Origin of the sequence: Halolamina sediminis (assembly GCF_001282785.1) — an archaeon.
Classification (GTDB): Archaea; Halobacteriota; Halobacteria; order Halobacteriales; family Haloferacaceae; genus Halolamina; species Halolamina sediminis.
In genome coordinates this window covers 2,660,267-2,714,062 of the sequence record NZ_CVUA01000001.1, presented here as the reverse complement: position 1 = coordinate 2,714,062, position 53,796 = coordinate 2,660,267, and the positions used below count along the sequence as shown (strand labels likewise).

58 protein-coding genes and 2 pseudogenes (1 of these 60 running past the window's edge) are annotated in these 53,796 nt (G+C 68.2%); 30 read left to right on the top strand and 30 right to left on the bottom strand.

Going from position 1 to position 53,796, the window contains the following annotated elements; genetic code table 11:
• The first annotated feature begins 198 nt into the window (after positions 1-198).
• The 3 genes from BN1959_RS13605 to BN1959_RS13595 all read left to right on the top strand — a co-directional run bounded on the left by BN1959_RS13605 (position 199) and on the right by BN1959_RS13595 (position 3,002).
• The gene (locus BN1959_RS13605; protein ID WP_053949162.1) at positions 199-1,128 is read left to right on the top strand and encodes a replication factor A; all 930 of its coding nucleotides are present in this window, start codon (positions 199-201) and stop codon (positions 1,126-1,128) included.
• Positions 1,129-1,731 carry an RPA family protein gene (locus BN1959_RS13600; protein ID WP_053949161.1) on the top strand — a complete coding sequence of 201 codons (603 nt, stop codon included), beginning with the start codon at positions 1,129-1,131 and terminating at the stop codon, positions 1,729-1,731.
• 131 nt (positions 1,732-1,862) lie between these two features.
• Positions 1,863-3,002, top strand: coding sequence for an NAD(P)/FAD-dependent oxidoreductase (locus BN1959_RS13595; protein ID WP_053949160.1), 1,140 nt, complete (start codon positions 1,863-1,865; stop codon positions 3,000-3,002).
• Between the two features lies 1 nt (position 3,003).
• Here the strand turns inward: BN1959_RS13595 and BN1959_RS13590 are convergent, their stop codons facing one another.
• Both BN1959_RS13590 and BN1959_RS15160 read right to left on the bottom strand, forming a co-directional pair.
• Complete coding sequence (locus BN1959_RS13590) at positions 3,004-3,477, bottom strand: Hsp20/alpha crystallin family protein (RefSeq protein WP_053949159.1); 474 nt, start codon at positions 3,475-3,477, stop codon at positions 3,004-3,006.
• Complete coding sequence (locus BN1959_RS15160; protein ID WP_202594694.1) at positions 3,474-3,632, bottom strand: DUF7559 family protein; 159 nt, start codon at positions 3,630-3,632, stop codon at positions 3,474-3,476. The genes BN1959_RS13590 and BN1959_RS15160 overlap by 4 nt, the downstream gene beginning before the upstream one ends.
• Positions 3,633-3,719: 87 nt before the next feature.
• On the opposite strand from BN1959_RS15160, the gene BN1959_RS13585 reads away from it, so the two are divergent.
• A complete protein-coding gene (locus BN1959_RS13585) occupies positions 3,720-4,076 on the top strand; it encodes a DCC1-like thiol-disulfide oxidoreductase family protein (RefSeq protein ID WP_053949158.1) in 357 nt (118 codons plus the stop codon).
• On the opposite strand, the gene BN1959_RS13580 is transcribed toward BN1959_RS13585, so the two are convergent.
• Positions 4,071-4,409, bottom strand: coding sequence for a DUF7853 family protein (locus BN1959_RS13580; RefSeq protein WP_053949157.1), 339 nt, complete (start codon positions 4,407-4,409; stop codon positions 4,071-4,073). The two genes, BN1959_RS13585 and BN1959_RS13580, sit on opposite strands and share 6 nt — an antisense overlap.
• Before the next feature lie 144 nt (positions 4,410-4,553).
• On the opposite strand from BN1959_RS13580, the gene BN1959_RS13575 reads away from it, so the two are divergent.
• On the top strand, positions 4,554-4,919 hold the full coding sequence (locus BN1959_RS13575; protein WP_053949156.1) for a MarR family transcriptional regulator: 366 nt from the start codon (positions 4,554-4,556) through the stop codon (positions 4,917-4,919).
• Positions 4,916-5,233, top strand: coding sequence for a hypothetical protein (locus BN1959_RS13570; RefSeq protein ID WP_053949155.1), 318 nt, complete (start codon positions 4,916-4,918; stop codon positions 5,231-5,233). Before BN1959_RS13575 ends, BN1959_RS13570 begins: the two co-directional genes overlap by 4 nt.
• An 84-nt stretch (positions 5,234-5,317) precedes the next feature.
• Here the strand turns inward: BN1959_RS13570 and BN1959_RS13565 are convergent, their stop codons facing one another.
• The 3 genes from BN1959_RS13565 to BN1959_RS13555 are packed head-to-tail and all read right to left on the bottom strand — an operon-like array spanning position 5,318 to position 8,018.
• Positions 5,318-6,481 (bottom strand): acyl-CoA dehydrogenase family protein, encoded by a 1,164-nt coding sequence (locus BN1959_RS13565; RefSeq protein ID WP_053949154.1) that lies wholly within the window; start codon positions 6,479-6,481, stop codon positions 5,318-5,320.
• Between the two features lie 54 nt (positions 6,482-6,535).
• Positions 6,536-7,258, bottom strand: a complete 723-nt coding sequence (locus tag BN1959_RS13560) for a type 1 glutamine amidotransferase (RefSeq protein ID WP_053949153.1) — start codon at positions 7,256-7,258, stop codon at positions 6,536-6,538.
• Between the two features lie 49 nt (positions 7,259-7,307).
• Entirely contained in the window at positions 7,308-8,018 is a 711-nt protein-coding gene (locus BN1959_RS13555) for a phosphoribosyltransferase (protein WP_053949152.1), read from the bottom strand.
• 108 nt (positions 8,019-8,126) lie between these two features.
• Here BN1959_RS13555 and BN1959_RS13550 point away from each other — a divergent pair, with 108 nt between their 5' ends.
• Positions 8,127-8,948, top strand: coding sequence for an amidohydrolase (locus BN1959_RS13550; protein ID WP_053949151.1), 822 nt, complete (start codon positions 8,127-8,129; stop codon positions 8,946-8,948).
• Between the two features lie 3 nt (positions 8,949-8,951).
• Here the strand turns inward: BN1959_RS13550 and BN1959_RS13545 are convergent, their stop codons facing one another.
• Positions 8,952-9,866: a glycosyltransferase family 2 protein gene (locus BN1959_RS13545; RefSeq protein ID WP_053949150.1), complete on the bottom strand. Its 915-nt coding sequence runs from the start codon at positions 9,864-9,866 to the stop codon at positions 8,952-8,954.
• Between the two features lie 86 nt (positions 9,867-9,952).
• Between BN1959_RS13545 and BN1959_RS13540 the strand changes: the two genes are divergently transcribed.
• The 4 genes from BN1959_RS13540 (at position 9,953) to BN1959_RS13525 (ending at position 11,802) form a co-directional block, all read left to right on the top strand.
• On the top strand, positions 9,953-10,345 hold the full coding sequence (locus BN1959_RS13540) for a PPOX class F420-dependent oxidoreductase (RefSeq protein WP_053949149.1): 393 nt from the start codon (positions 9,953-9,955) through the stop codon (positions 10,343-10,345).
• A 39-nt stretch (positions 10,346-10,384) separates the two neighbouring features.
• Entirely contained in the window at positions 10,385-10,567 is a 183-nt protein-coding gene (locus BN1959_RS13535; protein WP_053949148.1) for a hypothetical protein, read from the top strand.
• 59 nt (positions 10,568-10,626) lie between these two features.
• Positions 10,627-11,022 carry a hypothetical protein gene (locus tag BN1959_RS13530; RefSeq protein ID WP_053949147.1) on the top strand — a complete coding sequence of 132 codons (396 nt, stop codon included), beginning with the start codon at positions 10,627-10,629 and terminating at the stop codon, positions 11,020-11,022.
• Positions 11,023-11,097: 75 nt separating this feature from the next.
• Entirely contained in the window at positions 11,098-11,802 is a 705-nt protein-coding gene (locus tag BN1959_RS13525) for a class I SAM-dependent methyltransferase (protein WP_053949146.1), read from the top strand.
• Here the strand turns inward: BN1959_RS13525 and BN1959_RS13520 are convergent, their stop codons facing one another.
• From BN1959_RS13520 to BN1959_RS13510, 3 genes are all read right to left on the bottom strand, one after another.
• Positions 11,803-12,210, bottom strand: coding sequence for a TRAM domain-containing protein (locus tag BN1959_RS13520; RefSeq protein ID WP_053949145.1), 408 nt, complete (start codon positions 12,208-12,210; stop codon positions 11,803-11,805).
• 74 nt (positions 12,211-12,284) lie between these two features.
• Positions 12,285-12,953, bottom strand: a complete 669-nt coding sequence (locus BN1959_RS13515; RefSeq protein ID WP_053949144.1) for a YkgJ family cysteine cluster protein — start codon at positions 12,951-12,953, stop codon at positions 12,285-12,287.
• Positions 12,954-13,001: 48 nt separating this feature from the next.
• Entirely contained in the window at positions 13,002-13,790 is a 789-nt protein-coding gene (locus BN1959_RS13510) for an MBL fold metallo-hydrolase (RefSeq protein WP_053949143.1), read from the bottom strand.
• Positions 13,791-13,856: 66 nt separating this feature from the next.
• On the opposite strand from BN1959_RS13510, the gene BN1959_RS14885 reads away from it, so the two are divergent.
• Positions 13,857-14,540, top strand: coding sequence for a hypothetical protein (locus tag BN1959_RS14885; RefSeq protein WP_154018294.1), 684 nt, complete (start codon positions 13,857-13,859; stop codon positions 14,538-14,540).
• A 24-nt stretch (positions 14,541-14,564) separates the two neighbouring features.
• Here the strand turns inward: BN1959_RS14885 and BN1959_RS13500 are convergent, their stop codons facing one another.
• The 6 genes from BN1959_RS13500 to BN1959_RS13475 form a co-directional block, all read right to left on the bottom strand.
• On the bottom strand, positions 14,565-16,286 hold the full coding sequence (locus BN1959_RS13500; RefSeq protein WP_053949141.1) for a radical SAM protein: 1,722 nt from the start codon (positions 16,284-16,286) through the stop codon (positions 14,565-14,567).
• Positions 16,287-16,349: 63 nt separating this feature from the next.
• Entirely contained in the window at positions 16,350-17,207 is an 858-nt protein-coding gene (locus BN1959_RS13495) for a DUF429 domain-containing protein (protein ID WP_053949140.1), read from the bottom strand.
• A gap of 42 nt (positions 17,208-17,249) precedes the next feature.
• Positions 17,250-19,412 (bottom strand): heterodisulfide reductase-related iron-sulfur binding cluster, encoded by a 2,163-nt coding sequence (locus tag BN1959_RS13490; protein WP_053949139.1) that lies wholly within the window; start codon positions 19,410-19,412, stop codon positions 17,250-17,252.
• 63 nt (positions 19,413-19,475) lie between these two features.
• A complete protein-coding gene (locus BN1959_RS13485) occupies positions 19,476-20,180 on the bottom strand; it encodes an energy-coupling factor transporter transmembrane component T family protein (RefSeq protein ID WP_053949138.1) in 705 nt (234 codons plus the stop codon).
• A complete protein-coding gene (locus BN1959_RS13480) occupies positions 20,180-20,899 on the bottom strand; it encodes an energy-coupling factor ABC transporter ATP-binding protein (protein WP_053949137.1) in 720 nt (239 codons plus the stop codon). Before BN1959_RS13480 ends, BN1959_RS13485 begins: the two co-directional genes overlap by 1 nt.
• Before the next feature lies 1 nt (position 20,900).
• Positions 20,901-21,485, bottom strand: coding sequence for a biotin transporter BioY (locus BN1959_RS13475; protein WP_053949136.1), 585 nt, complete (start codon positions 21,483-21,485; stop codon positions 20,901-20,903).
• A 102-nt stretch (positions 21,486-21,587) separates the two neighbouring features.
• On the opposite strand from BN1959_RS13475, the gene BN1959_RS13470 reads away from it, so the two are divergent.
• Together BN1959_RS13470 and BN1959_RS13465 are read left to right on the top strand one after the other, a co-directional pair.
• Positions 21,588-22,193 carry a conditioned medium-induced protein 4 gene (locus BN1959_RS13470; protein WP_053949135.1) on the top strand — a complete coding sequence of 202 codons (606 nt, stop codon included), beginning with the start codon at positions 21,588-21,590 and terminating at the stop codon, positions 22,191-22,193.
• Positions 22,194-22,230: 37 nt separating this feature from the next.
• Positions 22,231-22,911: a CRISPR-associated protein Cas4 gene (locus tag BN1959_RS13465; protein WP_053949134.1), complete on the top strand. Its 681-nt coding sequence runs from the start codon at positions 22,231-22,233 to the stop codon at positions 22,909-22,911.
• A 19-nt stretch (positions 22,912-22,930) separates the two neighbouring features.
• On the opposite strand, the gene BN1959_RS13460 is transcribed toward BN1959_RS13465, so the two are convergent.
• The 3 genes from BN1959_RS13460 to BN1959_RS13450 are packed head-to-tail and all read right to left on the bottom strand — an operon-like array spanning position 22,931 to position 24,334.
• Positions 22,931-23,515, bottom strand: a complete 585-nt coding sequence (locus BN1959_RS13460; protein ID WP_053949133.1) for an L-threonylcarbamoyladenylate synthase — start codon at positions 23,513-23,515, stop codon at positions 22,931-22,933.
• Between the two features lie 43 nt (positions 23,516-23,558).
• The gene (locus BN1959_RS13455; protein WP_053949409.1) at positions 23,559-24,068 is read right to left on the bottom strand and encodes a redoxin domain-containing protein; all 510 of its coding nucleotides are present in this window, start codon (positions 24,066-24,068) and stop codon (positions 23,559-23,561) included.
• A 5-nt stretch (positions 24,069-24,073) separates the two neighbouring features.
• Entirely contained in the window at positions 24,074-24,334 is a 261-nt protein-coding gene (locus BN1959_RS13450; RefSeq protein ID WP_053949132.1) for a glutaredoxin family protein, read from the bottom strand.
• A gap of 137 nt (positions 24,335-24,471) precedes the next feature.
• Between BN1959_RS13450 and BN1959_RS13445 the strand changes: the two genes are divergently transcribed.
• Positions 24,472-25,866 (top strand): hemolysin family protein, encoded by a 1,395-nt coding sequence (locus BN1959_RS13445; protein ID WP_053949131.1) that lies wholly within the window; start codon positions 24,472-24,474, stop codon positions 25,864-25,866.
• Between the two features lie 16 nt (positions 25,867-25,882).
• Here the strand turns inward: BN1959_RS13445 and BN1959_RS13440 are convergent, their stop codons facing one another.
• A complete protein-coding gene (locus BN1959_RS13440; protein ID WP_079978707.1) occupies positions 25,883-27,226 on the bottom strand; it encodes a cytochrome P450 in 1,344 nt (447 codons plus the stop codon).
• Between the two features lie 83 nt (positions 27,227-27,309).
• On the opposite strand from BN1959_RS13440, the gene BN1959_RS13435 reads away from it, so the two are divergent.
• Positions 27,310-27,963 (top strand): helix-turn-helix domain-containing protein, encoded by a 654-nt coding sequence (locus BN1959_RS13435; RefSeq protein ID WP_053949129.1) that lies wholly within the window; start codon positions 27,310-27,312, stop codon positions 27,961-27,963.
• A gap of 39 nt (positions 27,964-28,002) precedes the next feature.
• Here BN1959_RS13435 and BN1959_RS13430 read toward each other — a convergent pair whose 3' ends face one another.
• A complete protein-coding gene (locus BN1959_RS13430; protein WP_053949128.1) occupies positions 28,003-28,461 on the bottom strand; it encodes a universal stress protein in 459 nt (152 codons plus the stop codon).
• A gap of 284 nt (positions 28,462-28,745) precedes the next feature.
• Positions 28,746-30,047, bottom strand: a complete 1,302-nt coding sequence (aspS, locus tag BN1959_RS13425) for an aspartate--tRNA(Asn) ligase (protein WP_053949127.1) — start codon at positions 30,045-30,047, stop codon at positions 28,746-28,748.
• 116 nt (positions 30,048-30,163) lie between these two features.
• On the opposite strand from aspS, the gene BN1959_RS13420 reads away from it, so the two are divergent.
• A complete protein-coding gene (locus BN1959_RS13420) occupies positions 30,164-31,108 on the top strand; it encodes a hypothetical protein (RefSeq protein WP_053949126.1) in 945 nt (314 codons plus the stop codon).
• Here BN1959_RS13420 and BN1959_RS13415 read toward each other — a convergent pair.
• On the bottom strand, positions 31,051-31,752 hold the full coding sequence (locus BN1959_RS13415; RefSeq protein WP_053949125.1) for a phosphoglycerol geranylgeranyltransferase: 702 nt from the start codon (positions 31,750-31,752) through the stop codon (positions 31,051-31,053). The genes BN1959_RS13420 and BN1959_RS13415 overlap by 58 nt on opposite strands.
• Positions 31,753-32,115: 363 nt before the next feature.
• On the opposite strand from BN1959_RS13415, the gene BN1959_RS13405 reads away from it, so the two are divergent.
• The 7 genes and pseudogenes from BN1959_RS13405 (at position 32,116) to BN1959_RS13380 (ending at position 36,961) form a co-directional block, all read left to right on the top strand.
• Entirely contained in the window at positions 32,116-33,651 is a 1,536-nt protein-coding gene (locus tag BN1959_RS13405; RefSeq protein WP_053949123.1) for an AAA family ATPase, read from the top strand.
• Positions 33,648-34,988 (top strand): hypothetical protein, encoded by a 1,341-nt coding sequence (locus tag BN1959_RS13400; RefSeq protein ID WP_053949122.1) that lies wholly within the window; start codon positions 33,648-33,650, stop codon positions 34,986-34,988. The genes BN1959_RS13405 and BN1959_RS13400 overlap by 4 nt, the downstream gene beginning before the upstream one ends.
• Before the next feature lies 1 nt (position 34,989).
• Positions 34,990-35,125: pseudogene (locus BN1959_RS15550) on the top strand (restriction endonuclease); the annotation flags it as partial.
• A gap of 414 nt (positions 35,126-35,539) precedes the next feature.
• Complete coding sequence (locus BN1959_RS14880) at positions 35,540-35,710, top strand: hypothetical protein (protein ID WP_154018293.1); 171 nt, start codon at positions 35,540-35,542, stop codon at positions 35,708-35,710.
• Between the two features lie 383 nt (positions 35,711-36,093).
• Positions 36,094-36,339 carry a DUF433 domain-containing protein gene (locus BN1959_RS13390; protein ID WP_053949121.1) on the top strand — a complete coding sequence of 82 codons (246 nt, stop codon included), beginning with the start codon at positions 36,094-36,096 and terminating at the stop codon, positions 36,337-36,339.
• Positions 36,336-36,635 (top strand): MarR family transcriptional regulator, encoded by a 300-nt coding sequence (locus tag BN1959_RS13385; RefSeq protein WP_053949120.1) that lies wholly within the window; start codon positions 36,336-36,338, stop codon positions 36,633-36,635. Before BN1959_RS13390 ends, BN1959_RS13385 begins: the two co-directional genes overlap by 4 nt.
• The gene (locus tag BN1959_RS13380; RefSeq protein ID WP_053949119.1) at positions 36,632-36,961 is read left to right on the top strand and encodes a hypothetical protein; all 330 of its coding nucleotides are present in this window, start codon (positions 36,632-36,634) and stop codon (positions 36,959-36,961) included. The genes BN1959_RS13385 and BN1959_RS13380 overlap by 4 nt, the downstream gene beginning before the upstream one ends.
• Positions 36,962-36,964: 3 nt before the next feature.
• On the opposite strand, the gene BN1959_RS15520 is transcribed toward BN1959_RS13380, so the two are convergent.
• The gene (locus tag BN1959_RS15520; RefSeq protein ID WP_053949118.1) at positions 36,965-41,083 is read right to left on the bottom strand and encodes a DNA topoisomerase I; all 4,119 of its coding nucleotides are present in this window, start codon (positions 41,081-41,083) and stop codon (positions 36,965-36,967) included.
• Positions 41,084-41,172: 89 nt separating this feature from the next.
• On the opposite strand from BN1959_RS15520, the gene BN1959_RS13370 reads away from it, so the two are divergent.
• On the top strand, positions 41,173-41,574 hold the full coding sequence (locus BN1959_RS13370; protein WP_053949117.1) for a plastocyanin/azurin family copper-binding protein: 402 nt from the start codon (positions 41,173-41,175) through the stop codon (positions 41,572-41,574).
• Here BN1959_RS13370 and BN1959_RS13365 read toward each other — a convergent pair.
• Positions 41,566-42,225 (bottom strand): hypothetical protein, encoded by a 660-nt coding sequence (locus BN1959_RS13365; protein WP_154018292.1) that lies wholly within the window; start codon positions 42,223-42,225, stop codon positions 41,566-41,568. The genes BN1959_RS13370 and BN1959_RS13365 overlap by 9 nt on opposite strands.
• 143 nt (positions 42,226-42,368) lie before the next feature.
• On the opposite strand from BN1959_RS13365, the gene BN1959_RS13360 reads away from it, so the two are divergent.
• Positions 42,369-42,758, top strand: a complete 390-nt coding sequence (locus BN1959_RS13360; RefSeq protein WP_053949115.1) for a hypothetical protein — start codon at positions 42,369-42,371, stop codon at positions 42,756-42,758.
• A gap of 3 nt (positions 42,759-42,761) precedes the next feature.
• On the opposite strand, the gene BN1959_RS13355 is transcribed toward BN1959_RS13360, so the two are convergent.
• Positions 42,762-44,174 (bottom strand): serine hydrolase, encoded by a 1,413-nt coding sequence (locus BN1959_RS13355; protein ID WP_053949114.1) that lies wholly within the window; start codon positions 44,172-44,174, stop codon positions 42,762-42,764.
• A 96-nt stretch (positions 44,175-44,270) separates the two neighbouring features.
• Between BN1959_RS13355 and BN1959_RS13350 the strand changes: the two genes are divergently transcribed.
• Positions 44,271-45,014 (top strand): creatininase family protein, encoded by a 744-nt coding sequence (locus BN1959_RS13350; protein WP_053949113.1) that lies wholly within the window; start codon positions 44,271-44,273, stop codon positions 45,012-45,014.
• 394 nt (positions 45,015-45,408) lie between these two features.
• Here BN1959_RS13350 and BN1959_RS13345 read toward each other — a convergent pair whose 3' ends face one another.
• Positions 45,409-47,235, bottom strand: a complete 1,827-nt coding sequence (locus tag BN1959_RS13345) for a S9 family peptidase (protein ID WP_053949112.1) — start codon at positions 47,233-47,235, stop codon at positions 45,409-45,411.
• Between the two features lie 116 nt (positions 47,236-47,351).
• Here BN1959_RS13345 and BN1959_RS13340 point away from each other — a divergent pair, with 116 nt between their 5' ends.
• From BN1959_RS13340 to BN1959_RS13330, 3 genes are all read left to right on the top strand, one after another.
• Entirely contained in the window at positions 47,352-47,540 is a 189-nt protein-coding gene (locus BN1959_RS13340) for a hypothetical protein (RefSeq protein ID WP_053949111.1), read from the top strand.
• A 378-nt stretch (positions 47,541-47,918) separates the two neighbouring features.
• Complete coding sequence (locus tag BN1959_RS13335; protein ID WP_237560348.1) at positions 47,919-49,340, top strand: MATE family efflux transporter; 1,422 nt, start codon at positions 47,919-47,921, stop codon at positions 49,338-49,340.
• Positions 49,341-49,382: 42 nt separating this feature from the next.
• On the top strand, positions 49,383-50,078 hold the full coding sequence (locus BN1959_RS13330) for a hypothetical protein (RefSeq protein WP_053949110.1): 696 nt from the start codon (positions 49,383-49,385) through the stop codon (positions 50,076-50,078).
• A 60-nt stretch (positions 50,079-50,138) separates the two neighbouring features.
• Here BN1959_RS13330 and BN1959_RS13325 read toward each other — a convergent pair whose 3' ends face one another.
• The 3 genes and pseudogenes from BN1959_RS13325 to BN1959_RS13315 form a co-directional block, all read right to left on the bottom strand.
• A complete protein-coding gene (locus BN1959_RS13325) occupies positions 50,139-51,377 on the bottom strand; it encodes a trans-sulfuration enzyme family protein (protein WP_053949109.1) in 1,239 nt (412 codons plus the stop codon).
• A gap of 88 nt (positions 51,378-51,465) precedes the next feature.
• Positions 51,466-52,953 carry an Asp-tRNA(Asn)/Glu-tRNA(Gln) amidotransferase subunit GatB gene (gene gatB / locus BN1959_RS13320; protein ID WP_053949108.1) on the bottom strand — a complete coding sequence of 496 codons (1,488 nt, stop codon included), beginning with the start codon at positions 52,951-52,953 and terminating at the stop codon, positions 51,466-51,468.
• A gap of 77 nt (positions 52,954-53,030) precedes the next feature.
• Positions 53,031-53,796 (bottom strand): annotated as a pseudogene (locus BN1959_RS13315) (ATP-binding cassette domain-containing protein) (its annotated part continues 29 nt past the right edge of the window); the annotation flags it as partial.

Sequence of the window (53,796 nt, the reverse complement as noted above, 5' to 3'; positions counted from 1 at the left end):
GCCGAAACTCGGGGCCCGTGCGCAAAGAGCCGTCGGCGCGCCGACGGGACCGTACTCGCCGTCGAGGGGTGTTCGAAACGGGCCGTTCGCCGGCCCCAACCGACGATTCTACTTCCACCCCGGCGACGGAAGTTTAAATACTATTAGGCACCAAGCCCGGTACGCCTCCCGACGAAACACAGGCGGAGGCAGGCAACCATGAGCGAGTTAGAGAGTCACGCAGCGGAGATCGCCGAACAGTTCTCGGACCACTTGGATATCGAACAGGAGGACGTCGAGGAGCGCCTCGAGACCCTCGTGAACGAGTACCGCGTCCCCCTCGACGAGGCGCGGCGCAGCGTCGAGAGCCAGTACCTCGACGAGGCCGACCTCGAACGGGACGAACTCGGCAGCGCCGACAGCGAGCTCACCCAACTGGGCGAGATCGACGAGGACGAACAGTGGATCGACCTTCGCGTGAAGGTCGCCGACCTCTGGGAGCCCGGCCACGAGTCCATCGCGCAGGTGGGGCTGCTGGGCGACGAGAGCGGGACGAAGAAGTTCGTCGCGTTCGACACCTCCGACCTCCCCGAACTGGCGGAGGGGACGAGCTACGCGCTCTCGAACGTCGTCACCGACGAGTACGAGGGCAACTACTCGGTCAAGCTCAACAAGACCACCACGATCACCGAGCTCGACGAGGAGATCGAAGTCGGCGACGACGCCGTCACTGTCGAGGGCGCGTTAGTCGACGTGCAGTCCGGCTCGGGGCTGATCAAGCGCTGCCCCGAGGACGACTGTACGCGCGTGCTCCAGAACGGTCGCTGTTCGGAGCACGGACAGGTCGACGGCGAGTTCGACCTCCGGATCAAGGCCGTCCTCGACGACGGGCAGGAGGTCCACGAGGTCATCTTCGACAAGGAGACGACCGAGGAACTGACCGGGATCGACCTCGAAGAAGCGAAGCAGATGGCCACCGACGCTCTCGACACCACCGTGGTCGTCGAGGAGATGCAGGGCGACCTGCTGGGCCACTACTTCGAGGTGTCCGGCCCCGTGTTCGGGCGCTACGTGCTCGTCGACGAGTTCGAGCGCCTCGACGGGCCGGTCGATCCCGAGAGCGCGCTGATCAAAGCGAGGTCGATCTAGATGTCCAACAACGCCCCCATGCGCGAAGTCGCCCGCCGCGCCTTCGCCACCGAGTTCAACGACGCCAGCCACACGTTCAAGGAGTCCGACGACGAGCGCGCCCCGGCCTACCAGCTGCTCCCGACGGGGGAGAAGGCCAACCGCGTGTTCTTCGTCGGCACCCTGACCGAGAAGGAGGACATCGGCGAGGACAACGAGTACTGGCGCGGTCGCATCGTCGACCCGACGGGCACGTTCTTCGTGTACGCCGGCCAGTACCAGCCCGAAGCCGCCTCCACGCTGCGTGACCTCGAACCGCCCGCCTACGTCGCCGTCGTCGGCAAGCCGCGAACGTACGAGACCGACGACGGGTCGGTGAACGTCTCGGTCCGCCCCGAGTCGATCACCGTCGTCGACGCCGCGACCCGGGACCGCTGGGTCGTCGAGACCGCCGAACGCACGGTCGAACGCGTCGCCGCTTTCGAGGACGAAGGGAACGAGTACGCCCGGATGGCCGCGGACCGCTACGACGCCGACCCCGACCGCTACCGCGAAGCAGCCGTCGAGGCGCTCCGTGGGATGGACGAGGGCGAGGCCGACGAGCAGGCCGAACCGACGCCGTAGTTCGGCCCCGACCGACCCGGACCCACTTTTCGCTGTTCGACCGAGGCGCTAAGTAGCAGCGCGCGGGAGACGACGAGTATGATCAACCCACACTCCCGACCGCTCGCCGACCAGCGACGCCGAGGAGGGCGATGCGCGTAGCCGTCGTCGGCGGCGGCGCCGTCGGCGTCACTGCGGCCCACGATCTCGCGGACGGCGGCGCCGACGTGCGCCTCTACGAGCGTGACTCAGAACTGGGCGACGACCGAACGTCCCCCCGATATCAGATCGAGGGGAGCTCCCACCGCGCGGCGGGCGTGCTCGCGCCCCGCCCCACGGACGCGATCGGCGCCGAGATCGCCAGCCGCGCGATGGATCGCTTCGAGTGGCTGGCCGACCGCGACCACCGTTTCTCGGTCGAACCCACGCCGCATGTCACCGTCGTCGCCGAGGACGCGCCGGAGAAGCAGTCGGCGCTCCGCGAGACGGTCGCGGCTGCCCGCGAGCACGGCGTCGACGTGGCGTGTCACGACCCCGAGTCGATCGCGGACCGCTTCCCCGAACTCGACCTCGCGGGCGTCGGGCTCGCGGCCGTGACCGAGCGCGCGGCGTACGCGACGCCCGGCCCGGGGGCGTACGTCGCAGCCATGGGCGATCGCGCGCGTGAGGCCGGCGTGGACTGCTGGACCGGCGTCGACGCGGACGTCTCCCACCGCGGCGACGGCCCCAGAGTCGACGGCGAGCGCTTCGACGCGGTCGTCGTCGCGGCCGGCGGCTGGACCAAGCGCGTGCTGGCGCCGACGGGAATCCGGCTCCCGCTCAAACCCTACCGCGTGCAGGCGCTCGTCTCCGGCGCCGATTACGACGGTCCGATGGTCCACGACGCCGGCGCCGGGGTGTACTTCCGACCCCACCCCGCGGGGCTGCTGGCGGGCGACGGGACCGTCCCCGAGGAGTGCGATCCGGACCGTTGGGAGCCCGCGGGCGACGACTGGTTCGTCGACGGCGCACTCGACGCGGTCGCGAACCGGACCGGATTCGACGCCGATGCTGACGCAGCGTGGGCGGGGCTCGCGACTGCGACGCCCGACGGCGAGCCGCTGCTGGGCGAGGTGGAGTCGGGGCTCTACGTCGCGACGGGCTGGCACGGCCACGGGTTCCTCCGGGCGCCGGCGACGGGCGAGGCGCTGGCCGAACAGGTGCTCGGGGAGCGTGACGCGATCCCGGCGTACGACCCCGGGCGGTTCGACGGGCCCCCCGAGTTCGCCGTCGAAGAAGGGATGTCGCTCTGAGCTACTCGTCGGTCTCGGCCGACTCGGGAGTCTCGTCGCCCTCTTGCTCGTCGTCCTCGCCCGTTTCCTCCTCGGCGAGGGGCACGTCCGTCGAGTCGGCCTCCTTGGGGATGCGGACTTCGAGCGTTCCGTTCTCCGTCAGCGTCGCGTCGGCGCCCCCGGCGTCGACGACGGCGTCCGGTGGGAGACTCGCGCGCCCGGAGAGCGCCAGCCCGCGGCCGGGGAACCGCGTCTCGAACCCCTCGTGGAACGCGCGGAAGCGGTCGGCCCGCACCTGCACCTCGCCGTCGACGAAGCGCACCTGCACGTCGGTCGGCTCGACGCCCGGCGCGTCGAACACGACGAGGTAGGCGTCCTCGCTCTCCAGCAGGTCGTAGGAGAGCGGCTTGCGCTCCTGGACGCGGCTCACGCCCCGCCCGACCCGCTCCAGCACCGCGTCGACGGCCGAGCCGCCGATCTCGCCGAGTTTCGTCATAGCTCTATCTCCTCCAGACAGTCGGTCCCGCCGCAGAGCGGGCAAGAGAGGTCCGTGACGGAGTGGTCGTCGGCGATGTCGTACGTGTAGTGGTTCTCGAACATGTCCAACTCGCAGTCGTCGCTCGTGCACTTGACCTCCTTCGTGGCGGGCATCGTACTCTACGATTGGGGCGCCGCGGGCTTAAACGGGGCGGGCACCGGCCCCCCAAAGCCGAAGCCGCTGCCCGCCGAAAGAAGCGTATGGCCAAACCGCGGCTGGTGTACGACGACGACTGCGGGTTCTGTACGTGGTGTGCGGCCGTCGGTCAGCGGCTCGGCGACGTGACGGCGGTCGGGTTCGCGTCGCTCTCGCCCGACCAGAAAGCCCGACTCCCGGATGGCTGGCGCGACTCGGCCCACCTGCTGACCGACGATGCGGTGTACTCCGGCGGCGCCGCGGTTCAGGGTGTGCTGGTCCGGATGAGCGTCGTCTTCGTCGCGCTGTTCTGGCTGCTGGAGAAGGTTCCGGGGTACGACCGCCTGCGGGAGCGACTCTACCGCTGGGGCGCCGACCACCGGGACTGGTGGGGGAAGATCGTCAGCCGCGACGCGCTATAGCTCGTCGCGGACGTCCGCCAGCACGCTCCGGCAGGTCGCCCGATCGCGTAACGGCGCGCCGGCGAGGTACTCCGAGAGCAGCTCCCGGACGAGCAACAGCCCCTCACGGTCGAGCCGCAGCGGCTCGTCGTCCTCCAGCGCGTCGAGCAGTTCGAGGGCGGCTTCGTCGTCCGTGTCCGTCTCGCGGTCGAGCGGCGCGGGCGAGGAGCCGGCGTCGCCGGTCGGCTCGCCGGCGCGCCGGTCGAGGTAGTCCAGGAGGGCGGCGTGGAGTACCCACTGTTCCTCGTCGCCGAGATCGAGGCGGGCACCGTCGTCGTGTCTCGGATCGGCCATCGGCCTTGTCGGTGCTCTGTCGTCCAGACGGGTATAGTTACGCATCGGTTCGACGAGGTTTTTCGTTTCGTCGCACTCGGCACCACCCGCGGACGACCTTCCCGCGACGGAACTACTTTTACACTCAATTACGTACGGTTACGTATGCCCGTCGACTTCGAGAGCTACTACCCCACGGACCTCCCCGACGAGGGGACCAACGGCCGTGACATCCTGGAGTTCCTCGCAGCGAACCCGGAGACGGGGTACCGGCCGAGCGAACTCGCCGCGGAACTGGGGATCCCCCGCGGAAGCGTCGGGACGACGCTCTCGCGACTCCACGACCGCGGTCTCGTCCGACACAAGGGAGAGTACTGGGCGATCAACCCCGAGGCGTACGACGCGAGAACGGCGAGCCTCGTCGGACTCGCGACCGTCGCCGAGCAGTTCGAGGGCGACTACTACGACGAGAACCCCGACTGGGACGCCGATCTGCCCGATATCGACGACGCCGGCGGGGACGAGCAGTGACGCATCCTCGCGGAACCGTCGTCGTCGCGACCGACCCCTTCGGGCAGACGCCCCGGCGACCGTATCTGGTCCTCAGTGACGACGACCACCCTTTCGCTGGCGAGCAGTACATTGCGCTCGGAATCTCCACGAAGGAGTACGACGAGAGCTTCCCGATCGAGGGGTCGTTCGAGCGCGGCGAACTCTCCCGGCCGTCGTTCGTTTCCCCGTGGGCCGCGGTCCCGCTTTCGGCGACCAACGTTGACCGGTCCGTTGCCCGCCTCACACCGTCGTTCACAGACGAGTGTTCCGACCGCCTCGTCGAGTACGTGTAGCTCTACGCCAACGGGAACCGACCACGTTTACTCGAAGGCCGGAATCCCCATCGCTGACTGTGATTCCGGCAGTAACTCGAACGACTACTCGAACGCCGGAATCCCCGTGAGATCCTCGCCGAGGATCAGGGTGTGGATATCGTGGGTGCCCTCGTACGTGTACACCGTCTCCATGTTCGCCATGTGCCGCATCGGCGAGTGGTCGGCCGTGATCCCGTTGCCGCCGAGTATCTCTCGGGCGATCGGCGCCTGCTCGCGGGCCATCCGGACGTTGTTGCGCTTAGCCATCGAGACGTGCTGAGGCCGCAGGTCGCCACGCTCTTTCAGCTCCGCGAGGCGGTAGGCCAGCAGCTGTGCCGTGGTGATCTGGGTCGCCATCTCTGCGAGCTTCCCCTGCTGGAGCTGGAACCGCCCGATCGGGCCGCCGAACTGCTCGCGGTCGGTCGCGTACTGCCGCGCGGTCTCGAAGCAGTCCCGCGCGGCGCCGACGGCGCCCCACGCAATGCCGTACCGCGCCTGCGTCAGACAGGACAGCGGCCCCTTCATCCCCTCGACGCCCGGCAGCACGGCGTCCTCGGGGACGCGCACGTCCTGTAAGCTGATCTCGCCGGTGATCGACGCCCGCAGCGACAGCTTCTCGTCGATCTTGTTGGTTGTCACGCCGTCGAGATCCGTCTCGACGAGGAACCCACGGACGGGATTTCCGTCGGCGGAGCGGTCCTTGGCCCAGACGACCGCCACGTCGGCGATCGGGGAGTTGGTGATCCACGTCTTCGCCCCGTTGAGCACGTACTCCCCGCCGTCTTTCACCGCGTGGGTCTCCATCGCGCTGGGGTTCGAGCCGTGTTCGGGCTCGGTGAGGCCGAAGCAGCCGACCGCTTCGCCGGCGCCGAGGTCGGGCAGCCAGCGCTCCTTCTGTTCTTCGCTGCCGAACGCGTGGATGGGGTACATCACCAGCGCGCCCTGGACGGAGGCCATCGAGCGGAGCCCGGAGTCACACGCCTCCAACTCCTGCATCAGCAGGCCGTACGCCGTCTCGGAGACGTTTGGCGAGCCGTACCCCTCGAGGTTGGGCGCGTAGAAGCCGAGCTCGCCCATCTCCTCGATCAGGTCGGTCGGGAACGTGCCGTCGAGCCAGTGCTGGCCGATGTCGTCGCGCACCTCCTCCTCGACGAAGCGGCGCGCGGTGTCCCGGATCAGCCGCTCCTCCTCGTCGAGGTCGCCCTCCAGTCCGACGTAGTCGAGCATGGTCGAAGTCGGGCGGGCGTCGGCAAAAGCAGTTCGCTATCCGGGGACCCGGGGCTACGCGCTGGCTTCGGCGTCGACGTCCGCCTTCGCGACGCGCTCGGCGTACCGCGCGAAGTTCTCGAACAGCCGCTTGGCCTCACACGCCGCCTCGTAGTTCGCGGGCGTGATCTCCTCGAGCACGCTGTCGACGCGCTCGTCGCCGATCTGGTCGCGCTTCCCCTCGGTTACCTCCCGAGCGGTCGCGGCGTCGTACTCGGGGTGGAACTGGACGCCCCAGGCGTGGCCCGCGCGGAACGCGTGGACCCCGTACTCGTTCTCCGCGAGCAGTTCGGCCTCGGCGGGGAGGTCCACGACGGCGTCGCCGTGGGTGGTGAACGCCGTGAACGCGTCGCCGAGCCCCCCGAGCAGCTCGTCGTCGTCGGCCTCGGGGCGGCGCTCGATCTCGTTGTAGCCGATCTCGAAATCGTCCATCCCGGCGACGCGGCCACCCAGCGCCTCGGCGAGCACCTGGTGGCCGTAACAGACACCGAGGATCGGCACGCCGTGCTCGTGGGCCTCGGCAACCCAGTCGATCAGCGGCGGGATCCACGCCTCGTCCCAGTACACCGAGGACCGCGAACCCGTGACGACGACGCCGTCGAACGTGTGATCCGCGGGAAGTTCGCCCGCGGTCACGTCGAACTCCGCGAGATCCGCGGGGAGCTCCCGCCGGAAGTTCCGCCGGGTGTTCTCGCCCTCGTGGGCGGCGTTCAACAGCGCGAAGCGGAGCCTGCTCATACGTACTCGTGAGCGGTGCCGCGGAAAGACGCTTTCGGGGGTGTGTGACTCAGGCCTCGCCGTCCTCGGAGATCAGCCGCCACTGCTCGCCGTCGCGTTCGAGGTAGCCGCGGTGGACCATCTCCGACAGCACCTCCTCCAGCCGGTCGGGCTGGGCGATCTCCATCTCGATCCGGTCGATCCCGTGGTGCTCGGCGAGCAGCCCGCGGATCGCCGCCTCGTCGAACGCCTCGTCGCCGTCCTCCTGGGCCATCGCGCCGGAGATCAGGTCGACCATGTCCTCGATGAAGTTCCAGGGGTAGACCATCCACGTCCACTCCGAGAGGTGCTCGCCGACGTAGTCGGGCTCGAACTCGGAGGTGCCCAGCAGCTGGAGCGTCGCGGTCCGCACCGTCCCCGGGTTCCGGTCGCGGACGTACTCGTCGGCGCGCTCGATCGAGCCGCCGGTGTCGGCGATGTCGTCGATGATCAGCACGTCCTTCCCCTCGACGCTCCCCTCCGGCATCGGGTAGCGAACCTCCGCGCTGTCGGATTTCTCGGCGGTCCCGACGTAGTGTTCCATCTTCAGGCTCGCGAGGTCGTCGAGCCCGAGGAAGTCACAGAGACTTCGCCCCGCGAACCAGCCCCCGCGGGCCAGCGCGACGACGATGTCGGGCTCGAACTCGTCGTCGCGGACTTCCTCGGCCACGTCGCGGCAGAGCCCGTAGATGTACTCCCAGTCGGTGATCGTGCAGTCGAAGTCCTCGGGGAGGTCGCTCATCGGTCCGTACGTCGGACGGCCGGCAGTTAAGGGTTCAGAACCCCGAACGGGCCGACCCCCACACCCCGACCCATCCCTTTTTGCGTCACCGAGGGAACAGGCAAACGGATGCTGGAGTTGGAACACGGCTTCCGGGTCGCCGACGTGCACACCCGACTCGACCCGGACGAGGAGGCCGTCGCGGTCCGCGGCCGGCAGGTGTCCCCCGAGCGGTTAGAGCGGGAGATGCACCAGGCCGGCGTCGAGCGCGCGGCGGCCTCGCCCGGCCGCACGCCCGCCGGCGAGGGGTACCTCCGGGCGAACAACGCGGTCGCGCGGCTGAGCGTCGATCGCCCGCTGCTGGCGTTCGCCCGCCTCGGTGGCCCGCGGAGCGTCCACCGCGTGGTCGGCCCGCTGGTCAACCCCATCGTGCGGCCGAAGTCACACCACACTACCGCCGGCGACGTGGAGCAGTACGCCTACGACGACCGCTACCACGGGTTCACGCTCGACCCCGCTCACGACGGCCTCCCCACCGAGGCGGTCGTCGACGAGCTCGCCGCCGTCGGCGATCCCGTGCTCGTCCACGCGGGCGAGAACTGCCCGCCCCGCGCCGTCGCCGACACGCTGCTCGGCCGCGGCTTCCCGGTCGTGCTCACCTCCTTCGGCGGCTACCCGCTGGCGGAGGCGCTGATGCGGTCGGCGCTGGATCTGCTCGAGACGTACGACGAGCTCTACCTCGACACCGCGTACGTCCCCGATCGCGACATCTTGGAGCGGGGGCTGCTCGAACACCCCGACCGGATCCTGTTCGGCAGCGGCGCACCCTCGGTCCACCCCAACGTCGGCGTCATGACCGTCCTCACGCTGGACGTCTCCGAGGACGCGATGCGCCGCGCGTTCACCAAGAACCCCGCGCGGGTGGTGCCGGGCCTGTTGCCGGACCTCTGAACGCTACCTGCGATCGTACGTCGCGACCGCCCGCTCCCGCTCGACGGAGAGCCCGCGGGGGTTGCGCCTGTCGCTCCGATCCCGGGCCCGAGCGACCAGCCCGTCGGCGCTCCCGCGGGCGATCCCGGAGATCACGTCCCGACCGCTCCCGAACCACGAAGAGGGGCTCCCCTCGCCGCCGAGCACGGCGCGGGCGGCCGCGGCGGCGTCGCTGGCGGCGTGTGCGAGCGTCCGCCGCGCAACGGTCGGCCGCGGCCCGTAGTTCTTCGTCAGTCGGTAGCTGAGCGATCGGTACTTCCAGTTCCGCTGCTCCTCGTCCGGGCCGTGTGGTCCCGGCCCGTCGCCGGCGTCGTCGTCGTTCCCCGTCGCGGCCATCCCGTCGCGCCACGTCACCTCGTACCCCGTGCCGGCGAGGCGGTGGGCGGCGTCGCGCGCGCCGCCGGTCCGGAGGTACTCGTCGAACCCGTCCAGCGTCTCCCGGAGCGTCGAGGCGCGGAACGCGACGTTGTCGCCGGCGAAGTACGTCACGTCCCGGCCGGCGATCGTCCGGCGCTCGGGCCCGTCGGGGGCGTCGTCGCCGCGGCTGGTCGGCCCGGTGACGACGCTCGCGGCCGCAAGCCCGTCCCGAATCGCGTCGATCCACCCCGCCGCGACCTGCAGATCGAACCCCAGCAGCGCGATCGCGTCGCCGCTGGCGGCGGCGATGCCGGCGTTGCGAGCGACGTTGATACAGCGGTCGGCCACCTCGACGAGCACCTCCACGTCGTCGCGTTCCCGCACCATCCCGGTGGTGCCGTCGGCGGAGGGGCCGTTGACGACGACCACCTCCGCGCCGGGCGCACGCGCGGCCAACGAGTCGAGGCTGGCCGCGAGGCGGTCCCGACCGTTGAGCGTCGGGACCACGACCGAGAGTTCCATGCTCCACCCTCATCCGGGCGAGCCTTAAAACGTGGTCGGCCGAGACCGGGCGAACGCTTACGTCGGCCCCGCGCCACCGCCGGAACGTGATTCCTGACTCCCACGTCGACATCTTCGAGTCCGAGTCGTTCGCCCACTTCTCGACGGTCGGCCCCGACGGCGTCCCGCATACGACGCCGGTCTGGGTCGATCACGAGGACCGGGAGTACGTGCTGATCAACACCGCTCGCGGCCGCCGGAAGGAGAAGAACGTCCGGCACAACCCCAAGGTCGGGGTCTCTGTCTGTGATCCGGAGGATCCCTACCGCTACGTCGCGGTCCGGGGGGAGGCCGAGCTCACCGAGGAGGGGGCGAAGGAGCATATCGACGAGCTCGCACAGCGCTACTTCGACGTGGAGGAGTACCCACACCACGGCGAGGAGTCCGGCCCGCGCGTGCTGATCAAGATCCCGACCGAGCGGATCATGACCTCCGGGTAGCCCCGTTGGTTCTTTCCGCTCGCCCCGCCAACGCCGACCATGGTCTCCCGCGAGAACACGGTCATCGCCGCCTGCATCGCCCTCGCGATCGCGTCGCTGTACGTCGCGAACACGCTCACGACGCTGCAACAGTGGCAGTCAGCGGGGCTGATCCTCGGCGTCGGCGTCCTCCTCCCGACGCTCGTAAACGAGTTTTTCGACGGACGGGAGCGCAACGAGTAGTCGGGCCACTCGCCGTTGACACCGAAACGTTGTTGCTGTGACGGGTCGTTCCCGGTGCCATGTCCGAGCCCTCCGACACGGACTGGCGATACGGCGTCTACCTCTTCCCGCTGCCCCCGCTTCTCTCGCTCCTCGCCGCCGGAGGGATAGGGGGGTTCGTCTCCCTCACGTCGTCGGGGTCGTTCTCCGACGCCGACGCGCTGATCGCGCTCGGCGCGTTCCTCTTGACCGTCGTCGCCTCGTGGCTCGCGATCCTCTTCGCGCTCGCCGTCGCCGTCTCGTCGGTCATGGACGCGCGCGCGCTCGCCGAGCGGGGGTCGTGGTCGCCGAACCAGTACGCCCTCGGCGCGGTCGGCCTCTGCCACCTCGCCGCGACCCAGCTCCTCCCGCTGAGCCTGCTTTCGACCTCGCTGTTGGCCGCCTACGTCTACCGGCGCCGCCAGCACGTCCCGTGATCGGCCCGCCGTCGCCCCCGCTCGCGGTCCGCCAAGCAGTACGGTTTTAGTGTTCGGCACGTGACTCCCGATAGCGTGAAGGGAAAGGAGTGGTACCAGGCCGACGACGTCGCCGAGGAGTACGACGCAAAGCGGTTCTCCCGTGGCGGCCGCCTGATCGATCGCCGGGAGAAGCAGGCGGTCCTCGACGCGGTCGGCCCCGTCGAGGACCGGGACGTGCTCGAGATCGCCTGCGGCACCGGCCGCTTTACGGTGATGCTGGCCGAACGCGGCGCGGACATCGTCGGGCTGGACATCTCGGACGCGATGCTGGCCCAAGGTCGGGAGAAGGCCCGACAGGCCGGCGTCGACGACCGCGTGGAGTTCATGCGCGGCGACGCCGCGCGGCTCCCCTTCCCCGACGACCATTTCGACGCGGTGGTCGCGATGCGCTTTTTCCACCTCGCGCCCACCCCCCGGAAGTTCATGGCGGAGATGGCCCGCGTCTCGAAGGAACAGGTGTTCTTCGACACGTTCAACGACTTCAGCACGCGGGTGCTGTACAACCGACTGCTCCCGATGGGCTCACACCTCTACGGCCGTGACGAGGTCCACGACCTGCTGGACTCCGCGGACCTCGAACTCGCCGACGCCGAACACGACTTCGTGCTGCCCTACGGCTTCTACCGGAAGATCCCCGACGCGATGGCGGGGCAGTTCCGGAAGCTCGACACCGCGATCGGAAGCTCGTCGCTGGGCGAGACGCTCTGTTCGGTCACCTGGTGGAACGCCGAGGTGTAGCTACTCCTCGATTATCTCGCCGACCGCGAAGTTCGACTTCACCTCGGTCACCTCGATCTTCACCCGTTCGCCCACGTCGGCGCCGGGGACGATGATCACGTAGCCACGCTCGACCCGCGCGATCCCGTCGCCCTGCTTGCCGATGTCCTCGACCTCGACGTAGCGGACCTCGCCTTTCTCGACGGGCGGCTGGGGTTCGCCCTCGCCCGTCGCCGTGTCCGTCGAGGTGGTGGTCGTGCCGCCGTCGCTCGCGCCGCCCTCGCCGTCGATCAGGGCGACGCGGTAGGTGTCGCCGGCTGAGAGCGAGCCGCGCTCGATCTCACGTTTGGGCACTTCGACGACGTACCGTTCGCCTTCCTCACGCACCGTCGCACTGAACAGACAGAGGAGTTCGTCGGAGATTTCCATAGCTGAGACTCGGCTACCACCAGTCCCCCCTGCGTAATATGTGTACCGCTCTCACGGTCCCTCTCGGCGCCCGGTCACTCGGTCCGCTCGACCGGCGTGCCGTCCGGGCGTTTCGCGCCCTCGGAGTCGTGGACGACGACTTCTCCGTCATCGGCCGCGACGGGTTCGTAGCTCTCCCGGAGTGAGATGGCTTCCTCGAGCTCCCGGATCGCACGCTCCTTCAGCGACTCGGCCAGCGTCTCGGCCTCCTCCCGGGAAATATCCCGCCCCAGCCCCTCGCACTCGTGGGCGCGGACGATCCCCTCGGAGTCGACCGGGTCGCCGGCCGGTTCGGCGGTACCGTCGAGCGCGACGCTGAACGGATAGGTCTCGCAGATCAGCGGCCGGTCCGCGTGGACCGTACACGCGCCGAGGCCGTCCTGCTCCTCGTAGAACACGCAGTCGCCGCAGGCGTCGGCCTGCAGCGCCCACTCGAACGTCTCGCCGCCGTCGTCGTCGAGCCCGTACGGCATCGGCCGGGCCACGTCGCGCCACTCGCGGTCGCCATTGTCCGTTTCCTGCAGCGTCCGGATCTCGTCGGGGAACACCGTCGCGGTGTGGGGTTCAGTATCGCCCTCGGGCGCTTCCTCCCGGGTACAGCAGGCGCCACAGCGCGTGCACTCGAAGCCGATCGACTCGATGGCGTCGGCGAGCACGTCGGTGTCGAGCTCACGGGCACGGTCGAGCTCGTCGGTCAGGGACACGGGGGCTCTCGGCGGGCGGGCGGGAAAACGCCGTCGCCGCGAGCGTGGTCACGCGAGCGCGACCCGCCCCGTCTCGGGGTGCCACCGCACTGCGCCCTCCACGGCCAGTTTCTCGACGTGGGCGCGGACGGTCGCCCGCGCGAGGTCGCGAACGCCCGAGATGTCCTTCTCGTAGGCGGCGTCGACGACCGAACCGAGATCGGTCGCGCCACCTCGAACCGCGTCGAGGACGGCCCGCTCGCGGTCGAGTCGGTGGGCGATCAGGCGTTCGAGCGTCTCGCGGGGAGTCGGATCACCGTCGATCACGGGGCCGTGGCCCGGCAGCAGTCGGTCGGGATCGTGTGCCCACAGCCGGCGGAGCGCGGTGAGGTACGCCCGGAGGTCACCTTCCGGCGCGCCGACGACGACGCTGCCTTCCGCGACCGCGAGGTCGCCCGACACGACGGTTCCGTCGCCGAGATCGAACGCGACGTGATCGACGGCGTGGCCCGGCGTGTCGAGCACCGTCACCGGCCCGGCGCCGGTCAGGATCACCGAGCCTTCCCGGATCTGTCGGTCCGGCTCGACGCCCGTCGCAGCGGCGAAGCGCTCGGGACGGCGGGCCAGCAGTTCGGCGTCGGTCTCGGCGGCGTAGTCGCCGACGGCGCCGACGTGGTCCGGGTGGGTGTGGGTGACGGCGATGGTGTCGATCTCCTGTTCGTCGACGAGCGCGCCGAGTTCGTCGGTTCGTCCCGCGGGGTCGACGAGGAGCGCCGGCGACTCGCCGACGAGGAATGCGTTGGTCGTACCCGTCGGTGCGCGGGTCTCGACCGGGATCGAGACGCGTTCGACGTGCATAGGCGGGGTTTCGCGGGCGGGGGTAAATGTTCGGCGGGGTAGGTTGGTCGGTGTTCGTTGTGGATTTTGCTAGTCAGCAACCGCGACAGCAGTTCGATCGTTGGCTACTGGGACAGCAACCGCGACAGCATCTCGTTCGTTGGCAACTGGGACAGCAACCGCGACAGCATCTCGTTCGTTGGCAACTGGGACAGCAACCGCGACAGCATCTCGTTCGTTGGCAACTGGGACAGCAACCGCGACAGCATCTCGTTCGTTGGCAACTGGGACAGCAACCGCGACAGCATCTCGTTCGTTGGCAACTGGGACAGCAACCGCGACAGCATCTCGTTCGTTGGCAACTGGGACAGCAACCGCGACAGCATCTCGTTCGTTGGCAACTGGGACAGCAACCGCGACAGCATCTCGTTGCTAGACCACTTGCGACCGCAGTGCGCCGAACACGAGGTTCGGCGCAGCACCGAGTCCCCACCCCTCCCCCGCGGGCCGGCGACGGTTGCCGGCCCGCGGCGTCCACCGCCCCGCTACCGCACCGCGGTCGCTGTCGGCGCGAAGCGGTCGCGCCTCCGTGCGCGAGCCGAGCGCGAGGGACGAACGAGCGAAGCGAGTGAGTCGGCTGGGGAGGCTCGTGGGCTGTGCGGGGCGGTGCGGTCGCAAGTGGCCAACGATCGAGTTGCTGTTGCTGTGGCCGTTCAAGCTATCGCCGACCGAGCTACCGTTGCGGTCGCTACCTCTGCCCTCGATGACTGAGCCCCATCCAAAGAACCAGAAAACTCAGTCCGCCTGCCCGCCCAGATCCGGCGTCCGCGTCACGTCGATATCCACGTCACCCACAGTCGCAAAGGGCGAGAGATCCACGTCCGCGATCTCGTCGACCGCCGCGACCGAGTCGTACGGTCGCGAGACGACGATGTCCCCGGCGCGGCTGTCGCTGACGCCCGGCACCGCGGCGAGTTCGTCCATCGACGCCCCGTTCACGTCCAGCGGGTACGGCACCCCCGTCACCGAGCGGTAGCCGTGATCGACGATCGCCACGTCGATGGTGCGGTCGAGTTCGCGCTCGCCGGGGATCCCCACGAGCAGCGGGTACGTCCCGAGCTGGCGGCCGAACGTCGTCCCGTTCTCGTGGTACTCCAGATACACGTCCGGCAGCACCGTCCCGGGTGGCACCACGCGCTGGAGCATGGGGTTGTCGACCTGCTCGCGCACCTCACGTTTGTACTCCTGGAACTGCGCTTTGTGCTCCTTGGCGATGTCTGCCCCGGTGTCGCTCATCTCCGTCCCGGAGAACGCCATCACCTGCCGGATGTTGATCCGGCGGAGCATCAGCCCCTCGTCGTACACCTGCCGGAGGAACCGGCGGTTGTGGTCGTACGTCTCCGGGCGCTCGCCCGCCAGCCCGTGGACGAGGTTGATCCCCGGCAGCAGCTTCGGCAGGCGGTTCTCCGCGGGCCGCCAGCCGCCGGCCTCGTTCACCACCCGTACCGCCTCTAGACACTCCTCGGCGGTGACGAGGAGGTTGTTCTGCTCCTGCACGACTGGATCTGCACTCTCGAGGCCGAAGGCGGCCGTGTCCCCGGGCGTGTTGTGCTCGGCGATGATCTCGATGGCCTCCCGCGACGCCTCGGGGTAGTCCGTGATCGTCACGGGGTTCATGTTGTCGAGGTGCAGCGTCTGCAGCTCCGGCGCTACCTCGCGAATCCCGCTGTACAGTTCGTGGATCGCGTCGGGGTTGGGCGCCTCGCCGTCGCCGCCGAACGCGAGGATGTCGGCCTGCCGGCCGAGCCGGAAGTGTTCGACCCCGTGGTCCGAGAGCCGGTCGACCTCGTCGACGACCGACGCGGGCGTCCGGAACGCGGGGTTGCCGTACAGCGGTTCGGTACAGAACGAGCAGCGGTACGCACAGCCCCGGGAGGTCTCCATCTCCGCGATCAGGTACTCGGGGTGGTTGGGGTGCTGCTCGACGACGAACGCGCCCTTGGCGGCCCACCGATCGAGCTCCTCGTTGTCGCGCATCCGATCGTTGAACCCCTCCAGCCCGGCGTCGACGAGATCGTACGCCGCGGCCTCGATGTCGCCTTTCGCGACGAACTCGTAGTCGAGGTCCTTGCGCTCCATATCCTGTGCGCCGGCGTTCTCTTCGCCGACGCCGAAGCGGACGGGGCCGCCCAGCAGCGTGGTGCCGTTGGCGGTCCACGCCAACTCCTTTACCTCGTCGGGCTCGGCGGGCGTGCCGCCGACGTACTTCCCGGGGACGGTCATCCCGCCGACGTAGATGAACAGGTCGGCGGTCGACACGTCGCCCCACTTCATCCGGTCCTCGCGGAGCTCGTCGATCGTGTGGTAGGTGATCTGCTCGCGGGGGACGCCCGCGTCGACGAGCGCGCCCGCGGTGAACCGGGGGTAGGTGGAGATGTACGGCGGCACCCCGAAGTGGGCCGGCTCGTCGACGTAGCCGTCGACGATGGTGACGGAGAGCGAACCGGGGTCGGTCATACCTCGGCTTGTCGGCCGAGGGGTAAAACGCGTGTGGTGCGGCGTGTGAGCCGCTCTCGTGGGTCAGACGTAGATGTCGCCCTCCCGTTCGTCGTAGTGGTTCTCGTCGTGGGCGAAGTCGCCGTCTACGGCTCGATAGGTCGCGGCTGCGGCGACGACGGCGTCCAACGCGTCGCCGCCGGTATCGTCGACGATGGTCGTACGGTCGTCGTCGTACACGGAGACGTCGACCGACGACGTGAGCCCCTCGAGGTTCTCCCGGCGTGCGGCGCGCTCGGCGTCGCTTGCGCCCTTGTAGTTGCGTCGCTGCAGACCGAGATCGTCCAGTACGCCCGCGGGGTACGTCTCCAGCAGCGTCAGCGGCGGCTCGAACGTGCTCGTCTGCATCGGTGCCACGGTTGCGACAGCCTCGCCGCCGTCGCTCCCACGGACCAACGGTGCGAGAACGTCGCGGATCCCGTAGAACGTGATCGTGCTCCCGATGAAGCCGTACGGGGAACTGGCGCCGACCGGCGTATCGGTTTCACGTTTCAGGAACGCCCGGTCGCCGTCGGTCGCCCTCCGGGTTCGCTCCTTTCCCCACTCCTCGAAAGCGCCGGGATCCGCACAGCCTGCGGGCGGGAAGGCGTCGAGGAACACCGTCCAGTGGCCCGGCGAGTCCTCCATCGCGTCCAGCAGCGTCGACGGCAGGCCGAACGAGAAGTCTAGCCCGACGGCGGCCGATTCCCGCTCGCGGAGCCAGTCGACGAGCGCATCGTGGGTCGCTTCCCGCCCCGAGGCGTCGCTGAGTAGCTCCCGGCCCGAGCCGAGCGTCTCGATCTGGACACCGTCGTCCTTCAGCGGGCCGCCGGCGATCCAGACGTTCCGCTCGGCGTCCTGCGCCCCGCTGAAGTCGACGCCGTACACCCTCTCAGGATCCATACTCATCGCTCACCCGACAGCCGAAAAGGCGTACCGCTCGCGTCAGTCCGCGCTCGCCGCGGTCGTCCCGTCGTCGGCGCCGACCGACGCCAGCGCGCCCTGTGAGTCCAGCGCCTCCTCCAGCAGTTCGGCCACGTCGACGATCTCGAGGTCGTCCTCGAACCCGCCGGTCTTGCGGCCGTCCTCGAACATCGTCGTACACATCGGGCAGGCGACGACGAACTTCTCGATCTCGCTCCCGGCGTCGGTGTCCTCGATCCCCTCGCGCAGGCGCTCCTCGCTGGGTTTGGGCTCGTCGTCGAACTCCATCCAGAGCCCGCCGCCGCCGCCGCCACAGCAGAACGAGTCGTCGTGACTGCGGGGCATCTCGTGGAGCTCACAGCCCGTCGCCTCGATCAGCTGACGGGGCGCCTCGTACTCGCCGTTGTACCGCCCGAGGTGACAGGGATCGTGGTAGGTGACGGTGTAGTCGAGGTCGGCGCCCGTGAGGTCCAGTCGGCCGGCGTCGACCAGATCCGAGACGACCTGCGTCCAGTGGAACACGCCGATCTCGCCGTCGGCGTTCCACTCCTCGTCGTAGTCGAACGGCATCACGGGGTCGTCAGCGAACTCGGCGTAGTCGACTTCGGGGTACTCGTTTTTGATCGTGTTGAACGAGTGAGGGTCCGTGCAGACGATGTGGTCGAACTCCACCTCGTCGAACGTCTCGACGTGGTGCCCCGCCAGCTCCATGTAGAGGAACTCCTCGCCCGCCCGGCGGATGTCGTTGCCGTCGTACTTCTCGTCGTCGAACAGGATCCCGTAGCTCACGTCGGCGGCCTCGAACACCCGGGCCAGCGCGCGGGCGACCTTCTTGTTCCGGTCGTCGAAGCTCGGGTAGTCGCCGACGTACCAGAGGTAGTCGACCTCCTGCTCGCGGGCGTCGGTCACGTCGAACGCCAATTCGTCGGACCAGTCGCCGCGCGTGCGGTTCGGGTCGCCGAACGTGTTGCCCTTCTGCATCACGTCCTGGAACACGTCCTGCATCTCACTGTTGACTTGCCCCGTGTCGACGAGCTGTCGGTTCATCTTCGTGAAGCTGGTGAGGTGCTCGATGTCGACCGGGCAGGCGTCCATACACGCCATACAGGAGAGACAGGACTCCATCGTGCTCGCGTCGATGACGCTCTCGCCGCCGTCGGCGACGATGTCGACCTCCTCGCCGCCGGCGTCGACCTCCTCGCGGTAGCTCTTCAGGTCGAGGATCACGTCCCGCGGGTCCAAATCCCGGCCGGAGGCGTTCGCCGGACAGACCGAGGAGCAGCGGCCGCACTTGGTGCAGGCGTCCTGATCCAGCGTCTCGCTCCAGGTGAAGGAGTCGATGGACTCCGCGCCCGTGTCGGCGTCGAGATCGGCGGGGACGGAGGGCAGCCGCGCGCCCGCTTTGTCGTCGCTGACGACGACGTTCGCGAAGCTGGAGATCATGTGGAACGGCTTCGCGTAGGGGACGAAGGCGACGAAGCCGAACGCGATCAGCGAGTGGGACCACCAGCCCCACCAGTACAGCGCCTCGGCGCCGCCGGCGTCGACGCCCGCACCTTCGATCACCATCGCGACGAAGTAGCCGACGAAGCTGACCGTCTCGAAGTCGGGGAACCCCGTCGCGCGGATGCGCAGCCCTTCGAGCAGGTAGCCGCCGGCGCCCAGCGCGAACAGCGTCCAGACGAACGCGTCGTCCTCGAGACTCGTGTGCTTCCCCCAGAGTCGGCCGTCACGCCGGGCGTAGCGCTTGTAGATCGCCATCCCGACGCCGACGACGAACAGGAGGCCCATCGCGTCCATCACCAGCGAGTACGCGAGGTAGAAGTCGCCCGTGAAGAACGACGTGCCGGTGACGACGCGGTACACGTCGATGTCGAACCCGAGGATCGTCGTCCCGATCAGCAGCGTCAGGAACCCCCAGAGGATGAACGCGTGCATCACCCCGGCGTAGGTGTCCCGATCGAACTGCTTCCGGTTCGAGAGCACGGTGCCGGCGGCGTCGACGACGCGGCCGGGCAGGTCGTCGAGCCGCGGGAACGGGTCCTCCTTCGCCCGCGCGTAGCGCCGGAACCGCTCGTAGACGCCGACGGCGAACACCAGGATCGCCGCCGCCGCGAGGAAGTAAAAGGCCGCCTTCCCCGTCGGCGAAATCGTCCAGAACGTCTCGCGCGTCTGTGCAAGCATACCCTGTATACTGCGCTGCCGTCACCTAAATGGTGCCGACTGCGAGCGGCCGCTCCCGCCGGCTCACCCGAACACGTACGCCACCAGCGCCGCCACCACCACCAGCGCCGGCACGTCGACGCGCCCGAACCGGAGCCGCGGCAGCGTCGCGTTCCAGGAGAAACACCGCGCCGAGAGCGCCGCCGCCAGCCGGTCCGCCCGCGCGAACGCTCGGTTCAGCCCGGCCGCGCCGACGGTCCCCAGCCGCTCGCGGGTCGGGCGCTCGTCGCCCAGCCGCGCCCGCTCGGCGTCTTGGATCGCCGCCACGTCACGCCGCAACAGAGGCAGAAAGCGGAAGACGAGCCCCACGCCCGCAGCCAGCAGCCGCCCCGGCTTCCCGGGGATCGCCCACTGTACCGCAGCGCGGGACTCCCGGGCCGCGGTCGTCCGGACGTAGCCCGCCGCGACGGCGACGATCAGCAGTGTCCGGTAGCTCGCGAGCAGCGGGTCGACCGCCGCCGCCGGCTCGATCCACGGTGGGCCAAGCGTCACCAGCTCGAACAGCACCGCGGCCGCGAGCAGCGGGAGCAGGAAGCGGTAACCCCACAGCACCGAAACGGGGGAGAGCCGCGCGCTCGCGAGCGCGACGCCGGTCACGACGGTCAGCACCGCTAGCCCCCGCGGGTCGGTGTGGGCGAACGCGGCGGCGGCGAACGCGAGCTGGACCGCCAGCTTCGTCCGCGGGTCGAGTCGGTGAGCGAACGAGTCGCCGGGCGCGTAGCGGAGCATCAGTCGGTCGCTGCCTCGGTTTCGGGGACGCGAACGCCGTAGTCGGGGAGCTCCGCGACTGCCCCGTTCGGGGGCGCGTCCACGACGACCCGCCCGTCGACGAGACAGACCACGCGCTCGGCGTCGCCGAGCAGGTCCCGGAGGTCGTGGGTCACGACGATCAGCCCCGTGCCGTCGGCGTGGAGGTCGCGCAGGTGGCCGAGCAGGCGGTCGCGTGCGGGCGAATCGAGCCCCGTGAACGGCTCGTCGAGCACGAGGTGGTCGGGCTCCATCGCGAGCGCGCCCGCGACAGCGAGGCGCTCGCGCTCGCCGCCCGAGAGCGTCTCGATCCGGTCGTCTCCCCGGCCGTCGAGCCCCACCGCGGCGAGTGCTTCTTCGGCCCGGCGGTCGATCTCGTCGTGGTCGAGGCCGAGGTTCTCCGGGCCGAATCGCACGTCGCCGCCGACCGTCGCGGCGACGAACTGGTCGCGGGGCTCCTGAAACGCCATCCCCACCGCTGTTCGGGCGGCGACTGGGTCCTCCGTCGCCCCGGTCCCGTTCACGAGTACGCGGCCCGCGTCGGGTTCGAGCAGCCCGTTCAGGTGGCGGACGAGCGTCGACTTCCCGGAGCCGTTCGCCCCGCAGAGCACGAGGAACTGCCCGTCGGGGATCGTCAGCGAGATGCCGTCGACCGCGCGGGCGTCGTCGTACTCGTGGACCAGTCCGTCGAGTTCGAGCACGTCAGGTCGCCTGGACCTCGTCGGAGCGGACGATCCCGACGGCGGCGGCCATCTTCACCAGCTCGGCGGGGACGAACGCGACGCCCGCGGCGAAGACGGCGGCGACGAAGCTCGTGTCGAGGTAGTACCAGTAGACGGGGATGCCGAACCCGTAGATGACGAGCACGCCGCCAGCCATCGCGGCCACCAGCCGCGGCAGCGAGACCGTCTCGGGATCGACCAGCCCGTCGGCGCCGTGGACGATCGCGCCGATCAGCGCGGCCGCGAACGGGTAGGAGAGCAGGTAGCCGCCGGTCGGCCCGAATATCTCTCCAAGTCCGGCGCTGGCGCCCGAGAAGACGGGCGCGCCCAGCACGCCGGCCAGTACGTACAGGGCCATCGCGAACCCACCCCACGCGGGGCCGAGGTAGATCCCCGCGAGGAACACGCCCAGCACCTGCGCGGTGACGGGGACGCCCGGGCTGAGTGGGTTGGGGAACGAGACGAACGCGAACGCACCCATCAGCGCCGCCAGCAGCGCGGCGCGGACGAGGTTGACGACGACGTCGTCGCCGACGAGGTCGACGGAGTCGGTTGCGGTTGACACGCCCGACGGTTCTCGTAAACCCACCTTAACGCTACGGTTTACGAGCGCGTGGCCCGGGCGCTACCCAACCCTTATTCGCTCGTGGCACGTCCGTTCACCCCTATGGACGAACAAACCGAGGAGCTCCGGGACCTGTTCGTCGAGACCACGGGCGCCGAGGAGGTGACCGAGGATCAGGCGGAGGATCGGGGCGATCTCGCCGACACGGTCGCCGCCGAGGACGCCGAGGCACGGATCTTGGAGCTGGTCGGGCGGATGCGAGAGCGGTACGCGTTCGAGTCTGGGCTCGACGACGACGCGCTGGTCCGGGCCGTGACGCACTTTTTCGCCGGCGAGGGCGATAGCCAGATCGCCGACGCGCTGGGGACCGACGAGGCGACCGTGTTCCGGGCACGGATGGATCTCCACCTCGTCCGCGAAAGCGACCGCGATGCCCCGCTCCCGATGGACGAGCTCCGGGAGCTGATCGTCGCGGACGTGCCCCTCGAGGAGCGCGCCGAGCGGCTGGACGTGGACCGCGAGACGGTCGAGCACTACTCGCAGGTGATCGCGGCCGACCGGCGCTCGACCCGCGCGAACGGCCGTTTCGTCGACGAGTTCGCCGAACTCCTCACCGACGCGGACCTCCGGGACAGCCACGCCGCCGACGCCCGCGAGTCGGGGCTGGAGGAGGCCGCCGAGGACATCGAGACGAACACCCAGCTGTAGCCCGCTTTTCAAGTGGGATGACGGGACCACCGTTCCCGTGTCCCTCGTCGCCGCAAGCGACCTCGGCCGCGCCGCGTACTGCCCGCGCCAGCTCTACTACGCCCGCCGGTCCGACGACCGCGACCCGCCGGCAGAGGTCGAGCGCCGCCGTGAACTGGCCTTCCGCTATCCCGAACTCCGGACGGCGAGCGACGCGACGCTCGCTGACCTCCCGCTGACCGTCGCGCCCGCGGAGTACCGCGAAAACCTCGACGCCCTCGCCGCCGAACCGTTCTGGGACCGCCTCGTCGACCCAGCAGAGCGTGACACGTTCCTGACCGGGAAGGACTGCCGCGGCGTCGCCCACAAACTGCTCGCTGCCGGCGACGGCGACGATCCCACGCCGCCGATGCCCGTCCTCGTCTCCGGGGGCGTCCCGCCGCCCGCGGGCGTCTGGGAGCCACAGTCGGTCCGCGCGGTCGCGCTCGCGAAGGCGCTCGCGTGGCAGCGCGAACGTGCGGTTCCGCGTGCGCTCGTGGAGTACCCCGCCGCGGGCGTCGTCCGGCCGGTCCGGCTCACCACACGCAAGAAGGCCCGCTACCGGGAGCTGGTCCGCACGGTCGAGACGCTCGACGGCCCGCCGCCGCGGCTCGACGACGACGCGAAGTGCGAGTCCTGCGACTATCGGGAGGCGTGTGGGGTGAAAACGCGGTCGCTCCGGTCGCTGCTGGGGCTCTGAGCGCCGAGGGGACGAGCGTTCAGTGCTCGGCCAGCCACTGCTCGACCTCGTCGGCGCCCCGGCCGCGGCGGTGGATCTTGCCGGTCCCGGGGTCGACGACCGTGCTCTCGCCGCCCGGGAGCTCGCCGCCGTCGACGACGGCGCCGACGCCCTCGCGGATCGCGTCGTCGAGGTCGTCGGGGTGGGTCGCGTTGGCCTCGCCGCTGCGGTTCGCGCTGGTGGCGGTGATCGGCGCGAACTCCTCGAGCAGTTCGAGCGCGAGCTCGTGGTCCGGGATACGGATCCCGACGCGGTCACGACCGGCGGTCAGCGCGTCCGGCACGTGGCCCTGTCGTTCGAGCACGACCGTGACGGGGCCCGGGAGGAACTCGCGCATGAACGCCTCCTCGCGCTCGGTCGCGGTGACGTGTTCGAGCGCTTCGTCCACGTCGGGCACCGCCATCGAGAGCGGGTCGTCCCGGGAGCGGCCCTTGAGCTCGTAGACGCGCTCGACGGCGTCGGCGGCGATCGCGTCGGCGCCCAGCCCGTAGACGGTGTCGGTCGGGTAGACCGCCAGCTCGCCCATCGCGAGCATGCTGGTGGCCTGAACGAGGTCGTCGCGCATACCCGTCCTGGGGCATCGGCGGGAAAAAAGCGAGCGATACCGCCTACAGCGAGTCGATCGCGGCCTCGACCGCGTCGTAGTCGGGGAAGTCGGGCCACTGCTCGGCGACCCACGCGTACTCGATCGTTCGGTCGCCGTCGATCAGGAACACGGCGGGTCGGTGCTCGGTGATCCCGGTCATGCCGTCGAGGTCGTGTTCGATGCCGTACGTCTCGGCGACGCCGGCGTCGGGGTCGGAGAACAGCCGGGCGCCGTCGCCGCGCTCGGCGAGCAGCTCCTTGTGCTCGTACGGCGAGGAGATCGAGAGCCCGACCACGTCGACCTCGTCGGTCCACTCGCGGTCGTCGATCTCGTTCCAAACGTAGGTGGCCGGGAACGCGCCGTCCATCGAGTGGGCGACCAGCAGCACGGGGCCGTCGTCCACGAGCGAGGAAAGCGAGCGGTCCTCCCAGAACTCCTCGTTCACCAGCGGGCGGGTGAAGTCGGGTGCCTGCTCGCCGACTTCGGGGTGGTCGGCGGCGGGCAGGTCGACGACCTCGAAGTCGAGTCCCATCGCCATCAGGCCTCACCCCCGTAGGTCTTCTCGAGGTACTCGACGATGTTGCCCGACTCGGACATGGTGAGCCCGGTGTTCTCGTCGACGATGGCGGGCACCGAGCGCTTGCCGCTGATGCGCTTGACCACGTTCCGGTCGGAGTGCATCGGCTCGACGAACCGGGACTGGTAGTCGAGGCCGTACTCGTCGAGCTTCCGGACGACCCGTTCACAGAACGGGCAGGCCTGGAGTCGGTAGAGCGTGATCGGTGGAACCTCGGTCATACCCGCCGATACGGAGGCCCAGCGCCTAAAGTCGTCGGCGACGGCACGGGTCGTACGCGCCGGCGCCGGCCGAGAACCGGCGGCTCTCGGCCGGGAGGGGAACGCTTAATCCCGATGCCCAGTAATCACGATGGGAAATGGGCTTGCTTCCCACGGTCACCCTCGCCCTTAGCAGGGGCGTTCTGCAGCTACCGGCGCTCGGACAGGAGGCCAAAACGGCGTTCGGCGTCGCCATGCTGGTCGTCCTCATCGGGTTCTCCGCATTCTTCTCCTCCTCGGAGATCGCGATGTTCGGCCTCGAGAGCCACCGCGTCGAGTCGCTCGTCGAGGACGGCGTCCCCGGCGCGAACCTGGTCCAGGACCTCCTCTCGGACCCCCACCGGCTGCTGGTGACGATCCTCGTCGGTAACAACATCGCCAACGTCGCGATGTCCTCGATCGCGACGTGGCTGTTCGGTTTCTACCTCTCGGAGGGACAGGCCGTGCTGGCAGCGACGTTCGGCATCACGACGGTCGTACTGCTGTTCGGCGAGAGCGCGCCGAAGTCCTACGCCGTCGAGAACACCGAGTCGTGGTCGCTGCGCATCGCCCGCCCGCTGAAGTGGGCCGAGCGCCTGCTGCTCCCGCTGATCGTCGTCTTCGACTACCTCACGCAGGTGATCAACCGCGTCACCGGCGGCGGCTCGGCGATCGAGGACTCCTACGTCACCCGTGACGAGATCCAGAATATGATCCAGACCGGGGAGCGCGAGGGGGTCATCGACGAGGAGGAACGGGAGATGCTCCAGCGCATCTTCCGGTTCAATCAGACGATCGCCAAGGAGGTGATGACCCCGCGGCTGGACATGACCGCGGTGCCGAAAGACGCCACCGTCGAGGAGGCGATCGAGGAGTGCATCCAGTCCGACCACGAGCGCATCCCCGTCTACGAGGGGAACCTCGACAACATCATCGGCGTCGTGAACATCCGCGATCTGGTGCGGGCGGCCCACTACGGCGAGGGCGAACCCGAACTCGAGGACCTCGTCCAGCCGACGCTACACGTCCCCGAGTCGAAGAACGTCGACGAGCTACTGGAGGAGATGCAGGACAACCGCCTCCGGATGGTGATCGTCATCGACGAGTTCGGCACCACCGAAGGGCTGCTCACCATGGAGGACATGGTCGAGGAGATCGTCGGCGACATCCTCGAGGGCGACGAGGAGCAGGCCATCGAGTTCGTCGACGACGACACCGCGCTGATCCGCGGCGAGGTCAACATCGACGAGGTGAACGAAGTACTTGGCGTCGATCTCCCCGAGGGCGAGGAGTTCGAGACCCTCGCCGGCTTCATCTTCAACCGCGCGGGCCGGCTGGTCGAAGAGGGCGAGACGATCGAGTACGACGGCATCCGCATCCGTGTCGAGGAGGTCGACACCACGCGGATCAAGCAGGCGCGGGTGACGGTGACCGAAGAGTACTACACCGACGACGCCGGCGAGTCCGAGGAGGAGGAGCAGTCGCCCGACCCGGACACCGCCGACGCGGAGTAGCCGCCCCGCTCTCTCCTCACGACTCCCGCTCGCGTCGTCGCACCTCGACCGGACTCGTCGGCGCGAGCGTCATCGACGCCGCGAGATCCAGTTCTTCGGTGACCGGTTCGACCCGGAACGCCTGCAGTAGCCGTGCGAGCACTAGCCGCGCTTCGAGCAGCGCGAACCGCCGGCCGATACAGATTCGCTGGCCGGCGCCGAACGGGAAGTAGGCGTACTGCGCGTGGTCGGCCGTCTCCCACCGACCTGGTCGGAACGACTCTGGGTCGTCGTAGAGTTCGGACCGGCGGTGGGTCGCCCACTGCGAGCAGAGCACCAGACTCCCCGCTGGGACGTGGTAGCCCCCGACGGTATCGTCGGCGACCGCTTCCCGCATCACGAGGTGGACCGGCGGGTAGAGTCGCATCGCCTCCCGAATCGCGCGGTCGGTCCGGGGAAGCGAGTCGGCCATCTCGGGCCGGCCGTCGATGTCGGCCACTTCCGCCGCGACGGCCGCCTGCTCGTTGGGGTGAGTCGCGAGACAGTGGAGCGTGTAGGTCAGCGCGAGCGCAGTCGTCTCCTGACCCGCGAGCAGGAACGTCACGAGGTGGTCCCGGACCTCGGTGTCGTCCATCCCGGCGGCGAGCAGGACCGAGAGCAGGTCCGAGCCGCCGTCCGTCTCCCCGTCCATCCCCACTTCTGCCCGTCGCTCGGCGAGGAGACACTCTACGAACGTGTCGAGTCGGTCGACCGCGCGGCGGTACCGCAGATTACGCGGCAGCGGCACCCAGTCGGGCACGTGGAACGGCAGGCTCCCCCGCGGGCTGAACCGATCGGTCACCGCACGGGCGGCGTCTCGGACCTCGGTGGCGTCCCGGAGGTCGGTATCGAACAGCGCCTCCCCGAGCACCGTCAGGGTGATCTCACTCGTCGCTTCGAGCAGGTCGGCCGTCTCGCCGGCTTCCCACTCGGCGATCCGGTCGTCGGCGCAGTCGACGATCGTCGACGCGTGGTCGGCGATGCGCCCCGGGTCGAACGCGGGCTGGATCGCCCGCCGGGCCGACTCCCACGACTCGCCCTCGCTGATGAGCAGACCGTCGCCGAGCAGGCCGCCCAGTTCCCGGCGCTGGAACTCGCCTTTCCGGTAGTTGTCGGCGTTGCCCGCCAGTACCCGACCGATCGCGTCCGGGTCGGCGAGCAACAGCCCCTCCCGACGCGGGAGGCTGAGTGAGACGATCGGCCCGTGGTCGGCGACGGCCCGCTCGACGAACCCCAACGGGTCGCGGGCGTACGGCAACGCGTGGCCGACGAGCGGCGGTGCGTCGGGTGCTGGCGCTGCTGTGGCATCGACAGATGTCGTCGCGTCCGGTGACTCGCCCATATTCGTGGTTCCGGGACGGTTCTCCCAGGCTCTTCCCCACCTATGGACGGTCGTTTATCACGGAGGGCACGAATCGGGGCCGTATGAAGCAGGCGCGACTCCGCATCACGCCGCCGGCAGGGGAGACGATCCCGGTCCACCGAGCGATCCAGTCCGCCGGGCGGATCGGCGACGCCGTGTTGCTCTCCGGTGGTGCCGACCTCGCGGACCCGACGGAACTGTTCTCGATCGAGGGGCCGGCCGCGGTGGTCCGCTCGGCGCTCGAAGCCGAGTCCGGGGTTCGCTCGGTCGATGTGCTCTCGACAGCCGAGGGCGAGACGTACGTCTACGTCCGGGAGCAGGGCGACGAGCGGGCGATCGCCGACGTGCTTACGACCGGGACGCTGGTCGTGACCCTGCCGATCCGTTTCCGTGCCGACGGGGCCGTCGACCTCACGGTTCTCGGTGCCGGAGCGAACCTACGGGAGGCGCTGTCGGTGGTTCGGGAGGTCGCCGACGTGACGGTGCTTTCGGTGCGGGAGAGCTGGTCCGCCTCTCCCGACTCGCTGACTGACCGCCAGCGCGAGGTGCTGGCGGCGGCGTACGAGGCCGGCTACTACGACTACCCACGACGGGCGACGCAGGCCGAGGTGGCGTCGACGCTCGGGGTCTCGGGAAGCACCGTCGCCGAACACCTGCGGCACGCGGAGGCGGCGCTTGTGGCGTCGGCGTTGGGGAGAACCGAAGCGGAATCGTAGTCGGTATCCGTCGACGGGTGAGGGAGTCGGCGGCGACCACTACGAGGCGAAATCGGCCTCCGAGAGCGACTGCCTGATAATCGCGACGTCGTACTCCAGATCGGCAGCGACTCGGCCGCCGACGCTCCCCATCCCGACGACGATCCGGCCCGCGTTCTCACTCCCGATGAACACCGCCGACGCGTCGAGATCCTTCGCGAACCGACGGAGTTGACTGGAGATCGCCCCGGTCGAGGAGTACCGTGGGACGGAGAGGTGTCTGAACTCGGACTCGGGAACGGCCTCTGCGACTTGACCCCGCAGACGAGCGACGATGGTCTCCATGTCGAAGGGCTCGTCGGCCGAGAGCCACCTCCGGTCTCTGGCGTACTTCACGTTCCCTCGCGGTATCGCGGTGAGGGCCACGACGGGGTCAGCGTACAGCTTCGAGGCGTTCTCGGCGTGGAGGAGCGCAGTCGTCGCGAGATCAGTGCCGTCGAACGGGACCACGATCACCATCCCGGGGAGCATCGACACCCGAGTATATGGATTCGTCAACGTTTCACCGAACAAACGAGATTCAGCGTGACCGAGCGAGAGTAACTCGACGCGTCGGACCTCCCGGGATCGACGCCGTGGCCAAGGTCCGTGCTATCGGCCGTCGGTACACGGGGACAGTGACACGCGGGAAAACGGGAATCCCTCCGCCGTCGCCCGTAGGGACTCAGACGCTGGCGATCTCGCGGGAACGCGAGAAGACTCGCTCCGCTCGTCTCTCTGGTTCCCGCTCGCCGGAGCGCCTCTCAGGGCGAGAGGCGCTGCCGGTCGCGCGGGAAGAGAACCGCTTCACGGATGTTCTCCAGCCCGAGCATCGTCATCACGAGTCGCTCGCCGCCCATCCCCCAGCCGGCGTGGGGCGGCATGCCGTACTTGAACATCTTCGTGTAGTACTCGAACTGCTCGGGGTCGAGCCCCTGCTGCTCGAACCCTTCGACCAGCTTCTCGTGGCGGTGCTCGCGCTGTCCACCCGAGACGAGCTCCATCCGGGGGTGCATCATGTCGAACCCCGTCGAGAGCGAGTCGTCGTCGTCCTGGTCCTTGATGTAGAACGGCTTGATCTCGCTGGGCCAGCCGGTGATGAAGTAGAACGTCCCCACGTCCTCGCCAAGCGCGCGTTCGGCCTCCGTCGAGAGGTCGTCGCCGAACACGAGCTGCTCGTCGAGCTCGCCGGTGGCGTTGATCCGCTCGATCGCCTCCTCGTAGCTCAGGCGCGGGAAGTCGCCCTCGGGCACGTCGAAGTCGTCGTACCCGAGGAGGTCGAGCTGCTCCGCGCAGTTCTCGGCGACGGCCTCGTAGACGGAGACGACGATCTCCTCGGCGGCGTCCATCGCCTCGTGGTGGTCCGCGAAGGCGGACTCGAAGTCGATCGAGGTCGCCTCGTTGAGGTGTCGCGGCGTGTTGTGCTCCTCGGCGCGGAAGATCGGGCCGATCTCGAACACCGTCTCGAGGCCGGAGCCGGCCATCAGCTGCTTGAACAGCTGGGGGCTCTGGTTCATGAAGGCCTCCTCGCCGAAGTAGGTGATCGGGAACAGCTCCGTGCCGCCCTCCGTGCCGGTGGCGACGATCTTCGGCGTGTTGATCTCGGTGGCGTTCAGGTCACGGAACGTCTCGCGGGCGGCGCGCATGACCTCCGCGCGGATCTCGAAGATCGCCTTGACCTCCGGCTTCCGGAGGTCGAGCGTGCGGTTGTCGAGTCGGGTCGGGAGCTCGGCGTCGACCTTCCCGGAGGGGTCGAGCGGGAGCTCGGGGTCGGCCTCGGCGACGACCTCGATCGACTCGGGCACGAGCTCGAAGCCGGTCGGCGCGCGGGGCTCCTCCTTCACGTCGCCGACGACTTCGAGCACCGACTCGCGGTGGACGTTCAGGCCGGTCTCGACCAGCTCGTCGTCCATCTCGTCTTTCTCCAGCTTGATCTGGAGCTTGCCGCTCTTGTCCCGGAGGATGAGGAAGGCGATGCCGCCGAGGTCGCGGATCTCGTGGACCCAGCCGGCCACCGTGGCCGACTCGCCGGCGTCCACGTCCGCCGCGTAGGTTCGGTCCTGCATGGGCGAGCGTTCGCTCGGGGCGTCTTTAAACACCGCGTTTCGGGGGCGGAGCCGGCTCAGCGTCCTCGCCCGGCGCTGACGAAAGAGGTATAGCGGCGGCGTGTCGTTCCACCGCCATGTCCCTCCACCGGCGCGGTGTGTTGGCGCTTGCGGCCTCGCTCGTGACTGGCGGCTGTCTCGGCTTCGCCGGTGGCGGCTGTGAGTCGGGAACCAACGTCGACACCCAGCAGTTCGATCCGATCGCCGAGCTCGACGGCTGGCTGGTCGAACGGCAGCAGGCCGCCGCGGCCGACGCCGTCGAGAACGGCGGCACACGACTGACCACCTACGAGCCGTCGCCGTTCCGCGAGCCGACGATCGTCCGCCACGACGGCGCGTTCTACCGGGCCCGCAGCGAGCAGGTCGACACGACCGACATTCCGGCGTTCGAACTCTCCGCGAAGTGGCGCTCGGGGCATACCCCCATCGACGCCGAGCTCGTCCCGTTCGAGGCGCTGCCCGCGAACGACCGCCGGGCGTTCCGGATGGCGGTCTCCGATCGGCCGGAGGCCGGTCTCCCCGTGAAGAAGTTCACCGTCCGGAACCACTCGGTGCCGTACCCCGACGGCGGCGACGGCTCGGTGCTGATCGGGAACACGACGTGGGTCGAGTGGGCGGACCGGCCGGTCCGCGTCGAGGTTCTGGGTGAGCGGACTCGCACGATCCGGCGGAAGACCTACGAGGTCACGACCGAGCGTGTCGCCGAGGACGAGGCGGCGTTCCGATCACACCTCGGCGAAGAGTACCTCGTCGATCTGCGCGACATTCCAGAGGCCCAGTTGGAGATCCTCCGGGACGCACGCGGCGACGACATCTACGAGGAGTGCAACCCGCAGTCGGACGCGCTGGCGGCGCTGCGCGATCGGTTGGAGGACGCACCCGCCCTCCCGGCACCGTACCCCGAAGAGCTGTACGTCGCGTTCGACGACGAGCGCTTCCGGCTCTCAGTGGAGGCGTGGACCGATCAGGGGTCCTTCGCGCCGTCGACGGTCTCGGCCACCGCGTCGACGCCCTCGTCGTGAAGCAGGTCGCCGACGACGACCGTGTCGGCGTGTTCGCCCATCTCGCGGGCGCTCTCGTAGTCGTGGATCCCGCCGCCGTAGAACAGCGTCGCGTCGTCGAGTTCCTCGGCCGCCGCGGCGACGGTTTCGGGGTCGCCGTACGTGCCGGAGTACTCGAGGTAGACGATATCCTGGCCGAACATGCGCTCGGCGACGCCGGCGTAGGCGGCCACGTCCGCGGCGGTCAGGTCGCAGTCGGCGTCGGTGTACTCGGCGACTGCGGCGTCGGGGTTGAGCACCACGTACGCCTCGGTGTGGGTGTTGGGCCAGTCGAGCTCATCGTCCATCCGGGCCCACTCCTTGTGGGCGCCGGTGATCCAGAACGGGTCGCCCGCGTTCAGGACGGTGGGGACGAGGTAGCCGTCGAGCGCGTCGTGCTCGATCACGACGCCGGGGTTGGAGGGTTCCTGGTAGATCGGCACGTCGTGGGCCGCGCAGGCGTCGACGACCCGCTGCATCTTCTCGCTGGTCACGTCCATGGTGCCGCCGATCTCGAGCGCGTCGGTGCCCGTCGCGGCGACGTCGTCGAACGTCTCGCCTGCTGCCAGTTCCTTGTCGGGGTCCACCTTCAGGACGTGGTCCCACGCTGCCCACGGGCCGGTCATGGAGTCCGATGTTCGGTCTGTGGCTAAAAAGTGCGCGGACCGTGGTTCGAGCCGTGGACAGTTCAGAACCGTCGTCCCATCGACTCGGCTCGATTCATCACCTCGTCCCGACTCTCGACCTCACCCACCGGTACTCTCCCCGGCTGCCGCTCGAACTCACACGCCGTGCACTCGTAGTAGACTTTCCAGCCGGTTCCCTCCGATTTCGTCCCGAACCACAGCGCCGAACCACAGGCAGGACACGCCGCCGTGTCGTGTTTCACCATCTGCATCGGTCGTGGGTCCTGCTCCCGCCTTCCTACCTGAGTTCCGGGGTGGGAACAGCGCGTGGGTTTTTGTGTCCTCCAGCGAGAGGCGTGAGTAATGGGTTACGACGGGCCGGAGATCTACCGAGCACCGTTCGGTAGCGACGAGGCACGAGCGAACTTCGACCGAACCGTGCTCTCGGGTGTCGACGCCGACGATATCGACGCGTCGACGGAACGCGAACTGGGCGGCACCGTTCGGCTGTGGGGGACGAAAGAGTCGGTCGAAGGCTCGTGGCGCCACGTCGAGGCGGGCGACTTCCTCATCTTCTACCGCGACGGCGAGTACGAATACGCTGCCGAGGTGCTCGAGACCGAGCGGAACGAGGAACTCGGAAGGGAGATATGGCCGAATCACGAGGACGGGAGCCCGTGGGTCTGTATTCTCTACCTGAAGGAGCCAGTCGAACTGGGCGTCGCGTCGGCGGAGGTCCACGACTTGGCCGGCTACGAGATCGAGCACACGATGGGGTTCAGCCCGCTCAACGAGATGGGGATCGGCGGCATCCGTGGCCGTTGGGGGTCGGTCGAGGAGTTCGTCTACGGATCGAGCGGTGGCGGTGACGAACCCGAAATCGACGTGCGAGCGACCCCGACCGTCGACGTGCCGGAATCGACGCTGGACGGCCTTTACTTCCCGGGCGAGCAGCCCGCCGAGATCGTCGACCAAGTGAACGCAGCACTCAACGCCGGCAAGCACATCGTGTTCACTGGCCCGCCGGGAACCGGGAAAACCGAGATTGCCCGCCGCGTCTCCCGACACCTCGCTGGCGCTCACGACGACGTGTACTCCGGACACCAGATGACGACCGCGACGGCGGACTGGTCGACGTTCGAGACTGTCGGCGGCTACATGCCCGAAGAGGGGGGCGAGGGCGACCTCTCGTTCGTGGCCGGGCAGGTGCTCAGGCGGTTCAAGCGCGACGGGGTCCAACGGAACGAACCGCTGGTGATCGACGAGATCAACCGCGCCGACATCGACAAGTCGTTCGGGCAACTGTTCACGCTGCTTTCGGGGCAGGGGGTCCAACTCCCGTTCACTCGTGACGGCGAGGAGATCGAGATCCTCCCGGGCGACGAGTTCGACGGAGAACTGAGCCCCAACGAGTACGTCATGCCCGAGTCGTGGCGGCTGTTCGCGACGATGAACAGCTACGACAAGACCGCCCTCTACGAGATGTCCTACGCGTTCATGCGTCGGTTCGCGTTCATTCACGTCGACGCGCCCGAGATTCCGGAGGACGATCCGGGGGGACTCGTCGCCGAGTACGCGTCCGTTTGGGGCATCGACGCCGACGAGGACCTGCTGGCCGACGTGGGTGAGGTGTGGCGGATCGCGAACACCACGATCGAGGAGCGGAAACTGGGGCCGGCCATCGTCAAGGACATGCTCTCCCACGTCACTCACTCGGGCCTTCCCCGGAACGGGGCCCTCACCCGGGCGGTCGCGGACTACGTCTTCCCGCAGTTGGAGGGCGTTGCCCGCCGGGAAGCGATCGTCTCGGAGCTCGCCGACCTCAACTGTCTCGATGGGGACCGACTCGTCGCACTCGCGAGAGACATTCTGCAGGTCAGGCTCGCCGACGCCCGATGAGGCGCGACGAACTGATCGAGGGGCTCTCGCAGGACGTGCTCGCGTACGTGATGCACGGCTCGTTCCCGGAGCAGCAGGTAGTCGAGGAACTCCGTCCCGACGCGCTGGACAGTCGCTTCGACGACTACGAGAGTCTGGTCCGACTGCATTTCGTCCTCCGCCCCGACGTCGTCGACTTCGTCGAACGGCTCCCTCGCCGCCTGCGGAGTATCCGGACCGAGACCGAGAGCGTCTCGAACACGTCGCGTGGACGGGTCGACGGCCGGATCGACTGGAACCGGACCGTCCGGGAGCGCTACTCGCGCAACCCCAAGGACCGGTCGCTGTTCGTCTGTGACAACCGCGCCGAGAACTACGACACCGACGAGAACGTCGTCCTGAAGCGGCTGCTCGCGCTGATCTACGAGACGCTCGACGACTGTGCACACCTGTTCGACCGGGAGTACGACTGGGTGACCGACCGCTGGCGGGAGAGCCTCGATCTCGTCGACGTGCTGCGGAACGTGTTCGAGCGGAACGTCCACGTCTCCCGAATTCGCGACCCCACCGAGTACGAGCCGACCGACCGAATGCTCCAGCGTGCCGAGAGCGCCCGGAGCGACCTCTATCGGGAGTCGGCCCGATTGCTCCGACAGTACCGCGAGAGTCTTGCGGCCGAGGAGGACGCCGTCGCCGAACTGCTCCGGGAGACGACCATCACGCCCGACGACGAGGAGACGCTGCTGGAACTGTACGTGCTGTTCCGGTACGTCTCGGCCGTCGAGTCGCTGGACGAGTCAGCGTTCACCATCCGGACCATCGAGTCGGGCTCGCAGGAGATCGCTCGGCTGGAACACGACAGCCGGGAGCTCCTGCTCTATCATGACAGTTCTGCCCGCGACCGCGGGCTCTCGTTCGTCCCCGAGGAGTTCGAACGCTCCCGCGAGGACCTCTCCCGGGCTGGGCTCGTCCAGCGCGAGACGCAGTCCGTCGCGGAGGCGTACTTCGAGGATCGGGAACTCCGGCAGTCGACGGGTCGCCCGGACGTGATCGTACTGGAGATTCGGGAGGAGGACCGCCGTGAGTATCTCGTGACCGAAGTGAAGAACTCGACCAACTACGACACCGTCCGCTCGGGAATCAAGGAGACGCTGGAGTACCTCGCGTTCCTCCGGCAGGACCGAGATCTGGTGTACGACGACGACCAGCCGTTCGGTTCGGGCTGGAACGGCGTGCTCGTGATTCAGGATCTCGAAGGCGAGGAAACGGCTGATCTCGACGATCAGGAGTCGATCCGGATCCTGCAGGCGTCGGAAGTCGAGGAACGACTCATGCGGGTGTTGGCGGAAGTGCTCTGAACTGCGCGCGCTCACCCTCCCGCGTCGACGACGTGGCCGGCGGCCTGGCGCAGTACTGCGAGACGAAGCAGCGCGCCGACGAACTGGACGCGAAGATCCAGCGCACCGACGACCTGATTTCCGAGAGTATCTACTAGCGCGAGCGAAGCGAGCGCCCCTTTTGTCGCCAGAAATCGAAAATTTCTGGCTGCTAACCGGAACGCGAAGCGTTCCGGTGATGGTCCAGCTTTTGCGAGGAGTGGTCGCGAGCGGAGCGAGCGACCCGACGAGTAAAAGGTGGGACTGAGATCGTGTACGAACTGTACGGGCTGACCGACGAGGAGATCGAGATCGTCGAGGAGAGTGTCCAGTAGCGTCGCGGTGCGGTCGAGCCGCTAGCCAGTCGTGGACACCGATGCCGTTCGCGAACGAGCGAAGCGGGTGAGCCCAGTTTTGCTCCAGCTTTTGCGAGGAGCGGTGGCGAGCGGAGCGAGCCACCCGACGAGTAAAAGGTGGGAGTCAGAAGGTGGGTGTGCAGAACCCTTATTCCGGGTGACGACGTTATTTCGCGTATGGCCACCGAAGGGCGCTCTCCGGACCCCGACGACGACGAGGAGCTACTTCCGGACGAGGCGGCCGTGATCGCCGAGCGAGTCGGTTCGCTCGACGAAATCGACGACGATGAACTCCTCACGACCGACGAGGTCGCCGAGAAGTTCGGTATCGACCTCGACGACGAATAGCGTGCCACACGCGCCGTCGTCCCTTCGGATTCTCCCTATCGTCCTCGAAGACGATCTCAGTTCGATTCAGTAGCACAACCCTGATCATGCAGCGCGGATACTGCGGAAGATCGACGACTGGAAGGACAAGATCCAGTGGGGTCGCGTCCCGCAGGAGCACCTGACCTATCTGACCGGCTCGGACGCGTACAACTTCTATCGCGAACGAGTCGGAAACAGTGGCTACCGCGTGATATACGAGATCAGCGACGATGTGATGACCGTCGTCGCAGTGCTCCCCAAGGGCGACGATACGTACGATCTCACTGAGCTTCGGGGACGACTTGGGTAACCGCTAACCGCCACACCCGAGAGTTAAGCACGAAACCGCCCAACTCGCCGGTATGACCGAGATCGTTCGGGACGACAATCACAGCGACGGATCGCCGACCGTCGGCGGTACCGGGATCCGCGTCGAGAACGTCGCCGACGCCTACGAGTACAGCGGCTACTCCCCGGACGAGATCGTGGACCACTACCCGACACTGACGCTGCAGGACGTACACGCTGCCCTCGCGTACTTCTACGGAAACTCGGAGGAGTTCGACCAACTACCGAAGGCTCGGAACAACGACGAGGAAGCGACATGAGTGAGGACACGCCATCTAACGCTCTCGACCTACAGAAAGGGACGCAGCCCTACCGAATCCTCCAGTTCCTCGCGCGCAACGACGACCAGGCGTTCACCCAGACCGAGATCCACGAGGCCACCGAGATCAAGCGCGGCAGCGTGGGCGCCGTGCTCTCACGGCTGGAGGACCGCGGGTTGGTCCGCCACCGCGGGCGCTACTGGGCGATCGCCGAGGACGACCGGCTCGCTTCCTTCGCGGCGCAGGCCGGCGCGAGTTCGGCCTCGACGACCGACGACTACTACGGCGACGAGTGACGCCGGACCGAGGCGCGGTCGTCAAAGGTCCCGACCTGTTCGCGGACCACAACTACCGACCGTACGTCCGACTCAGTGACGACAGCCACCCGTTCGGCGACGAGGAAGCACTCTACGCTGCGGTCACGACAATTGAACGACCGGATGCGATCCAACTCTCCGACGAGGCGTTCGTCGCCGGTGGACTCCCGCGGGAGAGCTACGCGAACCCGTGGACGGTCGTCTCGATCCGACACGCGGATATCGAAGAACGGGAGGGCCTACTCGACGAGGAAACGACGGACGAGATCGCGACCGCCACGGCCGACTACATCGGTGCGATCTGACGCTCAGTCGGCTTTGGCCTGCCAGTCCCGCACCGACCCCGCACTAACCCCGTCCACGCTCGACGCCAGTTCGTCCGGGTCCGCGTCCTTCAGCCCTTCCACGTCCTCGACGCCCGCTTCCGCAAGCTTCTCGGCGGTCTTCTCGCCGATCCCCTCGACGGTCTCCAGTTCGGAGTCGGCCTCGCGGGCCTGGAACTCCCGGTAGTTACAGATCGGGCAGCCGAGCTCCCACGGCTCGTCGTCGTCGCCGTGGACCACGAGGTGCGGGAGGTGGTGCTCCTCGCAGGTCTCCTCGGTCACCTCGATCTCGCCGCGGCGGGGCAGCGGCAGCGAGTAGTCGCAGTCCGGATACCGCGTACAGCCGACGAGCCGCGAGCCCGAGCGCAGTTGCTTGATCGCCAGCTCCCCGCCGTGTTCCTCCCCACATTCGGGACAGGCGCCGATGATGCGGTCGGCCTCGGCGTCGGCCTCCTCGGCCTTGCAGAGCGGGCAGCCGTGGACGAACGTCTTCCGCCCGGCGAGCATCTTCACGCGGTTGAGTCCGTGCTCCTCGCACTTCTCGTCGAGGATCAGCGGCTTCCCCGTCGAGGGCAGCGGGAGCGTGTACTCGCAGTCGGGGTAGCCGTCACAGCCGACGAAGTAGCTGCCGTAGCGCGATTTCCGGACGAGCAGGTCCTCGCCACACTCCGGACACGGGCCGAGGATCTTGTCGGCCTTCATCGACTTCCGCAGGTGGTCGCCGACCTCCTCGCGGGACTCCCGCAGCTCCTCGAACACCGTCTCCAGCATCTCGCGGGACTCCGCGGTCACCTCGTCGAACTCCTTCTCGCCGGCGGCGATGGCGCGCATGTCCGCCTCCAGCTGGGCGGTCATCTCCTCGCTGACGATGTGGTCGGCGAACTCCTCGGCGGCCTCGACGACCGCGTGGGCCAGCTGCGTCGGCCGGGGCGGGTCGCCCTCGACGTAGTTGCGGTCGTACAGCTTCTCGATGGTGTTGTGGCGGGTGGAGTTGTGGACGACTACTCCACCCCCAACGGCGAAATTCGGGGCGTCTTCGTCGACTGTGAGGTCGTAAACAGGGCCGTCGTACTCCCGTTCCGTCACCTCTAGAACGGTCTGCCCGCTCGTTTTTCCGAGAACTGCACCGTATATCGACCCCTCGAACGCGCTCGCAACATACCGAATCGTTCTGTTTCCGTCGTGGCTCCGGTTGCTTCCACTGATTTGTTTCTCGAGGTAGTTCTCTCTGCGAAGTGCGCTGACGATACTCCCGACCCGACCTTCGGAAAGGCCGAGTTCGGCAGCCAGTTCGCTGGTCGACCTCGGCTGCTCAACGGTCAGTTCGAGTATTCGTGCTTTGTGCCGCGTTACGTCATAACTCCGGAGTGCATCGAGCGCTCTATGGTACTTTTCGTCGATAGCCACCGGTATCTGGTCGAAGAAGCGCTCTAAGTTCTCTCGACCTCGGATGTGGAGCTTGTGCTGGGATTCCGCAAGTTTCGTCTCGATACCCCGGTCCTCGAGCATTTCTCCGACTTCGGCGAGCAGTTCATGGTTCGTGTTCGAGATGAACGCCTTTCGTTCCCGAGAAACGTGACCCTCGTCGTCCATCAGTGCACCAATGAACGATGGGACGTACTCGTCAGGAACGGCGGGACAACCAGAGTCTTCGACGGTTTCGAGCAAGTGATGAAGGATCCGGCTGACACTGGAGGGAACGTTCGCTTGATACTTCATCTGGTGATGAGACTCACGCCCCGGTCGATCGCTCACTGACGGATGTACACCGAATATCGCCTCGATGTCCGAAGCGAACCGCTCGATGAGTTGCTTATCGGTGTTGTGGTATCTCACGTCGACGACATTTTCGGATTCGTCGACGTGGATCGAACCGTCTCCGAGGAGATTTGCGAGCACCCGAGCGAGATTGGGGGACCAGCGAATAGGGAAGGGATTCTCGAAGGTCACTCCCTCATTTAGTCCGTGTAGTTCGTCGGGACGAATCCCGGTTCGGCCCAGAACCCACACTGGAACGTCCCGGTAGCTGTTCTCCCATGCACTGATCTCCGCCCTGTCGATGTCGAGTTGGTCCGCAAGTTCTCGCTGGGTCTGCCCCGTTTTCGCTCGCGTTTCCGCGAGAGCGTTGTTGGAGTCCGTCCCGTAGAGCTTCGTCCACCGGTCGGACTCCGTCGCGAACGTTTCCCACGTCAGTACCGGATCAAGGTTGTCAGATTCGGTCTGGTCGGTCGTGGGGCGGATGCTCAGTAGTTCGTCACCGGGTTCTACCTCCCCAGCTTGAACGATCTGCGTCCCTTCGTTCCGTACGTACAGCGGGTGGTCCGACGTGACCGAGAACGAGCTGTTCGCCGTACGGAGGCGTACCACCTCTTCGTCCGGACCGAGTTCACGCTTGCTGACAAGCGTTCCCTCGGCTTCGATGGCTCGGTCTGTCGCCTCCTCGACAGAGATGGTTTTCGGTGCACCACTGGTCGTTGCGATTTCCGTATCACCGTCGGCGAGGACGACCTGTTCGTCCTCGAAAACCGCACTGATCTTCCGGCGCTCGATGTCGTTTCCGCTCCGAACGAGCACCTCTGTATCCTCAGTCAGACATTTCGTCCCCACCCCCATCTCCTCCATCGTCTCGATCAGCCGCGACTGGCCGTAGCGCCGCGGCGGCTGGGTCTCCTTCGCGTCGAGGCGCACGTCGCTGACCGCCAGCGCCTCGCCGCGCTCCACGTCCGGCACCACGGTCTCGTCGGCCGAGGAGTACGGGTAGACGGAGTGGTACCCCTCCTCCAGCAGGCGCTTCCCGTTGGCCTTCAGCGAGAGGCCGCGCTCGCCGCCGGCGGGCAGCGAGACTTCGCCTTCGACCCCCGCGACCACGCGCAGGTGCTCCCACGTCGCCGCGGGCGCACAGGTCGCGAAGAAGCGCCGGACGACCAGTTCGTACACCTCCCACTCGTCGTCGTCCAGATCCGTCGGCATCTCGCCGGTCGGGTGGATCGGCGGGTGGTCGGTGGTCTCCTCGTCGCCCTCGGTGGGTTCGATCTCGTCCTGCTCCAGCAGTTCCGCGACGCTGTCGCCGAAGAACGTCTCCGAGAACGCCTCCAGTAGCTCCTCGGGGTCGAGATCGTCCGGGTAGACCGTGTTGTCGGTCCGCGGGTAGGTGATGTAGCCCGCGGTGTAGAGGTCCTCGGCGATGCTCATCGCGCGCTGGGCCGAGTAGCCGAGCGAGCTCGCCGCGCGGATGAACTGCGTGGTGTTGAACGGCGCCGGCGGCTCGTCGGTCCGGGTCCGGCGGTTCACCTCCTCGACGGCGGCGTCGGCGGCCGACGCGAGCGCCTCGTGGGCGTTCTCGGCGGCCACCTCGTCCCAGATGCGCCGGGCCTCGTTGCCGTCCTCGTCGAGGTAGAAGTACTGCGCCTCGAAGCCGGCGCCGCCGTCCTTCGTGAGATCGGCAAACAGCTCCCAGTAGTCGTCGGGGTCGAACGCCTGAATCTCGCGCTCGCGGTCGACGAGCAGCTTCAGCGTCGGTCCCTGCACCCGGCCGACGGAGATGAAGTCCTCGCCCAGTTGGCCCGCAGAGAGCGAGAGGAAGCGCGTGAGTGCGGCGCCCCAGACCAGATCCACGGTCTGGCGCGCTTCGCCCGCCGCGGCGAGGTCGAAGTCGAGTTCGCCCGTGTTCGCGAAGGCGTCCTGTACCTCGTTTTCGGTGATTGAGGAGAACCGCGCGCGCTCGATGGGGACCGACTCGTCCACGTCCCGGACGATGTCGAACGCCTCCTTCCCGATGAGTTCGCCCTCGCGGTCGTAGTCGGTCGCGATGATCACGCGGTCGGCGTCCCGGGAGAGCCGCCGGAGCGCGGCGACGATCGCCTCCTGCGTGGGTTCGGTGTCGATCGGCGCCTCGATGAGTTCGTGGGGCTCGACGTCCCGCCAGTCGTCGTACTCCGGCGGGAAGTCGACGCCGACGACGTGGCCCGAGAGGCCGATCACCCGCGTGCCCCCCCAGCCGTAGACGTTGACGCCGTTGACCCGTTCGGCGTCGGCGGTACCGTCGCTGAGGATCTCCGCGATGCGACGGGCCGCGTTGTCCTTCTCGGTGACGATGAGTTCCATTCGCTACCGGCAGTACACCGCTCCCGGGCCTAAACGTTTCGCGCTCCGGGATCGGAAGACATGTTCCTCGCGCGCGCTCACGCTCGCGTATGCGCAACTCCCGCCGTGCGTTCCTCCGCCGTGGCACCGCAGCGATCGCGTCCGCGACCCTCCTCGCCGGCTGTTCCGGCGGCGACGACGCGACCGAGACCAGCAGCTTCGACGGCCCCGTCGTCGAGGTCGGCCCGGGCGGGCAGAACGTGTTCACTCCGGGCACGGACGAACCGCTCCGGATCGAACCCGGCACCCGCGTTCGGTGGCTCTGGCGCTCGGTCAACCACAACGTCGTCGTCCGTGACCAGCCCGCCGACGCCGACTGGGGCGGCGAACCCGACATCCACGACTCCGGCCACGTCTACGAGTTCACGTTCGAGGTGCCCGGCGAGTACCACTACGTCTGTGAACCCCACGAGCGGTTGGGGATGGTCGGGGACGTGATCGTCTCAGAGTAGTCGGATTGGCCGCAGCAGCCGTCGCGGCAGCCACTGCACGAACGACACGACCGGCTGCAGGCTCCCCCAGCGTGGTTCGACTGCCCGGTAGCGTTTCCCGTCGACACGCTCGACCTGTCCCCGCGTCTCGAGGTAGTCGAGCGCCGACGCCGCCCGGTCGGTCGCGAGACCGAGCGTGTCGGCAATCTCGCTGACGGTTCGGGGATCGTCGTGTTCGCGCAGCGCCTCGTGGATCGAGCCGAGCGTCTGGATTCGCAGCATCGCCTCCCCGTTGTTCGTCTCGTCTAGCGCGGCGGCGTACTCGTGGGGCTCCGAACTGGCTCCCGCACGGACGGTCGCCGCACCGTCGAGGACGAACCACCCCCCGACGACTGCGGCCACGACGCCCGGACCGACCGCACCTCGGACGGCGATATACGTGCCGACGGCGGCGACGCTGGCGCCGTAGGCGATCCACCTCGTCCCGTCGGGCAGGGCGTACCGCTCGTCGAGCAGGTCGTGGAGGGCGATCGACCCGAACAGTACGGCTAGCGGGATCGCGGCGTCCAGCGAGAAGTCGGTCAGCCAGAGCAACAGCGCGAGCCCGACGACCGAGAGGACCAACTCCCGTAGCGTGCTGTTTCCGGGAATCGCGGGGGTTCGCCGACTCATCGCTATCGGATTCGACCAGGAGTCACTTAGCAATACCCCCATTCGTTGACCCTGCATCGGCCACCGATAAACTTTATACCGAGATACGAAACTCTCCTCGACACGCCGGTGATGATTTGTCTCCGGCTCCCCACCCGTGCAGTATGGACCAGCCCGTGGGCGCCGTCGACCGGGAGTCCTACTGGGGCTGGGTCGGGACGGCACTGTTCCTGCTGCTCCCGGTAGACCTGTTCACGACGCTGCTCTGTGTGGCGATCGTCGGCCCGGACGCGGAGTCGAACCCGTGGATGGCGTGGCTGCTCGGGCAGCCGCCGTCGGTCCTCGTCGGCGTCCACCTCGCCGTTGGCGTCACCGCAGTTGCGGGCTTTGCGGCCTACGAGGCGATCTCCCGACGGTCGGCGCGGTTCGGTAGCGTCATGCTTCAGGCGGGCCGAGCGTATCTCGTTTTGCTGACGGCTGTCGGCTTCCTCGTCCTCCTGAACAACGTCTCCGTCCTGCTGTTCCGCCAGAGCCTCCTGCCGCCGGTTGGCTGACTGTCACGTCGCCCGTAGCCGCCACCGGTCGATCAACAGCGACGCCTCGCCGTCCTCGACCCGGAACTCTACCGGCTCGCGCCGGCCCGCGGAATCGACTGTCTCGTACCGGTACACTGTGTCGCCGTCCCGGCCCTCGCTCTCGTCCGGTTCGGCCGGGAACAGTACCGTCTCCCCGTCCTTCAGCGGGTGATCGAAATCGACGCGGAGCGTGGCGCCGTCGCGTTCGACGGTCGCGTTCATCACGCCCTCGTACGCGCTGTACTCCCCGGCGAGTCGTCGGTGGCGCCGGCGCAGGCGGAAGAACGGCACCGACTCCGCCGGATCCTCGCCCAGCAGCGTCGCGAGCACGCCTTCGCCGACGACGCCCAGCGGGAACGCCGGCGAGGTGTTCGCGGCCAGCGCGACGCCGACCTCCTCGTCGGGGAGAAAGCCCTGATACGCCGACGAGACCGTGATCGACCCCGAGTGGCCCAGTAGCGTTCGGTCGCCGAGGAACCCCTCGTCGCGGAACCACCCGTAGCCGTAGCTTCGGTCGGGCCCCTCCCGACCCGCGGCGCGCCCGGGCACGTCGACGTGGCCGGCGTGGGCTCGCGCGAGCGTCTCCGCGTCGAGCAGGCGCTCGCCCGCGGCCGCCCCGCCGTTCAGGTGGAGGCGGAGGTACTGAGCCATCTCCGAGACGGAGGTGAGGATGCCCCCTGTGGCGGCGCCGATGTCCCGGGTCGGCAACGACGACGCCATCAGCCCGTCGTCGGTCTGTCGGTACTGGGTCATGTGGTCGTCGGCCATCGAGAACTCGTGGTCGTCGAACGTCGAGCGCTCCATCCCCAGCGGCTCGAACACGTGCTCGGTCACGTACTCCTCGAACGGCTTGCCCGTGAGCGACTCGACGGTCTCGCCCAGCAGCGCGTAGCCGGTGTTACAGTAGGCGAAGCGCTCGCCCGGCGGGTCGGTGCGCTCGGCGTCGGCGGCGTCGACGTGGGCGTAGAAGTCCTCGATATCCCCCAGCGGGACGTTCGGGTCCGGAAGTCGCAGTCGACGGGCGAGCAGCGTCTCGCTCACGCCCAGCGAGGGGAGGCCCGAGGAGTGCGTCAGCAGGTGGTGCAGCGTCGGCTCGGGCTCGTCGAACTCGACTGGAGTGTACGCGGAGACGGGGTCGTCGAGGTCGCAGATACCGCTCTCGACGAGTTGGAGCAGTGCCACGCCGGCGAACGACTTGGTGCAGGAGGCGATCCCGTACAGCGTCTCCGGGGTTGCGGGGCGGTTCCCCGTCAGATCACGGGAGCCCAACCCCTCGGCGAACAGCGTCTCGTCGGCGTCGGTGACCGCGACGCTCAGCCCGGGGAGGTTCTCCTCGCGGACGACCCGGCGACAGAGCCGGCCGATCTCGCGTTCGGTGTCGGCGTCGATGGACATACCGTCGCTCGGGTGCCCGGCCCGAAGAAGGTGCGGGCGGCCGTGGGGGTCGCCCGTTCCCGTAGCTCTTTGCCCCGTCCCGACCCAGGGGCGCGTATGCCCGAGACCGACGACGACCTGACGACGATGACGTGGGAGGACGCCGGGGACGCCTTCGCCGACGCCGACGCCGCGCTCTTGGGGACGGGAAGCGTCGAACAGCACTCCGTCCACCTGCCAGTCTCGGTGGACACGCTCCGCGCCGAGCACCTGACGGAGGAGCTCGTCGACGCGGCCGACGACCACGGCCTCCGGTTCGTCCGCCTGCCGACGATGCCGTACGGGATGAGCGAGCACCACATGAACTTCCCCGGGACGATCACGCTCGACCCGCTGACCTACGAGGACGCGATCGTCGAGATCGGCGCCAGCCTCGCCCGCCACGGCGTCGAGCGGTTCGTGATCGTCAACTGTCACGGCGGCAACCGCGAGCCGCTGTCGAACGCCGCCGACCGGCTCGTCCGGGAGTACGACCTCGCGACCCACTTCGTTCACTGGACGGACTTCGCCCGCGAGCGACTGCAGGAGGTCTTCGGCGAGGGCTGGGGCCACGCCGGCGACCACGAGACTAGCGTGATCGAGCACTACCGCCCGGATCTGGTGAAGGAGGGAAAGAAACAGCCCCAGAACGCGAAGGAGATGCCCGAGACCGCCAGCTACGGCTACTTCGACCGCGTCACCGACCTCGGCGGGCTGGGCGACCCGACCAACGCGGATCCCGAAGCGGTCGCCGAGGTGATCGACCACGGAACCGAGCAGATTCTGGAGGCGCTCAAAAGCGATATCGACGCCGGGTGGTAGATCGACACGAAGTACCGAGACGCTTGTTTTCTGCCGAGGCTGTGCGGTGGCGCGAAGCGTCGGCGCCTCCGTGCGCCGACCGAGCGCGAGGTCCTCGTGAGCGGAGCGAACGAGGGCACGAGAGAGCTTGCTCTCTCGGAGGACGAACGAGGCCGAAGGCCGAGTGAGTCGGCTGGGGAGGAGGCGAGGCGGGAAAACTCGCCGAAGGCGAGGCAAACCGCCTCGAAGCGAGCGGGGAGCGGAGCGACCCGCGAGCGGTGAGGGCTGTGCGGGGCGGTTGCGGTCGCAAGTGGTCAACGACCGAGTTGCGGGCGCCGTTCGCGGTGCGGTCGGTCCACCTCACACTTCGGTCGAAAATCTCCGCCGAACCTCTGCTGACACGCTCTCGGACTTCTCAGACGTGCTCGTCTAGGAACGCTGAGATCCGTTCGAACTCCTCGATCAGGTTCGCCCGGTCCGTCGTGTGGTGGCCCTCGTCCTCGAAGATGCAGGTCTCCACCGGGATCCCGCGCGCCTCGACGGCGTCGGCGATCTGCTCGGCCTCGCTCACGGGCACGCGCGGGTCGTTCGCGCCGTGCTGGATAAAGAGTGGACACTGGATCTCGTCCACGTCGTGGATCGGCGAGATCCGTTCGAGCAGTTCGGGATCGTCCAGACTCCCGTACTCCGCCGCGCGGTGGCTGCGGCGCCACTCACCGGTGTTCTCGAGGAACGTCTGGAAGTCCGCGATACCGACGAAGTCGACCGCGGCGGCCCAGAGGTCGGGGTACTGCGTGATCGCCGAGAGCACCATGAACCCGCCGTAGGAGCGCCCGTAGGCGATCAGCCGGTCGGTGTCCGCCGCGGGCTGGCGTTCGAGCCACTCGACGGCGTACTCGATATCCCGCACCGAGTCGAGGCGCTTCTCCTGATCGTCGAGGTGGGTGTACGCCTTGCCGTAGCCCGAGGAGCCCCGGACGTTGGGTTCGAGCACGGCGTACCCCTGATCGAGGAAGTACTGCTTCGTCGGGTAGAACCACGGCCGGCGCTGGTGTTCGGGCCCGCCGTGGATGTCGACCATCACCGGGACTTCTCCGTCACTCCCGCCCTCGCTCACGCCTTCGGGGAGCGTCCAGTACGCGGGGATCTCCCGGTCGTCGAACGTCTCGTAGCGGATCGTTTCCGAGCGCAGGAATCGATCTTCGGGGATCCCGAGCGTCCCGGGGGTGGTCCAGCGCTCCGTGTCGCCGGATTCGCTTCCGGCCACGTAGATCGAGTGTGGATGATCGTCGGCGCTGAACTCGATCGCCACACGCTCGCCGTCGGGGCCGAGTTCCACGCCGGCGACGACGCCAGCCGGGAGGTCCGGCCGGGCGGTGTCGCAGATCGCGCTGCCCTCAGCCGAGAGCGCGCCGAGGTAGGTCTCCGAGTAGCCGTCGACGTTGACGGTGTACGCCGCTCGGCCGCTCCCAGCGTCGATCTGGAGCGAGTCGACGTTCCAGTCGTCGTGACCCGGCTCGATCGTCTCGATCTCGTCGACGCCCCCGTGGCCGCGGCCGGCGGGGTCGATCCGGCCGACGTACGCCGTCTCTGCGCCGTAGTCGGTGACTGTGTACAGGTCGCCGTCGGGACCGAAATTCACGTGGTGATACCGGGCTTCCTCGCCGGCGTCGGTGAGGCGTTCGGCCTCGCCGCTCCCGATACCGAGCCAGTAGAGCACCTGATCCGCGCTGGAGTTCGACTCCTGCAGGATCAGCGCGTCGCCAGCGGGGTGCCACGCCGCGACGCCGACGAAGCCGCCGGGGCCCTCCCAGACGAGGTCGGCCGATTCCGCGTCCCGGCCCTGTACGTACACGTCGAACGTGTCGCCCTGCCGGCGGTTCGCGGCGAACGCGAAGCGGTCGCCCTCGGGCCCCCAGCCGCCCCAGAGGTGCTTGGCTTCGGGGTCGTTGGTGAGTTGGGTCTCCTCGCCCGTTTCGAGGTCGTAGCGGTAGAGCTGATCGCGCTCGTTGCTTCCCTCGTCCATGCCGAACATGAGCTCGTCGCGGGTCGGGGAGGCGTCGACGAACGAGACGCGCTCGTCGTGGGCGGTCAGGCGCTCGGGGTAGCCCCCGGGTTCGTCGAGGCGGTACACCTGCGGGGTGCCGGTGGTGTCGCCGAGGTAGGCGAGTGTGTCGTTGACGGTGAAAGTGGGCGTGTCGGTGCTGTCGATGCCGAGGTAGCGGGCGATGTCGTAGCTCATGGGGACGTGTGGTGGGGGGTGGGGGAAATGGGTTCGGGCGGGGGCTGTGTGTGCCGGGATTCTGTGTCGTTCTTGCGGAACAAGCTTTAGTACGCAGTCAGCGTCGTAGACGACGAATGACTGTCGAGCAGCTCATGTGCCCGTACTGTAAGGAAGTGAATCAGGTGGCAGTTGCCGGCGAGATCACCGACATAAACAAACAAAAGAACTTCTCCGCCGCCGCGGGCGCGTTCTACGAGAGCCGGGAGCAAGAGAGTATCCCGTGTGACGGCTGCGACGAGACGTTCTACGTGCTGTACGAGTAGTCATAGTTCGGTGGCAAATCCGCCTTGCTTGTCTTCGGTTCGATCTAAAACGGCCGATATCTCCGGGACAGCAACACGGTGAAAGCCCCTGTCGGCTCGACTCCCGGGACTCGCTGCGCTCCTCGCTTCGCAGCGGTGCTTGCGTCGTCCGGGTTCGTCGAGCCGACAGCCCCTTTCAGTCCCACCCGACCGGACAGTCCACACGCCTCCCCAACCGACTCACTCGCTCACTCCGTTCGCTCGTTCGTCCCTCGCGCTGAGGCGCGGCACAGGGCCGCGCCCGTCTCGCGCCACCGCACACCCATCTCGGAACGAGAGAACCCCACCAGTTCGTCCGCAACGGCGGGATTTATCGGCTCCCGTCACCACCGAACCCCCGTGAGCGACGACGCCCGCGTCGACATGACGACCGGCGCGATCACGCCCAAACTGTTCGCGCTCTCGTGGCCGCTGGTGCTGGGCAACCTCGTCCAGACGCTGTACAACCTCGCGGACATGTTCTGGGTCGGGCGCGTGAACGCCGAGGCGGTGGCGGCGGTGTCGCTGATGTTCCCCACCTCCTGGATGTTCGTCTCGGTCGCGATGGGGATCACTGCCGCCGCGGTCGCGCTGGTGTCGCAGTACGTCGGCGCCGGCGAGCAGCGCGAGGCCGACCACGCGGTCGGGCAGACCGTGCTGCTGACCGTTGCCGTCGGCCTCGCGCTCGCGGCGATCGGTTTCACGATCCGTTACCCGCTCGTCTCGCTGATCGGCGCGCAGGGACAGGTGTTCGACTACTCGCTGGCCTACCTCGAACCGATCCTCGCGGCGATCCCCTTCACGTTCCTCTTCTTCGCGTTCCGCGCAGTGCTGCGCGCCGCGGGCGACGTGCGGACGGCGATGTGGCTGGTCGTGCTGTCGGCCGGCGTGAACGTGATCCTCGACCCGTTCCTGATCCTCGGCTGGACGCTCGTCGAGGGCGCGCCGCTCGTCGGGACGATCACGTTCCCCGCGATGGGCGTCCGCGGCGCGGGGATCGCGACGCTCATCTCCCGCGTGCTCGCCGCGGTGGTAGGACTCGGCGTCCTGCTCCACGGCGGCTGGGGGGTCCGCCTCCGAATCCCGGACCTGAAGCCGGATCGCGAGGTTCTCACGGATCTGGTCCGCATCGGCGCGCCCGGCACCGGCGACGGGCTCGCACGCTCCTTCGCGGCGGTGTTCTTCGCGGCGCTGGTCGCCCGGTTCGGCCCGGTCGCGACCGCCGCCTACGGGATCGGGATCCGGCTGATGTCGGTCTCGTGGACCGTCTCCGGCGCGGTCGGGCAGGCCACCGCCACCGGCGTCGGGCAGAACCTCGGCGCCGACACGCCCGAGCGCGCCGAGGAGGTGACGTGGAAGGCGACCGCGGCGACGATGATCTTCCTGTTCGCGGTCGGCGCGCTGGTGTACGTCTACCCCGCGACGGCGGTCGGCGTGTTCGTCGACGAGCAGCCTGTGATCGACGCCGGGGTCGTGCTCCTGCGGATCATCGCGCCGTTCTGGGCGTTCATGGGCGGGCTGATGGTGATTCAGGGCGGCTTCCGCGGCGCCGGCCAGACCCCGCAGGCGATGGCGCTCTCGCTGGCCTCGCGCTGGGCGTTCCGCATCCCGGTCGCGTGGCTGCTGGCGTACTACCTCGCGTGGGACGCTGCCGGGCTCTGGTGGGCGATGGCGTTCTCCGGCGTGATCACGTTCGTCATCGGCGCCGCGTGGTTCAACCTCGGGCGCTGGCAGGAGGGGGTCGTCGACACCGAGCCGAACGTCGCGGCCGGCGACGACTAGGTCGGGACTGGATTTTTCTCCTCCCCGGCGCTTGCTCCCTCCATGCGCCCTCCAACACGACGCGAACTCACGGTCGCGGTCGCCCTCCTGCTGATCGCGGTGCCGATCTGGGCCCTCGCACTCGACGTGACTGGCCCCGACTACCGGTACGAGACAGCGGAGCTCTCGACCGAGGACGGGAAGCTGGCCGTCGACGCCCCTCGGGGAAGCGACATCGAGGACGTCGACGGGATCGACTGCTTCGACCGCTCGACCTTCTCCCGGCGGTGTTTCTACGACGGTGGCGCCCTCGACGGCAACGTCACGGGAGTGAACCCCAGCATCGTCCGGGTCACCGGATATGCGGGCGACGAACTCACCCGACAAGCGAGAACCGACGAGTACGTGATGCTCGGGGACGAGGTCTACCGCCGCTCGACGACGTTCGTCGCGGCGAACGAGTCTGTTGGCATGACCGTCGAACTCGGCGTGGAGCGTGTCGACGCGGCGGCGGCGCTCGAAGACGTGGCTCGAGAGGAGGACCGCGTCTCCGACACCGCGAAGACGGCGGTCCGGGACGGCTCGATCACGACGAACGAGCCGATCGAGGACGCCGACGAGGTGCTGCTGGTCGACGGCGACTACTACGTCGTGTACGAACGGGGACAGTCGATTCCGTATCCGGCACAGCCGGGGGTCGAACGCCTGTTCGAGACGGTCGCCGTCGCCGCGGGCGCGTGGCTGCTGCTCCGGGACTGAGCCAGCCGTCCTCCCCGAACGGAGGGAGTTCGGTCTCCTGATCGCGTCCGCGGAGCCGGCTCAGTTCTCGGCTGGCGGCTGCTGCTCGGAGAACTCGCGCATCGCTGCGAACCCCCGCTCCAGATCCGCCAGCAGGTCGTCGACGGCCTCGACGCCGACGGACATCCGGACGAGCGTGTCCGTGATCCCCAGCTTCTCGCGTTCCGCTTTCGGGATCGGTTCGTGGGTCATCCCGGCCGGTAGCTCGACGAGGGACTCGACGCCGCCGAGCGACACCGCGAGCGTGAACGTCGAGAGCGCCTCGAGGAACGCCGCAGCGTCGTCCATGTCGCCCTCGAGCTCGAAGGAGAGCACCCCGCCGTAGCCCGCCATCTGCTCGGTCGCGAGTTCGTGCTGCGGGTGGCTCTCTAACCCGGGGTAGTGGACTCGCTCGACCAGCGGGTGATCCGCGAGGAAGTTCGCGATCTCGCGGGCGTTGGCCTCGTGCTGTCGCATCCGCATCGGGAGGGTCTTGATCCCGCGGAGGGTGAGGAAGGCGTCGAACGGCGCCATCGCGTTACCCAAGAGCACGCGCTGGAGGTGGTAACACTCCGCTGCGAGTTCGTCGTCGTCCAGCACGAGCGCGCCGCCGATGGAGTCGGAGTGGCCGTTGAGATACTTCGTCGTGCTGTGGGCGACCACGTCCGCACCCAGCTCCAGCGGATTCTGGAGGAACGGCGAGAGGAACGTGTTGTCGACGCCCAGCAGTGCGTCGCCCGCGTGGGCGACCTCGGCGATGGCGTCGAGGTCACAGAGCTTGAGTAACGGGTTCGTCGGCGTCTCCATGTACACCAGCTCCGTCTCGGGCCGCATCGCGTCGGCGACGTTCTCGGGGTCCGTGGCGTCGACGAACGACACGTCGACGCCGAGGCGGTCGCGGAACAGCGACTCGAGCATTCGCCGGGTGCCGGCGTAGAGGTCGTCGAACGCGACGACGTGGTCGCCCGGCGTCACCGTCGCGAAAAAGAGCGTCGAGATGGCAGCGGTGCCGGAGGCGAACGCGAGCCCGTGGTCCCCGCTTTCCAGCGCCGCGAGTCGCTTCTCGGCGGCGTGGCGCGTCGGGTTCGAGAGCCGACCGTAGAGGAACTCGCCCTCGTCGGGGTCGGCTTCGTCGAGTTCGAACTCCGCATCGATGCCGGGGACGGCGTACGTCGAGGTCAGGTGGATCGGCGAGACCACGTCGCCGACGTCCGAACTCGCCGGATCCTCGCCCCAGGAGACAGCCCGAGTCGCGAAGCGGTGATCGTCTCGGTCGACCATGTTCGCGACTCTGGCTGTATCCCCGATAAACCTTCTCGTAAGGCGGTAATACGGCCGTGCAGCTCAAATAACCAGTACGTATTCCCGGTCAGCCGTCCAGCTCCTCGCGCAGGAGCTGGTTCACCTGTCCCGGGTCCGCGGAGCCGCCGGTCTTCCCCATTACCTGCCCGACGAGGAAGTTCAGCGCGCCGTCGTCGCCGGACTCGTAGTCCGCGACGGCGTCGGGGTTCTCTTCGATCGCTTCGTCGACGGCCTGCTCGACCTCGCCGCCACTTGCCTTCCCGAGATCCTCGTCCTCGATGATCGTCTCCGGGCTCTCGCCCTCGTCGAGCATTCGGCGGAGCACGACTTCCTCGGCGTTCTTCGCGGTGAGTTCGTCCTCAGCCACGAGGCGGATCACGTGCTCGATCTCGTCGAGGCGGTCCGTGATGTCGTCGACGGCCATGTCGCGGTAGTTGAGTTCGCCGAGGAGGTTGTCCGCGACCCACGTGGCCGCGAGGTCGGGCTCGAACTCCTCGGCGAGCTGCTCGTACAGGTCCGCGACCGACTTCCGGGAGGTGAGCTTCGAGGCGGCCTCCTCGCTCAGCCCGTACGCCTCGCGGAAGCGCTCGCGGCGGTCGTCGGGCAGTTCGGGGATCGGGATCTCCTCCTTCCAGTCGGAGACTTGGAGGGGCGGCAGATCGGCCTCGCGGAAGTAGCGGTAGTCCTTCTCCGCCTCCTTCGAGCGCATCGAGACGGTCACGCCGCGGCTCTCGTCCCAGTGACGGGTCTCCTGTTCGACCTCCCGGCCGCGCTTGACGGCGTTTTTCTGCCGGGTGATCTCGTAGGCCAGCGCCTGCTCGGCGCCCTTGTGGCTGGAGATGTTCTTGACCTCCGTGCGGTTGGCCTCGTCCCGTGCGTCCTCGTCGAGTTCGCCGTCCTCGCTGATCGCGTCGGCCGGGACCAGCGAGATGTTGGCGTCGACGCGCAGGCTCCCGTCGCGGTTGGCGTCGAACACGCCGAGATACTCCAGTACCTCCTCCAGCTTCGCGAGGAACTCGCGGGTCTCGGCGGGCGAGCGGAAGTCCGGCCGCGTGACGATCTCCATCAGCGGCGTGCCCGCGCGGTTGTAGTTGACGAGCGTGTAGTCGGCGGTGTCGATGTTGCCCCCCTCGTGCTGGATGCTCCCGGGATCCTCTTCGAGGTGGGCGCGCCGGACGCCGATGGTGCGGCGCTCGCCCTCGACGCGCACTTCGAGTTCGCCGTCGGCACAGATCGGCGCGTCGTACTGCGTGAGCTGGAACCCCTTCGGCAGGTCGGGGTAGAAGTAGTTCTTCCGGTGGAACGTCGTCTCCTCGGGGATGTCGGCGTCGAGCGCCTTGCCGATCTTGACCGCCGACTCGACGGCGGCCTCGTTGAGCACGGGCAGCGCGCCCGGCAGCCCCAGACAGACGGGGCAGGTGCGGCTGTTGGGCTCCTCGTCGTCGGCGGCGTCGGTCGAGCAGCGACAGAAGATCTTCGTGTCGGTCTCCAGTTGGACGTGGACCTCCAGCCCGATGACGGCCGCGAGCTCCCGGTCCGCGAGCGCCTGACTCATTGGTTCTCGGTTCCCGTGGTTCGTGGTTAAGCGTGTCGGGACGGCAGGAACGCTCGTCGACCTGCCCTCCGAGCCGGTCAGTACACCAGCTCCCCGGAGATGAACTTCCGGGTACGCTCGTCGCTGGGGTCCTCGAAGATCCGCTCGGTGGGGCCGATCTCGGTGAACCCGTCGCCGAGCAGCACGCCGACGCGGTCGGCGACGCGCTCGGCCTGATGCATGTCGTGGGTCGCGACGACGACGCCGATGCCGCGGTCGCGGGCCTCCCCGATCGCTGCCTCGATCAGTCCCGTGTTTCGCGGGTCGAGGTCGGAGGTCGGCTCGTCGAGCAGGAGGTAGTCCGGCTCGTACGCGAGCGCCCGCGCGAACGAGACGCGCTGGGCCTCGCCGCCCGAGAGCGACCCCGCCGGCTGGTCGAGCTTCTCGTCCAGCCCGACGACTTCGAGCGCGTCCGCGACGGCTTCGGGGGGCCCGGTCGGCCCGACGACCGACTGCAGCCACGCTTGGAGTCGGCTGCGGAGGCGGACTGCCGCGAGCGCACGACTGACGGCGGCCGGCATGCCGACCGACGTGACGATCGAACGGAACTGGTCCCGAACGCGATCGTCCCAGTCCCGCCGGACACGCAGCCCGTACGCCACGTTCCGGGCGACGGTAGCGTCGAACAGGCTCGCGTCCTGGAACACCATCCCGATCCGTCGCCGGAGCCGCAGGCGTTCCTCCTCGTCGGCCGCCCACACCTCGTCGCCGTCGAGTTCGACCCCTCCGTCGTCGGGTTCGAGAAACAGCGAGAGCACCCGCAGCAGCGTGGTCTTCCCGACGCCGGAGGGGCCGATGACGGCG

Coding starts and splice junctions, on each gene's coding strand:
- BN1959_RS13580 (WP_053949157.1), bottom strand. CDS start 4,409: ATGGCCGATCCGAGACACGACGACGGTGCCCGCCTCGATCTCGGCGAC.
- BN1959_RS13415 (WP_053949125.1), bottom strand. CDS start 31,752: ATGACCGGCCCGTGGGCAGCGTGGGACCACGTCCTGAAGGTGGACCCC.
- BN1959_RS13495 (WP_053949140.1), bottom strand. CDS start 17,207: ATGGATCCTGAGAGGGTGTACGGCGTCGACTTCAGCGGGGCGCAGGAC.
- BN1959_RS13460 (WP_053949133.1), bottom strand. CDS start 23,515: ATGCGCGACGACCTCGTTCAGGCCACCAGCATGCTCGCGATGGGCGAG.
- BN1959_RS13400 (WP_053949122.1), top strand. CDS start 33,648: ATGAGGCGCGACGAACTGATCGAGGGGCTCTCGCAGGACGTGCTCGCG.
- BN1959_RS13535 (WP_053949148.1), top strand. CDS start 10,385: ATGGTCTCCCGCGAGAACACGGTCATCGCCGCCTGCATCGCCCTCGCG.
- BN1959_RS13595 (WP_053949160.1), top strand. CDS start 1,863: ATGCGCGTAGCCGTCGTCGGCGGCGGCGCCGTCGGCGTCACTGCGGCC.
- BN1959_RS13350 (WP_053949113.1), top strand. CDS start 44,271: ATGCCCGAGACCGACGACGACCTGACGACGATGACGTGGGAGGACGCC.
- BN1959_RS13550 (WP_053949151.1), top strand. CDS start 8,127: ATGCTGGAGTTGGAACACGGCTTCCGGGTCGCCGACGTGCACACCCGA.
- BN1959_RS13420 (WP_053949126.1), top strand. CDS start 30,164: ATGTCCCTCCACCGGCGCGGTGTGTTGGCGCTTGCGGCCTCGCTCGTG.
- BN1959_RS13510 (WP_053949143.1), bottom strand. CDS start 13,790: ATGCACGTCGAACGCGTCTCGATCCCGGTCGAGACCCGCGCACCGACG.
- BN1959_RS13390 (WP_053949121.1), top strand. CDS start 36,094: ATGACCGAGATCGTTCGGGACGACAATCACAGCGACGGATCGCCGACC.
- BN1959_RS13355 (WP_053949114.1), bottom strand. CDS start 44,174: ATGTCCATCGACGCCGACACCGAACGCGAGATCGGCCGGCTCTGTCGC.
- BN1959_RS13520 (WP_053949145.1), bottom strand. CDS start 12,210: ATGGAAATCTCCGACGAACTCCTCTGTCTGTTCAGTGCGACGGTGCGT.
- BN1959_RS13455 (WP_053949409.1), bottom strand. CDS start 24,068: ATGGGACTCGACTTCGAGGTCGTCGACCTGCCCGCCGCCGACCACCCC.
- BN1959_RS13485 (WP_053949138.1), bottom strand. CDS start 20,180: ATGCTCCGCTACGCGCCCGGCGACTCGTTCGCTCACCGACTCGACCCG.
- BN1959_RS13370 (WP_053949117.1), top strand. CDS start 41,173: ATGCGCAACTCCCGCCGTGCGTTCCTCCGCCGTGGCACCGCAGCGATC.
- aspS (WP_053949127.1), bottom strand. CDS start 30,047: ATGCAGGACCGAACCTACGCGGCGGACGTGGACGCCGGCGAGTCGGCC.
- BN1959_RS13555 (WP_053949152.1), bottom strand. CDS start 8,018: ATGAGCGACCTCCCCGAGGACTTCGACTGCACGATCACCGACTGGGAG.
- BN1959_RS13385 (WP_053949120.1), top strand. CDS start 36,336: ATGAGTGAGGACACGCCATCTAACGCTCTCGACCTACAGAAAGGGACG.
- BN1959_RS13345 (WP_053949112.1), bottom strand. CDS start 47,235: ATGAGCTACGACATCGCCCGCTACCTCGGCATCGACAGCACCGACACG.
- BN1959_RS13340 (WP_053949111.1), top strand. CDS start 47,352: ATGACTGTCGAGCAGCTCATGTGCCCGTACTGTAAGGAAGTGAATCAG.
- BN1959_RS13470 (WP_053949135.1), top strand. CDS start 21,588: ATGGACGAACAAACCGAGGAGCTCCGGGACCTGTTCGTCGAGACCACG.
- BN1959_RS13450 (WP_053949132.1), bottom strand. CDS start 24,334: ATGACCGAGGTTCCACCGATCACGCTCTACCGACTCCAGGCCTGCCCG.
- BN1959_RS13575 (WP_053949156.1), top strand. CDS start 4,554: ATGCCCGTCGACTTCGAGAGCTACTACCCCACGGACCTCCCCGACGAG.
- BN1959_RS13435 (WP_053949129.1), top strand. CDS start 27,310: ATGAAGCAGGCGCGACTCCGCATCACGCCGCCGGCAGGGGAGACGATC.
- BN1959_RS13560 (WP_053949153.1), bottom strand. CDS start 7,258: ATGAGCAGGCTCCGCTTCGCGCTGTTGAACGCCGCCCACGAGGGCGAG.
- BN1959_RS13405 (WP_053949123.1), top strand. CDS start 32,116: ATGGGTTACGACGGGCCGGAGATCTACCGAGCACCGTTCGGTAGCGAC.
- BN1959_RS13600 (WP_053949161.1), top strand. CDS start 1,129: ATGTCCAACAACGCCCCCATGCGCGAAGTCGCCCGCCGCGCCTTCGCC.
- BN1959_RS13325 (WP_053949109.1), bottom strand. CDS start 51,377: ATGGTCGACCGAGACGATCACCGCTTCGCGACTCGGGCTGTCTCCTGG.
- BN1959_RS13365 (WP_154018292.1), bottom strand. CDS start 42,225: ATGAGTCGGCGAACCCCCGCGATTCCCGGAAACAGCACGCTACGGGAG.
- BN1959_RS13330 (WP_053949110.1), top strand. CDS start 49,383: ATGCGCCCTCCAACACGACGCGAACTCACGGTCGCGGTCGCCCTCCTG.
- BN1959_RS13585 (WP_053949158.1), top strand. CDS start 3,720: ATGGCCAAACCGCGGCTGGTGTACGACGACGACTGCGGGTTCTGTACG.
- BN1959_RS15520 (WP_053949118.1), bottom strand. CDS start 41,083: ATGGAACTCATCGTCACCGAGAAGGACAACGCGGCCCGTCGCATCGCG.
- BN1959_RS13565 (WP_053949154.1), bottom strand. CDS start 6,481: ATGCTCGACTACGTCGGACTGGAGGGCGACCTCGACGAGGAGGAGCGG.
- BN1959_RS15160 (WP_202594694.1), bottom strand. CDS start 3,632: ATGCCCGCCACGAAGGAGGTCAAGTGCACGAGCGACGACTGCGAGTTG.
- BN1959_RS13490 (WP_053949139.1), bottom strand. CDS start 19,412: ATGCTTGCACAGACGCGCGAGACGTTCTGGACGATTTCGCCGACGGGG.
- gatB (WP_053949108.1), bottom strand. CDS start 52,953: ATGAGTCAGGCGCTCGCGGACCGGGAGCTCGCGGCCGTCATCGGGCTG.
- BN1959_RS14880 (WP_154018293.1), top strand. CDS start 35,540: ATGGCCACCGAAGGGCGCTCTCCGGACCCCGACGACGACGAGGAGCTA.
- BN1959_RS13430 (WP_053949128.1), bottom strand. CDS start 28,461: ATGGTGATCGTGGTCCCGTTCGACGGCACTGATCTCGCGACGACTGCG.
- BN1959_RS13530 (WP_053949147.1), top strand. CDS start 10,627: ATGTCCGAGCCCTCCGACACGGACTGGCGATACGGCGTCTACCTCTTC.
- BN1959_RS13545 (WP_053949150.1), bottom strand. CDS start 9,866: ATGGAACTCTCGGTCGTGGTCCCGACGCTCAACGGTCGGGACCGCCTC.
- BN1959_RS13440 (WP_079978707.1), bottom strand. CDS start 27,226: ATGGGCGAGTCACCGGACGCGACGACATCTGTCGATGCCACAGCAGCG.
- BN1959_RS13445 (WP_053949131.1), top strand. CDS start 24,472: ATGGGCTTGCTTCCCACGGTCACCCTCGCCCTTAGCAGGGGCGTTCTG.
- BN1959_RS13360 (WP_053949115.1), top strand. CDS start 42,369: ATGGACCAGCCCGTGGGCGCCGTCGACCGGGAGTCCTACTGGGGCTGG.
- BN1959_RS13590 (WP_053949159.1), bottom strand. CDS start 3,477: ATGACGAAACTCGGCGAGATCGGCGGCTCGGCCGTCGACGCGGTGCTG.
- BN1959_RS13605 (WP_053949162.1), top strand. CDS start 199: ATGAGCGAGTTAGAGAGTCACGCAGCGGAGATCGCCGAACAGTTCTCG.
- BN1959_RS13500 (WP_053949141.1), bottom strand. CDS start 16,286: ATGACCGACCCCGGTTCGCTCTCCGTCACCATCGTCGACGGCTACGTC.